The sequence below is a fragment of the Geodermatophilus sp. CPCC 205761 genome (genome assembly GCF_051383655.1).
GTDB lineage: Bacteria > Actinomycetota > Actinomycetes > Mycobacteriales > Geodermatophilaceae > Geodermatophilus.
Window position 1 is genome coordinate 1 of sequence record NZ_JALPKQ010000024.1, and the last position, 57671, is coordinate 57671.

Below are 57671 nucleotides of genomic sequence, written 5' to 3' on the forward strand. Positions count from 1 at the left end.
CTTCGCCGGCCCGGCACCGGTGGCCAGCGCCCGGCGCGCCCGGGGCGCGGCCCGTGGCCCGGCCGGGGTGGCGCTGGCCGAGCGCGAGGAGGACCTCGGTCCCGCGGCGGCCGACGTCGTCGTCGAGTCGCCGGAGTCGGTGCGGCCCGAGCCGCGCACCGGGGCGACCGCGGCACCGCGGCCGGGTGCCCGCCCGCAGCGGCCGGGTGCGCGCCGGTCCGGCAGCTCGTCGGCCAAGAAGCGCCGGTGAGCGCCGGAGCCGTGCCGGCCGCCGACGCCGGCACGCCGCCGCTGGACGAGCTCATCGCGGCGCTCGCGGTCGACGTCCCGGACTTCCCCAGCCCGGGCGTCGTCTTCCGCGACCTGACGCCGGTCTTCGCCGACGGGCCGGCGTTCCGCCGGATGGTGGCGGGACTGGCCACGGCCTCGCTCGCCGACCCCCGGGTCGCCGCCCTGGCGACCGACGGCGATCCGGGCTTCGACGTGGTCGTCGGCGTGGAGGCCCGCGGCTTCCTGCTCGCCGCCGCGGTCGCGGTGCAGGCCGGCGTCGGCGTGGTGCCGGTCCGCAAGGCCGGCAAGCTGCCCCGCGAGCGGGTGTCGGCGGACTACACGCTGGAGTACGGCACCGCCACCCTCGAGCTGCACACCGACTCCATCCGGCCCGGCCAGCGGGTGCTCCTCGTCGACGACGTGCTGGCCACCGGCGGCACCCTGGCCGCCGCGGTCGCGCTCGTCGAGGGCCTCGGCGGCGTGCTGACGGCGGTCGCGGTGGTCGTCGAGCTGGCGCGGCTCGGCGGCCGCCAGCGGGTCGCCCCGCACGCCGTGCACGCGCTCTGGACCACCTGAGGGGGACACCGTCGACCCGGCGGGCACGCGGCGACACGCGGCCCGACTAGCATGGGGTGGGTCGTCTCTCCTCCGGCCTGCAGGAGTCGCCATGGGCCCCGACGCCGCCACCAACGTGGCTGCCCCGCGGCCCGATGCGCCCGCCCTGCCCGCCGGCACCGGCACCGAGGCCCCCGAGCAGGCTCCGGTCGAGCGACCGCCGCTGCCCAGCCGGCCGGTGGTCCGCCGTCCCGACGACGTGGGATCCGAGCCGCCGGGCGAGCAGGACGTCCAGGGCGCGCCCAAGCGCCGGGTCCGTGACCGGCTGGCCCGGCGGATCGTGGCCGGCCAGCGCAGCGGCGTCGTCCGGCCGGTGCTCGAGCCGCTCGCGGCGCTGCACCGGCAGAGCCACCCCAAGGCCGATCTCGCCCTGCTGCAGCGCGCCTACGACGTCGCGGAGGGCGCGCACGCAGCGCAGAAGCGCAAGAGCGGCGACCCCTACATCACCCACCCGCTCGCGGTGGCCACCATCCTGGCCGGGCTGGGCATGGACACCACGACGCTGGTGGCCGCGCTGCTGCACGACACGGTCGAGGACACCGGCCAGACGCTGGAGTCGATCACCGAGGCGTTCGGGCCCGAGGTGGCCCACCTGGTCGACGGCGTCACGAAGATCGACCGGGTCAAGCTCGGTGACGCGGCGCAGGCCGAGACGATCCGCAAGATGATCGTCGCGATGGCCCGCGACCCCCGGGTGCTGGTCATCAAGCTGGCCGACCGGCTGCACAACATGCGCACGCTGCGCTTCCTCCCGCCGGAGAAGCAGGAGAAGAAGGCGCGCGAGACGCTGGAGATCCTCGCCCCGCTGGCCCACCGGCTGGGTATGAACACCATCAAGTGGGAGCTCGAGGACCTCGCCTTCGCCACGCTGTACCCGAAGCGGTACGACGAGATCGTCCGCCTGGTGGCCGAGCGGGCGCCGTCGCGGGACACCTACCTCGCCGAGGTCACCACCGCGGTCACCGACCAGCTCAAGGCCGCGAAGATCGAGGCGGTCGTCACCGGCCGCCCGAAGCACTACTACTCGATCTACCAGAAGATGATCGTGCGCGGCCGCGACTTCGCCGACATCTGGGACCTCGTCGGCATCCGCATCCTGGTCGACTCCGTCCGCGACTGCTACGCCGCTCTGGGCATCATGCACGCGCACTGGCAGCCGGTACCGGGGCGGTTCAAGGACTTCATCGCGATGCCGAAGTTCAACATGTACCAGTCGCTGCACACGACGGTGATCGGGCCGCAGGGCAAGCCGGTCGAGCTGCAGATCCGCACGCACGACATGCACCGGACCGCCGAGTACGGCATCGCCGCGCACTGGAAGTACAAGGAGAAGGCGCGGGCCGGCGGCAAGCCCGCGGCCGGGGAGTTCGGCGGCGCCAAGGCCGGCTCGCCCGACGACATGCTGTGGCTGCGCCAGCTGCTGGACTGGCAGCGCGAGGCGCAGGAGCCCGGCGAGTTCCTCGAGACGCTGCGCTACGACCTCGGTCCGCAGGAGGTCTTCGTCTTCACGCCCAAGGGCGACGTCGTGAGCCTGCCGGGCAACTCCACCCCGGTCGACTTCGCCTACGCGGTGCACACCGAGGTCGGTCACCGCTGCATCGGCGCCCGCGTCAACGGCACGCTGGTGTCGCTGGACAGCACGCTCAACAACGGCGACGTCGTCGAGATCTTCACCTCCAAGTCACCGACGGCCGGCCCGTCGAAGGACTGGCTGTCCTTCGTCGGCTCCTCCCGCGCCCGGACCAAGATCCGGCAGTGGTTCACCAAGGAGCGCCGTGAGGACGCCGTCGAGGCCGGCAAGGAGGCGCTGACCCGGGCCATGCGCAAGGCCGGGCTGCCCCTGCAGCGGCTGCTCGGTGGCGAGGCGCTGTCCACGCTGGCCAAGGACCTCCGCTACGCCGACGTCACCGCGCTGTACGCAGCGGTGGGAGAGCACCAGATCTCGGCCGCCTCGGTGGTGGAGAAGCTGCTCAACGCCCTGGGCGGCGCCGAGGGCGCCGTCGAGGACATCGCCGAGACCGCCATCCCGACCAAGCGGCCGGTGCACCGCCGCCCGGCCGGCGGTGACCCGGGGATCGTCGTCCACGGCATGAGCGACGTCTGGGCCAAGCTCGCCAAGTGCTGCACGCCGGTCCCCGGTGACGGCGTGCTCGGCTTCGTCACCCGCGGCGGCGGGGTGAGCGTGCACCGCACCGACTGCACCAACGCCGAGGACCTCAAGCGCAAGCCCGAGCGGCTGGTCGAGGTCGAGTGGGCCAGCCAGCCGGGGGCGGTGTTCCTCGTGGCCATCCAGGTGGAGGCGCTGGACCGCCACCGGCTGCTCTCCGACGTCACCAAGGCGCTGGCCGACGAGCGGGTCAACATCCTGTCCGCGTCGGTGCAGACCAGCCGGGACCGGGTGGCGGTCAGCCGGTTCACCTTCGAGTTGGCCGACCCGGCCCACCTGGGTGCGGTGCTGCAGACCGTGCGCAACGTCGACGGCGTGTTCGACGTGGAGCGCGTGACGGCCTGAGGTCCTAGACGACGGTCATCGACTCGATGCTCACCGGCACGGTGGGGGCGCCGCCGCCGGGGCTCGGGTCCATGGAGCCGTCGTTGCCGTTGGTGGCCACGACGTCGAGGACGGCCAGCCCCGCGTCGTCCACCGTGCCGACGACGGTGTAGTCCGGCGACAGCTGGCTGTCGCCCCAGACGAGGAAGAACTGGCTGCCGTCGAAGCCCTGCCCGCTGTTGGCCATCGCGATGGTGCCGCGCGGATAGGTCTCCTCGCCGGTGACCTCGGTGGGGAAGGTGTAGGTCGGCCCGCCGGCGCCGGTGCCGGTCGGGTCGCCGCACTGCAGCACCTGGAGCCCCGCGCTGTCGACCTGCCGGTGGCAGGGGGAGTCGTCGAAGAAGCCCACCTCCGCCAGGTGGACCAGGCTGGCCGCGGCGCACGGGGTGGCCTGCTGGTCGAGGGTCAGGGTGAGGTCGCCCAGGTTGGTCGACATCAGCAGGTCCACGGTGCCCTCGGCGGGCACGTCGTCGGCCGGCGGCCGGACGTCGATGAGATAGGGGTTGCCCGACTCGTCGGTCGACCAGTCGCAGCTCACCGTCCCGCCCGAGCCGGCGCCGCCGCCCCCGTCGGAGCCGCCGCCCGGGCCGGCCTGCTCGCCGGAGTCCGGCGCGCTGCCGGAGCAGGCGACCAGGGCCAGCAGGGCCCCGGCCAGCCCGGTCGCGGCCCGCAGCCGCGCCGTCGCGGACGCGGTCACGCGGCGATCGTCATCGTCTCGATGCGGACCTCCTGGGTCGGCGCGCCGTCCCCGGGGCCGTTGCTGGCGTCGTTGCCGTTGGCGGCGATGGTGTCCAGGGTGGCGAGCCCGGCCTCGTCGATGGTGCCGACGACGGTGTAGTCGGGGGAGAGCTGGCTGTCGCCGTAGACCAGGAAGAACTGGCTGCCGTCGAAGCCGTCGCCGCTGTTGGCCATGGCCAGGGTGCCGCGCGGATAGGTCTCGCTGCCGGTGACCTGGGTGGGGAACTCGTAGGTGGGGCCGCCCCGGCCGGTGCCGCTCGGGTCGCCGCACTGCAGGACCTTGAGGCCCTCGCTGTCGGTCTCCCGGTGGCAGACGGTGCCGTCGAAGAAGCCCTGGCCGGTCAGGTACGCGAAGCTCGCCGATGCGCACGGCGCGGCGGCCTGGTCCAGGGTCAGCCCGACCGGGCCGAAGTTCGTCGTCATGGTCAGCGCGGTGGTGCCCGAGGGGGTGACCTCGGCCGGCGGCGTCCCGACCTCGGTCAGGTCGGGGTTGCCGGAGGCGTCGGCGGTGAAGTCGCAGGTGCCGTCGCTGCCGTCGACGGCCGGTGCGGAGGACGACGGCGTCGGGTCGGCGGCGGCCGAGTCGGCCGGGTCGTCCCCGCCGACGCCGGTGATCAGCCAGACGGCCCCGAGGACGAGCAGCACGGCGACGACGGTGACGCCGATCAGCACGTTGCGCCGGCGCTTGCGGGCCAGCTCGGCGCGGCGCTCGAGTTGACGCTGCAGGCGGCGCTGGGCGGCCTGCCGCCGCTGCTTGTTGCTGGGCACGGGTGGTACTCCTCGGACGGACGGGTGCTGCGGCGGGGCGCGGCTGGCAGCCGGGAGGCGCGTCCACGCACCGCTGGTCGATCCGCGAGTCTAGGTGGCGATGCCGCCGCTCCACCGGCAGCCGGAGAGCCCCGGAGCGGCGGAACTGCCCCGCGTAACCTGCACGGGTGCTCATCCGCTCGTTCCCGGCCGGCGCGTTCGGCACCAACTGCTACGCCGTCGCCCCCGGGCCGCGGCAGGAGTGCGTGGTCGTCGACCCCGGCATGGACGCCGTCGAGCCGCTGGCCCGGATGCTGGCCGAGGACGGCCTCAAGCCGGTCGCCGTCGTGCTCACCCACGGCCACCTCGACCACACCTTCTCGGTGCTGCCCGTCTGCGACGGCTACGACATCCCCGCCTACCTCCACCCGAGCGACTTCGGCATGCTCGCCGACCCCGCCCGGTGGCACGGTCCGCAGCTGGCCCCGCTGATCGCCGGCGTCGCGCTGCCCGACCCCTCCGACGTCCTGCCGCTCGACGACGGCGCGGTGCTCTCGCTCGCCGGCGTCGAGCTGACCGTCCGGCACGCGCCGGGGCACACCCAGGGCTCCGTGGTGTTCTCCGTCGACCTGGGCGAGGCGCCGGGGCTGCTGGCCGGCGACGTCCTCTTCGCGGGGTCGGTGGGCCGCGTCGACCTGCCCGGCGGGTCCTGGGACGCGATGCTGCGGTCGCTGCGGGACGTCGTCCTGCCGCTGGACGACGCGACCGTGGTGCTGCCCGGGCACGGGCCGGCCACGACGATCGGGCGGGAGCGGGCGACCAACCCGTACCTGGCCGAGGCGGCCGCCGGTGCGGGTCCCGCGCCGAAGGGGCGCGGGCTGTGAAGACGACGGGGGAGCGAGCAGCGCTCCAGGCTGGGGGCACCTCCCGCTTGCGGGGGACAGCGACCGAGGAGCGGAACGAGCCCGGAGTCGAACGGAGGGCGCTGTGAGCAATGGCCTGACCGCGCCGAAGGGCACCTTCGACACGCTGCCGCCGGAGTCGGCGCGCTTCCTGGCCGTCCGCGACACGCTCACCGCGCCCCTGCGGCGGGCCGGCTACGGCTACGTCGAGACGCCGGTGTTCGAGGAGACCGCCGTCTTCTCCCGCGGGGTGGGGGAGTCCACCGACGTCGTGACGAAGGAGATGTACACCTTCGACGACCGCGGGGGCCGCTCGCTCACCCTCCGCCCGGAGCTCACGGCCGGGCTCATGCGGGCGTTCATCGAGCACCGGCTGCACACCGGCGCGCTGCCGGTCAAGCTGTGGACCGTCGGCTCGGCGTTCCGCTACGAACGCCCGCAGGCCGGCCGCTACCGGCACTTCACCCAGGTCGACATGGAGGCCCTCGGCGTCGACGACCCCGCGCTGGACGCCGAGGTGGTGGCTCTCGGCGTGCAGGGCTTCCGCGACCTGGGGCTGACCGACTTCGAGCTGCTGCTCACCTCGCTCGGTGACGCCACCTGCCGGCCGCAGTACCGCGAGCTGCTGGTGGACTTCCTCGCGAAGCTGGACCTGGACGAGGACACCCGCCGGCGTGCCGAGATCAACCCGCTGCGGGTCCTGGACGACAAGCGCCCCGAGGTGCAGGCGCAGCTCGACGACGCCCCGCTGATGGTCGACCACCTGTCGGACTCGACGAGGGCGCACTACGACGCCGTCCGCCAGCACCTCACCGACCTCGGCGTCACCTGGACCGAGGCGCCCCGGCTGGTGCGCGGGCTGGACTACTACACGAAGACGACCTTCGAGTTCGTGCACAACGGGCTCGGGGCGCAGTCGGCGATCGGCGGCGGCGGCCGCTACGACGGGCTGTCCGCGGCGCTGGGCGGGCCGGACGTGTCGGGCATCGGCTACGCGGTCGGCGTGGACCGGACGCTGCTGGCCGTGGCGGCCGAGGGCCTGGACATCGGCGCGGCGGCCGGGGTGCAGGCGTTCGTCGTCCCGCTGGGGGCCGAGGCCAAGCGGCTGGCGGTGCGGCTGGTCGGGCAGCTGCGCGCGGCCGGCGTCTCGGCCGACACCGTCTACGGCGACCGCGGGCTCAAGGGCGCCATGAAGGCCGCCGACCGGTCCGGGGCCTCGCACGCCGTGGTCATCGGGGAGCGCGACCTCGCCGAGGGGGTGGGCCAGCTCAAGGACCTGCGCACCGGCGAGCAGACCGCCGTCCCGGTCGCCGAGCTGTTCCAGACGGTGCGACGTGCGACGGTGGGGGAGTGATGGAGCAGCGACCGCTCGGGCGGACAGGGGCCGACGTCAGCGTCGTCGGCCTGGGCACGTGGCAGCTGGGCGCCGAGTGGGGGGACGTCGACGACGACGCGGCCGCAGCGGTCCTCGACGCGGCGCTGGACGCGGGGGTGACGCTGTTCGACACCGCCGACGTGTACGGCGACGGGCGCTCCGAGCAGCGGATCCGGCGGGCGCTCGTGGCCCGGTCGGACCGGCCGTTCGTCGCGACCAAGGCCGGTCGCCGCGCCGATCCGTTCGAGGCCGCCCAGTACACGCCCGAGAACCTGCGCGCCTGGATCGACCGGTCGCGGCGCAACCTCGGCGTCGACACCCTCGACCTGGTCCAGCTGCACTGCCCGCCGCCGGCGGTCTACTCCGACGAGCGGGTCTACGACACGCTCGACGGGTTGGTGGCCGACGGCGCGATCGCCGCCTACGGCGTCTCGGTGGAGACCGTGGCCGAGGGGCTGACGGCGCTGGCGCACCCGGGTGTGCAGACGATCCAGGTCATCCTCAACGTGTTCCGCCGCAAGCCGCTGGAGGAGCTGCTGCCCGCGGCGGCCGAGGCGGGGGTCGGCGTCCTCGCCCGGGTCCCGCTGGCCAGCGGCCTGCTCACCGGCAAGTACGACGAGTCGACGACGTTCCCGCCCGACGACCACCGGAACTTCAACCGGCACGGCGAGGCCTTCGACGTCGGCGAGACCTTCGCCGGCGTGCCGTTCGAGGTCGGCGTCGCAGCCGCCCGAGAGGTCGCCGAGGTCTCCGGAGACGCCCCGACGGCGGCGTTCGCGCTGCGCTGGGTCATCGACCAGCCCGGCGTCACCACGGTGATCCCCGGCGCCCGCTCCGTCGAGCAGGTCCGCGGCAACGTCGCGGCCGCCTCGCTCGCCCCCCTCACCGACACCCAGCTCGCCGACCTCGAGCGCGTGTACGACGAGCGCATCCGCGCCCACGTGCACGACCGCTGGTAACCCGAAAGGCAGTTCCTGTGCTCCGCACCCACGACGCCGGCACGCTGCGCGCGACCGACGCCGGTTCCACGGTCACCCTCGCCGGCTGGGTGGCCCGCCGCCGCGACCACGGCGGGGTCGTCTTCCTCGACCTGCGCGACGCCTCGGGCTACGTCCAGGTCGTCGTCCGCGAGGAGGAGGCACACCACCTGCGCAACGAGTTCTGCGTGCTGGTCACCGGGGAGGTGCGCCGCCGCCCGGAGGGCAACGAGAACCCCGAGCTGCCGACCGGGGAGATCGAGGTGGCGACCTCGGCCCTGCGGGTCCTGTCCACCGCCGCGCCCCTGCCGTTCCCGATCGAGACCGACCAGGCCGCGTCCGACGACGTCCGCTACCGGTACCGGTACCTGGACCTGCGCCGGCAGGGCCCGGCCCGCACCATCCGGCTGCGCAGCGAGATCAGCCGGATCGCCCGCGGGGTGATGGCGCGGCACGGGTTCGTCGAGGTCGAGACGCCGAACCTCACCCGCTCCACGCCCGAGGGGGCGCGGGACTTCGTCGTCCCCGTCCGGCTGCAGCCGGGCAAGTGGTACGCGCTGCCGCAGTCGCCGCAGCTGTTCAAGCAGCTGCTGATGATCGGCGGCCTGGAGCGCTACTACCAGATCGCCCGCTGCTTCCGGGACGAGGACTTCCGCGCCGACCGGCAGCCGGAGTTCACCCAGCTCGACTTCGAGATGAGCTTCGTCGAGCGCGACGACGTCCTGGCCGTCGTCGAGGACGTCGTCCGCGCACTGTGGCGGGAGCTGGCGGCCTACGAGCTGCCGGAGATCCCGCGGATGAGCTACCGCGAGGCGATGGACCGCTTCGGCTCGGACAAGCCGGACCTGCGGTTCGGCATCGAGCTGACCGAGCTGACGTCCTACTTCGCCGACACGCCGTTCCGGGTGTTCCAGGCGCCCTACGTGGGCGCCGTGGTCATGCCCGGGGGCGGGTCGCAGCCGCGGCGGGCGTTCGACGCCTGGCAGGACTGGGCGAAGTCGCGCGGGGCGCGGGGCCTGGCCTACGTGACGATCGCCGAGGACGGGACGCTGGGCGGGCCGGTCGCGAAGAACATCTCCGAGGAGGAGCGCGCCGGCCTGCTCGCGGCCGTGGGCGCCCGGCCCGGGGACTGCGTGTTCTTCGCCGCCGGCCAACGGCGCTCGTCGCAGGAGCTGCTGGGGGCGGCCCGCAACGAGATCGCCAAGCGGCTGGAGCTGATCGAGCCGGGCAGCTGGTCGTTCCTGTTCGTCGTCGACTTCCCGATGTTCGAGGAGACCGAGGACGGCGACTGGACGTTCATGCACCACCCGTTCACCTCGCCGACCCCCGAGTGGCGGGAACGGTTCGCCGAGGACAAGGCCGGCGCGCTGTCCGACGCCTACGACCTGGTGGTCAACGGCAACGAGCTCGCCAGCGGCTCGGTCCGCATCCACGACGCCGACCTGCAGGAGCGGGTGTTCGAGACCCTCGGGATGTCGCGCGAGGAGGCCCGCGAGCGGTTCGGCTTCTTCCTCGAGGCGTTCGCCTACGGCCCGCCCCCGCACGCCGGCGCCGCGCTCGGCTGGGACCGGCTGACGGCGCTGCTGGCCGGGGTGGAGTCGATCCGCGAGGTCATCGCCTTCCCGAAGACGGGCGCCGGGTTCGACCCGCTCACCGGCGCGCCGACGCCGATCTCCGACGCCCAGCGCAAGGAGGCGGGCATCGACGTCCAGCCGGAGGAGCCGGCGCTGCCCGGCGAGCCGGGCGCCCCGGGGCCGACCAACCCGGCGCACTGAGTCACTCGGCGACCTCGGGGGGCCAGACGACGCGGAAGCGCTCGAAGACCACCTCGAGGTCGTCGGACCACTCGCGGCCCCGGGCGGCCAGGGTGCGGCGGAAGTAGCGTTCGTGCCCGGCCAGCCAGCCGGCGCGGGTGCGGTCGCCCTCGCCCTCGTCCCAGGCGAAGGTGTCGTCGACGCTGGCCAGGGGGCCGATCCGCAGCTCGACGCTGCGCAGCACGCAGCGGGGGACGCCGGCGCCGTCGCAGACGACCCAGTGCCCACCGATCCGGGGCAGCGGTTCGCCGTCGGCGGCGAAGTCGGCGACCAGCCCGGCCGTCGCCCGCTTGGTGCCGGCGAGGACCAGCGCGAGCAGCTCGTCGGCCAGCGCGACGCCGTCACCGAACCGCTCGACGGTGGGCTCCTCCAGCGGCGGGGCGGGGAGCGTGGCGACGTAGTCCCGCCACAGCGCGGACGCCGCGTCGCGATCGAGGTCGCCCGGCTGGTCGGGAGTCACGCCGGTAGTTTGCTGGACATGCCGCTGCGTGCCCGCACCCTGCTCGGACCCGGCCCCTCCAACCCCTACCCGGAGGCGACCGTCGCCCTCACCCAGCCGCTGCTGGGCCACCTCGACCCCGTCTTCCTGGGGATCCTCGACGAGACCTCCGACCGGCTCCGCCAGGTGTTCGGGACGACGAACCGGCGCACCCTGCCGCTGTCGGCGACCGGGTCGGCGGGGATGGAGGCGTCCTTCGTCAACACGGTCGGCCGCGGGGACGTCGTGGTGGTCGCCGTCAACGGGCTGTTCGGCGAGCGCATGGTCGACGTCGCCTCGCGCTGCGGCGCGCAGGTGGTCCGCGTGGACCACGAGTGGGGACAGCCGGTCGACGCCGAGCGGGTGCTGGCCGCGCACCCCTCGCCGAAGCTGATCGCCGCCGTCCACGCCGAGACCTCGACCGGCGTCCGCTCGGACCTCGAGCCGCTGGCCGCCGGCAAGGGGGAGGCGCTGCTGCTCGCGGACTGTGTCACGTCGCTGGGCGGCATCCCGGTGCGCCTGGACGACTGGGGCGTCGACCTCGCCTACTCGGGCTCGCAGAAGTGCCTGGGCGTGGCCCCGGGACTGGCGCCGTTCACGATCAACGAGCGGGCCTGGGAGCGGCGGATCGAGAAGCCGCAGAGCTGGTACCTGGACCTCGGCATGCTCGGCGGGTACGCCGGCGAGGCGGCCGGCTCCGGTGGCCGCACCTACCACCACACCGCGCCGACCGGGATGGTCGTGTCGCTGCACGCGGGCCTGGGCCGGGTGCTCGAGGAGGGGCTGGACGCGGTGCACGCCCGGCACGCCGAGGCCGGCCGGCTGCTGCACGACGGGCTGCAGGAGCTCGGGCTGGAGCTGTTCGCCGCCGAGGGGTACCGGCTGCCGGAGCTGACCACGGTCCGCGTGCCCGACGGCGTCGACTCCGCCGCGGTGCGCAAGGAGCTGCTCGAGCGCTACGACCTCGAGATCGGCGGCGGCGTCGGGGCGTACGCGGCCACCGTCTGGCGGATCGGCCTGATGGGTCACAACGCCCGGCCGGACACGGTCGCTCTCGTGCTGGCGGCGCTGCGCGAGGTGCTGGGCCGCTGAGCCCCCCGCGTGACTTGTTTCCCCCGGTTGATCATCGCCGTCCGGCGGCTGCCCTCGGCGCGCCGGACAGCTCCCAGACGATGATCAACGGGGGGAGGGGCGCCATCCGCGGGTCGTCAACGCCCGGCGCGTGCGGTCGACGACGAGCCGCGGTCCGCCGACGTGCCGGGCGGCGAAGCGGAGCACCAGCCAGCCGTCGGCGGCCATGAGCGAGTAGCGGTCGATGTCCCGGCCGAACTGCCCGGCCTCGGCGTGCTGCCGCCCCTCGTACTCCAGCACGACCTTCCACGCTTCGTAGCCGAGGTCCCCGTGCGCGACGACCCGGCCCCACCGGTCGCGCACGGGCACCTGTGGCTGCGGCTCGGGGAGGTCGCTGCGCACCAGCCAGTACCGCATCAGGCTCTCCGGGCGGGACATCGCCAGGGCAGACAGCAGCGGTGCGCACTCCCGCGCCCGCACCACCCCGCGGCGCGACGCGCCCGGGCCAGCCGGCGGTCGAGCCCGTCCGGGGTGAGGCGGCGTCCGGCGGCAGGGCGGTGCTCAGGAGCGCCAGCCGCTCGTGCCGGTCGACGGCGTCGTCCAGCCGGACGTGGAGGTCGTGGCTCAGGTGGCCGCGTCCCGGCGGGATCTGTGGAGGAGCGCCGGGCCTGTGGACGCGCCGGCAGCCGAGTTGATCATCGTCGGGTGGGGGCCCGACGCGCCGCAGGCGACCGCCACCCGACGAGATCAACTGCGGGAGGGGTCAGGCGTTGAGGCGGGCGAGCTGGTCGGGGCTCAGCTGCAGGTGTGCCGCGGCCGCGGAGTCGACGATGGACGCCGGCCGCGACGCCCCCGGGATCGGGATGACCGCGTCCGACTGCGCCAGGTGCCAGGCCAGCGTCACCTGGTAGACCGACACGCCCAGCTCCTCGGCGACCGCGCTGAACGCCGGCGCGGTCGCGTCCAGCGACCCCGCCGCCGACACCCCGCCGAAGGGGCTCCACGGCAGGAACGCCAGCCCGTGCGCGGCGCAGTGGCTCACCTCGTCGGCGGAGAACCGCCAGCCGGGCGAGAACTGGTTCTGCACGCTCACCAGCGCCGGACCCACGATCGACCGGGCGACGTCGATCTGCGCGACGTCGGCGTTGGAGATGCCCACCATCTGCACCAGCCCGTCGTCGGCCAGCGACCGCAGGGCCCCCATCGACTCCTCCCAGGGCGTGTCCGGGTCGGGCCGGTGCAGCTGGTACAGCCCGATCGCCTCGACGCCGAGCCGGCGCAGCGACGCCTCGCAGGCGCGACGCAGGTAGGCCGGCGTCCCGTCGAGCCCCCAGTCCGAGCCGCGCCGGGTGTGCCCGCCCTTGGTCGCCACCAGCACGTCGGCCGCGCCGGACCCGTACGAGGCGAGCGCCGCGGCCACGACCGACTCGTTGTGGCCGAACTCCGCCTCGTCGTGGGAGTAGGCGTCGGCGGTGTCGATGAGGGTCACGCCGGCGTCGAGCGCGGCGTGCACGACCGCCTCCGCGTCGGCCGGCGACGGCCGGTCGGTCTTGGTGGACAGGGGCATCGCGCCGAGCCCGATGGCGCTGACGGTCCGGTCCCCGATGTGTCGCTTCTGCACGGGGCTGTCGTGCCCCGCGGGTAGCGTCGCAACCGTGAGTTCGCTGTTCGACCCGGCGCCGGAGGAGACCCCGGCGGTCGACCCGGGCGCCCCGCTGGCCGTCCGGATGCGGCCGCGCGCGCTCGACGAGGTGGTCGGCCAGCAGCACCTGCTGGGTCCGCGCGCCCCGCTGCGCCGGCTGGTGGAGGGCGACGAGCCGATGTCGCTGGTCCTCTACGGGCCGCCGGGCACCGGCAAGACGACCCTGGCGCACGTCATCTCCCTGGCCACCAAGCGGCAGTTCGTCCAGCTGTCGGCGCTCGACTCCGGGGTCAAGGAGGTCCGCGCGGTCATCCAGAGCGCCAAGCGCGAGCTCACCTACGCCGGACGGCGCACCGTCCTGTTCATCGACGAGGTCCACCGCTTCTCCAAGACCCAGCAGGACTCGCTGCTGTCCGCCGTCGAGGACCGGATCGTCAGCCTGATCGCGGCCACCACCGAGAACCCCTTCTTCTCCGTGGTCAGCCCGCTGCTGTCGCGCAGCCTCGTGCTGGCCCTTCAGCCGCTCTCCGACGACGACGTCCGCGCGGTGCTGCGTCGGGCGCTGACCAGCGACCGCGGGCTCGACGGGGCCGTCACGCTCACCGAGGAGGCCGAGGAGCACCTGCTCCGGGTGGCCGGCGGCGACGCCCGCAAGGCGCTCACCGCGCTGGAGTCGGGCGCGGGCGCGGCGAAGGCCGCGGGCACCGACGTGCTGGACCTGGCCACGCTGGAGACGGCGGTGGCCCAGGCGGCGGTCCGCTACGACCGGCAGGGCGACATGCACTACGACGTCGCCAGCGCGCTGATCAAGTCGATCCGCGGCAGCGACGTCGACGCCGCGCTGCACTACCTGGCCCGCATGGTGGAGGCGGGGGAGGACCCCCGCTTCATCGCCCGGCGGCTGGTCATCTCCGCCAGCGAGGACATCGGCATGGCCGACCCGACCGCGCTGCTCACCGCGGTCGCCGCCGCGGACGCGGTCGCCTTCATCGGCATGCCGGAGGGGCACTTCCCGCTGGCGCACGCCGTCGTCCACCTGGCCACGGCGCCTAAGTCGAACGCGATCACCGTGGGCATCGGCGAGTCGGTCGCCGACGTGCGCGCCGGCCTGGCCGGCCCGGTCCCCCCGGGCCTCCGCGACGCCCACTACGCGGGCGCCAAGAAACTCGGCCACGGCTCCACCTACCGCTACCCGCACGACGCGCCCGACGGGATCGTGCCGCAGCAGTACCCGCCCGACGCGCTCGTCGGCCGGGACTACTACCGCCCCACGAGCCGGGGCGCCGAGGGGCCGATCGCGGCCCGCCTGGCCAAGCTCCGCGCGATCGTGCGCCGCGGCCGCTGACCGCCCGGCGGGGCACGGACGGGCGCCCGGGCCCGCGACTACTGTGACCACGCCGGGCCGACGCCCGCCGGCAGGTCCGGGGCGGGACGCACCGCCGGCCGAACCGCCGCAGACGACGAGGAATCAGTCGCCGAGGAACAGGAGACCGCGTGTCCGCAGGAGAGTGGGCCGGCTTGATCGCAGCCCTGGCCCTGGTGCTGCTGGTGGTGCTGCTGGCCGTCCCGATCCTCAAGCTGGGGCGCACCCTCGACGAGGCGACCCTCACCATCCGCCAGGCCCGGGAGCAGAGCGCCCCCATCCTCAGCCAGGCCTCGACGACGGTCGCCCACGTCAACAGCAACCTCGAGCGGGTCGACGACATCACCGGCAACGCGGCCAACGTGTCGAGCAACGTCGCCGCGCTGAGCAGCGTCGTCGCCGCCACCCTGGGCAGCCCGCTGATCAAGGCCGCCGCCTTCAGCTACGGCGTCCGCAGCGCCGCGAAGAAGAAGCGAGAGGGCCAGGCGATCGCCGACGCCGCCGCTCGTGACAAGGCCGCGCGGCGCGAGCGCCGGGCCGCCCGGCGGGCCGCCTGATGCGCCGGCTGTTCTGGCTCGCCATGGGCATCACCATCGGCGCGCTCGTCGTCCGCAAGGTGTCCCGGGCCGCCGAGAAGCTCACGCCGCAGGGGATCGCCGGCGCCCTCGTCGAGGGGCTGCGCGACCTCGCCGACGCGATCGGGGAGTTCGGCGCCGACGTCCGCGCGGCCGCCGCCGAGCGGGAGCAGGAGCTCCGCGCCGGCACCGGCCTGGACGCCCCGCTGCCCACGGGGGACCAGATCCAGTTGCCGGCCCGTCGTGGGGCGCACGCCGCCGACCACTGACCACCTCACCGCCCGCGGGCGCCGCCGCCCGCACCTCGACTCCCGAGTAGGACCATGCAGACCGCCGAGATCCGCCGCCGCTTCCTGGAGCACTTCTCCACCCGCGGCCACACCGTCGTGCCCAGCGCCTCGCTGGTCTCGCCCGACCCGTCGCTGCTGTTCACGGTCGCCGGCATGGTGCCGTTCATCCCGTACCTCACCGGCCGCGAGCCCGCGCCCTACCCGCGGGCGACCAGCGTGCAGAAGTGCGTGCGCACCCTCGACATCGAGGAGGTGGGCAAGACCACCCGCCACGGCACGTTCTTCCAGATGAACGGCAACTTCTCCTTCGGCGACTACTTCAAGGAAGGCGCGATCCAGTACGCCTGGGAGCTGGTCACCGGGTCGGTGGACGGCGGCGGGCTGGGCTTCGACCCGGAGAAGATCTGGGTCACCGTCTTCCACGAGGACGACGAGGCCGCCGACGCTTGGCGGCGGATCGCCGGGCTGCCCGACGAGCGCATCCAGCGCCGCGGCTACAAGGACAACTACTGGCACACCGGCCAGCCCGGGCCGGGCGGGCCGTGCAGCGAGATCTACTACGACCGCGGTCCGGAGCACGGCCGCGACGGCGGTCCGGTCGTGGACGAGGACCGCTTCCTCGAGATCTGGAACCTCGTGTTCATGCAGTACGAACTCGACGACGTGCGGAGCAAGGAGGAGTTCCGCATCGTCGGTGACCTGCCCAAGCAGAACATCGACACCGGGATGGGCCTGGAGCGGGTCGCCTACCTGCTCCAGGGGGTGAACAACCTCTACGAGATCGACGAGGTCTCACCGGTGCTGCGCCGCGGCGCGGAGCTCGCCGGCGTCACGTACGGCCGCGATCACGACGCCGACGTGCAGTTGCGCGTCGTCGCCGACCACGTGCGCAGCGGGCTGATGCTCATCGGGGACGGCGTCACCCCCGGCAACGAGGGCCGCGGCTACATCCTGCGCCGGCTGCTGCGCCGCGCGATCAGCTCCATGAAGCGGCTCGGCGTCGACGAGGCCACGCTGCCCGAGCTGCTGCCGGTCTCCCGCGACGCGATGAGCCCCAGCTACCCCGAGCTGGCAACCGACTTCGGCCGGATCTCCGCGGTTGCCTACGCGGAGGAGGAGGCCTTCCGCCGCACCCTCACGGCCGGGACGACGCTGTTCGACACCGCGGTGCGGGAGGCGAAGAAGAGCGACCGGCCGCGGCTGTCCGGCGACCAGGCGTTCTCGCTGCACGACACCTACGGATTCCCGATCGACGTCACCCTCGAGATGGCCGCCGAGCAGGGCGTCGCCGTCGACGAGGACGGGTTCCGCGCGCTCATGCAGCAGCAGCGCGACCGGGCCCGCGCCGACGCCCGGGCCAAGAAGACCGGCTCGGTCGACGTCCTGGCCTACCGCCGGCTGCTGGCCGACCACGGCCCCACCGACTGGCGGGCCTACGACACGCTGCGGACCGAGTCGCGCGTGCTCGGCGTCGTCTCCGACCTCGCCGACGAGGAGGGGGCGAGCGCCACCGCCGGCCCGGGCGAGATCACCCGCGTGGTCCTCGACCGGACGCCGTTCTACGCCGAGTCCGGCGGCCAGGTGGCCGACGCCGGCGTCCTGACCTGGGACGGCGGGCGGGCCGAGGTGCTCGACGTCCAGCGCCCGGTCAAGGGCCTGGTCGCCCACCAGGTGCGGGTGCTCGAGGGCGAGCTGCGCGAGGGCGCCGAGCTGGTCGCCGAGGTGGACCGCGAGTGGCGGCTGTCGGCCTGCCAGGCGCACTCGGGCACCCACGTGGTGCACGCGGCGCTGCGCCAGGTGCTCGGCCCGCAGGCGCTCCAGTCGGGGTCCTACAACCGGCCCGGCTACCTGCGGCTGGACTTCGCCTGGCAGGGTGCGCTCACCGCCCAGCAGCGGCACGACATCGAGGACGTCGCCAACGCCGCCGTCCGCGCCGACCACCGGGTCACCGCCAGCTACATGACCCTGCCCGAGGCGCGGGCCTTCGGCGCCCTGGCGCTGTTCGGCGAGACCTACGGCGAGCAGGTGCGCGTCGTGGAGATCGGCGGCCCGTGGTCGCGCGAGCTCTGCGGCGGCACCCACGTGCAGGGCAGCGCCCAGATCGGCACCCTCGCGCTGACCGGCGAGTCCTCGGTCGGCTCCGGCTCCCGCCGGGTCGAGGCGGTCGTCGGGCTGGACGGGTTCCGGTACCTGGCCCGCGAGCGGGACCTCGTCCGCCAGCTGGCCGACCTGCTCAAGACCCCGACCGACGGCATCGCCGAGCGGGTGAGCGGCATGCTCGCCCGGCTGCGGGACGTCGACAAGGAACTCGCCGAGCTGCGCGCCCAGCAGACCCTCGCGGCGGCCGGCGAGCTGGCCGCCGGAGCCCGGGACGTCGGCGGGGTCGCCGTGGTCACCGGCTCGCCGGGCGGCCTGGGCGGCGGGGATCTGCGCACGCTGGCCCTCGACGTGCGCGGCCGGCTCCCGGCCGACCGTCCGGCGGTCGTCTTGCTCGCGTCGGAGTCGGAGGGCAAGGTGGCTGTCGTCGCGGCCCTCAACCCGGCCGCCCAGGAGCGTGGGCTGTCGGCCAACGACGTGCTGCGCGCGGCGGCGGCACCGGTCGGCGGCCGCGGCGGCGGCAAGACAGACGTGGCCCAGGGAGGCGGGACCGACCCCGCCGGCATCCCCGCGGCCCTCCAGGCCGGCGAACAGGCGGTCGCGACCGCCACAGGGAGGTGAGCGAGGTGCCCGAGCAGCGCCCCGACGAGACCGGTCCGGTGGGGGAGCGCCGGGTGCGCCGCCCGGCGGTGCCCCCGGCCCGGCCCCGCCCCACTCCGCCGCCGGTGCGGCACGAGACCACAGAGATCGACCTGTCCGCCGGGTTCCCGCCGGTCCGGCACGAGACCTCGCAGATCGACCTGTCCGGCGGCCTCCCCGGCGGGTTGCCCATCCCGCCGCGGCGCCAGCGGCAGGGTCGCCGGCTCGGCATCGACGTCGGCACGGTCCGGGTGGGGGTGGCGATCTCCGACCCGAGCGGCACGCTGGCCACCCCGCTGGAGACGGTGCAGCGGGCACGGAACGAGTCCGACCTCGACCGGATCGCCGACCTCGTGGTGGAACACGAGGTGACAGAGGTGATCGTGGGGGAGCCGAGGCACCTCTCGGGTGCGTCGGGCGCGTCGGCGAAGGAGGCGCGTGCCTACTCTCGGGCACTCGCCGGGCGCATCGGCAGCGTGCCCGTGCACCTCGTCGACGAAAGGCTCTCCACCGTGACCGCAGCCAGTTCCCTCCGGGCGAACGGTCTGGACAGCCGTCAGCAGCGCTCGGTGATCGACCAGGCGGCCGCCGTGGTCATCCTCCAGGCCTATCTGGACGCCCAGCGGGAGCGGTCGTGAGCGATCCGGCCCCGTCCGCGCGGCGGGGCCGGCACGCGTCGCCCGAGGACCGCACCACCGGCCCGCTGCCGGGCAACGGCAGCGCCCGCCCCGTCCCGCCGCGCTGGACCGACGGCCAGGAGCGCGCGGCCCACCCGTCGGCCCCGCTGCCCGACCTCCCCCCGCGGCCGCCCGGTGCCTGGTCCCGGATGCAGCGCCGCACCGACGTCGGTCGTGACGACGACGCGACCGTGGCCCAGCCGCTCACCGCCGGGCCCCGCCTCCACCCGGACGACGACCACGGCACCGCCCACCCCGACCCGCACGGCTGGGACGACGAGCACGAGTCCACCGGCGGCCTGGAGGTCCTGGGGGCCTCCGGCGCCGACGACCACCGCCGGTCCCGCCGCGGCCACGGCGACGACGGTCACGACGGCGAGGGCGGCGGGGGCCGCCGGTCCGGCCGCCGGCGCAGCCCGCTGGCCGTCGTCCTCTCCCTCGTCGTCCTCGTCGGACTGGTGGCCGGCATCGTCTTCGGCGGCAAGGCGCTCATCGACCTGGTCAACCCGCCGAGCCAGGACTTCGCCGGCCAGGGCTCGGGCAGCGTCGAGGTCCGCATCGCGGTGGGCGACACCCTCAGCGACATCGCGCGCAGCCTCGTCGACGCCGGCGTCATCGCCTCGGTGGGCCCGTTCGTCGACGCCGCGGAGACCGAGCCGGCGGCGCGCGGCATCCAGCCCGGCGTCTACGCGATGCGGTCGGAGATGAGCGGCCAGGCCGCCCTCGATCTGCTGCTCGACCCGGCCACACGGCTCTTCTCGCGGGTCACCGTCCCCGAGGGCTTCACGGTGCAGCAGATCCTGCAGCGGCTGTCGGAGGGCACCCAGACCCCGGTCGAGGAGCTGCAGGCCGCCGCGGGCGACCACGCCGCGCTCGGCCTGCCCGCCTACGCCAACGGCCAGCTCGAGGGCTTCCTCTTCCCGGCCACGTACGACTTCCAGCCCGACGACACCCCGTCCGACATGCTCCGCGCGATGGTCGGCCGGTTCACCGAGACCGCCGCCACCATCCAGCTCGAGCAGCGGGCCGCGGCGGCCGGGCGGTCGGTCTTCGACATCGTCACCGTCGCCTCGATGATCCAGTCGGAGACCCGGCTGGACGAGGAGCGGGTGGATGTCGCGCAGGTCGTCTACAACCGGCTGGGCCAGGGCATCCCGCTCGGCATCGACGCCACCCTCGCCTACGGCCTGGGCAAGAACGGCAACGACCTCACCGTCACCGACCTGCAGACCGACAGCCCGTACAACACGCGCACCCGGGCCGCGCTGCCGCCCACGCCGATCAGCTCGCCCGGCGAGGCCAGCCTGGAGGCGGCGCTCTCGCCGTCGGCCGGGAACCTCCTGTACTACGTGCTGGAGTCCGAGGACGGGAAGCACTTCTTCACCGCCGACTACGCGGAGTTCATGGCGGCGCGCGAGCGGTGTGCCGCCGCCGGCCTCGGCTGCGGTGGCTGACCGGAGGACTCCGGGCACGGCCGTCGGCACCCGGCGGGCGGCCGTGCTCGGCCGCCCGGTGGGGCACTCGCTGTCCCCGTTGCTGCACCGGGCCGCCTACGCCGCGCTCGGCCTGACCGAGTGGACCTACGACGCCCTGGACATCGGCGCCGAGGACCTCCCGACCCTGCTCGCGGGGCTCAGCGAGGAGTGGCGCGGCTTCTCGGTCACCATGCCGTGCAAGCAGGCGGCGGCCGACGTCGCCGACGTCGTCGAGCCGCTGCCGCGGCTGCTGCACGCGGCCAACACGCTGGTGCGCACGGACGCCGGCTGGCGGGCGGAGAACACCGACGTCACCGGGATCGGCATGGCACTGCAGCTGGCCGGCGTCGAGCAGGTCGAGCGGGCCGCGATCCTCGGCGCCGGGGGCACGGCGGCGGCCGCGGCCGTCGCGCTGGCCTCCCTGGGCGCCGAGCACGTCGACGTCGTCGTCCGGGAACCGATCCGCGCCGGGGACCTGCTGCGGGTGCTCGACACCCTCACCGTGCCGACGACGGTCGTGTCGCTGGAGCAGGCGGTCGTCGACGCGTCGGTCGTGGTCAGCACCGTCCCCGTCGGAGGGCAGCCGGTCGTGGCCGCGCTGCCCTGGCGGGCCGGACAGACCGTCCTCGACGTGCTCTACGACCCGTGGCCGACCCCGCTGGCGACGGCGGTCGCCGACGCGGGCGGCGCGGTGGTCGGCGGGCTCGAGGTGCTCTTCTGGCAGGCCACGGTCCAGGTCGAGCTGATGACCGGGCAGCCGGCGCCGATCGCGGAGATGCGCGCGGCGCTGGACGCCCGCTGACCGCCGCCGGCGTGGCGGACCTGCCGCCGGCCGCGGTCGCCGCCTCCGTCCTCGCGGCGCTCGCGCTGGGCCCCTGGCTGGCCCGGCTGACCGTGCGCCTGGCGACGCGGGACGACGCGGCGACGGCGAGCCCGCTCCGGACCGCGGTCACCGGCGCCGTGCTCGCCGCCGCCCTGGCCGGCGTGCTGCAGCTCGCCGGGCTGCGGCCCGCCACGCTCGGGTTGCTCTGGGCCGCCGCGGCCGGGGTGGTGCTGGCCGGGGTGGACCTCGCCGTCCACCGGCTGCCCGACCGGGTCACCTACCCCACGGCGGGCGTCGTCGCCGCGGCCCTGCTGCTCGACGCCGCCGTCCTGGGGACCTGGACCGCCCTGCTCCGGGCCGGACTGGCCGCCGCGGCCGCGTTCGGGCTGGCCGCACTGGTCGCCCTGGTCTCCCCGCGGGGCCTCGGCTTCGGGGACGTCAAGCTCCTGGGCCTGCTCGGCCTGGTGCTCGGCTGGGTCGGGTGGGGCGCGCTGCTGGCCGGGGTCTTCCTCGGCCTGCTCACCGGGGCACTGGTCTCGCTGGCCCTGCTGGCCACCGGCCGGGCCGGCTGGCGCAGCGCCCTCCCGTTCGGGCCACCGCTGCTCGTCGGCGCCGTGCTGGCCCTGGCGCTCGCCGGCACGTGGTGACGGGAACGGCCACCCTCCCGGGCCCCGCCCGAGCCTGCGGGGGAAGGGGGGAAGGGGGGTCCTCCTACAATCCGGGTCATGTTGCGCTGGCTGACCGCCGGTGAGTCGCACGGCCAGCAGCTCACCGCCATCCTCGAGGGCCTGCCCGCCGGCGTGCGGGTGCAGACCTCCGACCTCGACGTCGACCTCGCCCGGCGCCGGCTCGGCCACGGCCGCGGCGCCCGGATGTCCTTCGAGGAGGACGTCGTCACGCTGACCGGCGGGGTCCGGCACGGCGTCACCCAGGGCGGGCCGATCGCCGTCCAGATCGGCAACACCGAGTGGCCCAAGTGGACGACGGTCATGTCGGCGGACCCGGTCGACCCCGAGGTGCTCGCCGGGCAGGCGCGCAACGCGCCGCTGACCCGCCCCCGGCCCGGCCACGCCGACCTCGCCGGCATGCAGAAGTACGGCTTCGACGACGCCCGTCCGGTGCTCGAGCGGGCCAGCGCCCGCGAGACCGCGGCCCGCGTCGCGCTGGGCGCCGTCGCCCGCGCCTTCCTGCGCCAGGCGCTCGGGGCCGAGGTGGTCAGCCACGTCGTGGCGATCGGCCCGGTCGTCACGCCCGAGGGCATCGTCCCCGGCCCGGAGGACAACCCCCGGATCGACGAGGACCCGGTGCGCTGCGCGGACCCGGCGACCAGCGAGCTGATGGTCGCCGAGGTCGACGACGCCCGGAAGAACGGCGACACCCTCGGCGGCGTCATCGAGGTCGTCGTCCACGGCCTCCCGCCGGGCCTGGGCAGCCACGTGCACTGGGACCGCCGGCTGGACTCCCGGCTGGCCGGCGCGCTCATGGGCGTGCAGTCGGTCAAGGCGGTGGAGGTCGGCGACGGCCTGGAGACCGCCCGCCGCCGCGGCTCGGTCGCCCACGACGAGATCGTGCTCGCCGACGGCCGCGTCCAGCGGCTCACCGACCGCGCCGGCGGCATCGAGGGCGGCATGACCAACGGCGAGGTGCTGCGGGTCCGCGCGGCGATGAAGCCGATCTCCACCGTGCCGCGCGCGCTGGCCACCGTCGACACGTCGACGCTCGAGCCGGCGGTCGCGATCAACCAGCGCAGCGACGCCTGCGCGGTGCCCCGCGGCGCGGTGGTCATGGAGGCGATGGTCGCCCTGGTCCTGGCCGACGCGGCGCTGGAGAAGTTCGGCGGCGACTCGGTGCCCGAGACCCGGCGCAACGTGCAGGCCTACCTCGACGCCCTCCCCATCCGATGACGTCCGCGAACCCCGTCGGCCCCCGCGTGGTCCTCGTCGGGCCGCCGTCGGCGGGCAAGACGACCGTCGGCACCGCCATCGCCGAACTGCTCGGCGTCCCGTTCCGCGACACCGACGCCGACATCGAGGACGTCACCGGTCAGTCCGTCGCCGACCTGTTCGTCGACCGGGGCGAGCCGTTCTTCCGCGCCCTGGAGGAGCAGGCGGTGGCACGCGCCCTGGCCACGCACGCCGGCGTCCTCGCCCTCGGGGGGGGCGCGGTGCTCAGCGCGGCCACGCGGGAGCTGCTGCTCGGCTACCGCCGGGCCGGCGGCACCGTGGTCTGGCTGGACGTGGACCTGGCCTCCGCCGCCCGGCGGGTGGGCCTGGGCCGCGAGCGCCCGGTGCTCGGCATGAACCCGCGGGCCACGCTGCGCAACCTGCTCCTCGCGCGGGCTCCGCTGTACGCCGAGGTCGCCACCGTCACCGTGCCCACCGGCAACCGGGAGCCCGGCGACGTGATCGCCGACGTGGCCACCGCCCTCCGCGCGGCGACGCCGTGAGCGGACAGGGGCGCGAGCCTCGCAGCGAGGAACGAGCGAGGAGCGGAGCGGCCCGCGGGAGCGAACCGATGATGAGGCGACGGGTGAACGTCGCGGGCGACAAGCCCTACGAGGTCGTCATCGGCCCCGCCGCGCAGGTGGAGCTGGGCCTGGTGCTGGCCGGGACGGCCCGCGCCGCCGTCGTGCACGCGCCGCCGCTGGCCGCGCGCGCGGGCGCCGCAGTCGAGATCCTGCAGTCCGCGGGCGTCGCCGCCGAGGCGGTCGTCGTCCCCGACGGGGAGGCGGCCAAGACCGCCGAGGTCGCCGCGGCGGCCTGGGAGGAGTTCGGCCGGCTGGGGCTCACCCGGACCGACGCCGTCGTCGGCGTGGGCGGCGGTGCGGTCACCGACCTCGCCGGCTTCCTCGCCGCCACCTGGGTGCGCGGCGTGCGGGTGGTGCAGGTGCCGACCAGCCTGCTGGGCATGGTGGACGCCGCGGTCGGCGGCAAGACCGGGATCAACACCGGTGCCGGGAAGAACCTCGTGGGCGCGTTCCACCCGCCGGCCGCGGTGCTCGCTGACACCGACGTCCTCGCCGGGCTGCCGGAGGCGGAGTTCCGCGCCGGGCTGGCCGAGGTGGTCAAGTGCGGCTTCATCGCCGACGGCGCGATCCTCGACCTGCTCCACGCCGACCCCACCGGCCGCCGGGACACCGCCGAGCTCATCGAGCGCGCGGTGCAGGTCAAGGCCGACGCGGTGGGTACGGACCTCTTCGACACCGGCGTGCGCGAGTTCCTCAACTACGGGCACACCCTCGCCCACGCGATCGAACGCGTGGAGGACTTCGGCTGGCGGCACGGCGAGGCGGTCGCCGTCGGGTTGGTGTTCGCCGCCGAGCTGGCCGGCCAGGCGGGGCTGCTGACCCGCGCGGAGGTCAACGGGCACCGGCGGCTGATCGACGCGATGGGGCTGCCGACCCGCTACGCCGGCGACTGGCCGCGGCTGCAGTCGGTGATGCGGGTGGACAAGAAGGCCCGCGGCGCCTCGCTGCGGTTCGTCGTCCTCGACGGGCTCGGCCGGCCGCGCATCCTCACCGACCCCGACCAGGCCTGGCTCGACGCGGCGTGGGCCGCAGTATCGGAGGAAGCGTGACGATCCAGGTGCTCAACGGTGCCAACCTCGGCCGGCTGGGGCTGCGGGAGCCGGAGAAGTACGGGACGACGACGTACGCCCAGCTCGTCGAGCTGATCGAGTCCGCCGGCGCCCAGCTCGGTCTGCAGGTGCAGGTCCGGCAGACCGACGACGAGGGCCAGCTGCTGCGCTGGGTGTACGAGGCGACCGACGCCGGCTCCCCGATCGTCATCAACCCCGGCGGGTGGTCGCACACCTCGGTGGTCCTCCACGACGCGCTGGCCGCGACGAGTGCGCCGGTGCTGGAGGTGCACGTCACCAACATCCACAAGCGCGAGGAGTTCCGGCACTTCTCCTACGTCTCCCGCGTCGCCCAGGGCGTGATCGCGGGGCTGGGTGTGGACGGGTACGTGCTGGCCCTGCGCTGGCTGGCGGCCCGGGACCACCGGTGAGGCGACAGCGAGTGAGCATCGCAGCGAGCTCTGCGAGCGAGGAGCGGAGCGAGCGCGGAGCCGAACGGGGGGCGCGGTGAGGCGACAGCGAGTGAGCATCGCAGCGAGCTCTGCGAGCGAGGAGCGGAGCGAGCGCGGAGCCGAACGGGGGGCGCGGTGAGGCGACAGCGAGTGAGCATCGCAGCGAGCTCTGCGAGCGAGGAGCGGAGCGAGCGCGGAGCCGAACGGGGGGCGTGGTGAGGCGACAGCGAGCCCGACGGGAGGCGCGGTGAGCCGGGCCGCCGAGCGGCGCGAGCGGCTGCGGGCGACCGCGGCCGAACGCGGGCTGGACGCCGTCCTGGTCACCAACCTGCTCAACGTCCGATACCTCACCGGCTTCACCGGGTCCAACGGCGCGCTGCTGCTGCGCACCGACGGACCGGACGTCTTCGGCACCGACGGCCGCTACACCACCCAGGCCGGCACCCAGGTGCCCGACGTCGAGCTGCTCGTCGACCGGAACACCGCGGCCGCGCTCGCCCGCGAGGCGGTGCGCTCTCATCCAGGGGGCCCGCCCGCCCGCCGGATCGGGTACGAGAGCCACGACGTCACCGTCGACGGGCTGCGCGGCCTGGAGTCGGTCCTCGCCGACGCAGCGGCCGGCGGCACCGTGCCCGAGCTGGTGTCGGTCCGCCGCGCGGTGGAGGGACTGCGGGCGATCAAGGACTCCGACGAGGTGGACGCGCTGCGCCGGGCGTGCGCGGTGGCCGACGCGGCACTTGCCGAGCTGGCCGCGGAGGGGGCGCTCCGGCCGGGACGGACCGAGCTGCAGGTGGGCCGGGAGCTCGACGCCCGGATGCTCGCCATGGGCGCCGAGGCGCCGTCCTTCGAGACGATCGTGGCCGCGGGCGCGAACTCCGCGATCCCGCACCACCGGCCGGACACGACCGTCCTGCGCGAGGGCGACCTCCTCAAGCTGGACTTCGGGGCGACGGTCGACGGCTACCACTCCGACATGACCCGCACCGTCGTCCTCGGCGGGCCGGGCGGGGTCGTGGCGGCCTGGCAGCGGGAGGTCTACGAGCTGGTCGCGGCCGCGCAGGCCGCCGGCCGGGCCGCCCTCGCCGTCGGCGCGGACGTGGTCGCGGTCGACTCCGCGGCGCGTGAGGTCATCGCCGCCGCCGGCCACGGCGAGCACTTCACCCACGGCCTCGGGCACGGCGTGGGGCTGGAGATCCACGAGGCGCCGGGCATCGGGCAGCTCGGCGCGGGTACGCTGGCCGCCGGCATGGCCGTCACCGTGGAGCCGGGGGTGTACCTCCCCGGCCACGGCGGAGTCCGGATCGAGGACACCCTGATCGTCACGGACGACGAGCCCGAGTTGTTGACCCTCACGAGCAAGGAACTACTGGTCCTCTGATGGCTACCACCAACGACCTCAAGAACGGCCTGGTCCTCAACCTCGACGGCCAGCTCTGGACCGTCACCGAGTTCCAGCACGTGAAGCCGGGCAAGGGCGGCGCCTTCGTCCGCACCACGCTGAAGAACGTGCTGTCGGGCAAGGTGGTCGACAAGACGTTCAACGCCGGCACCAAGGTCGAGACCGCCAACGTGGACAAGCGGTCGATGACGTACCTGTACAAGGACGGCACCGACTACGTCTTCATGGACGGCGACACCTACGAGCAGATCCACGTGCCGGCCGAGACCGTCGGCGGCGGGGCGGACTACCTGCTGGAGAACACCGAGGTCGTCGTCGCGGTCCATGACGGCAACCCGCTCTACGTCGAGCTCCCGGTGACCATGGAACTGGTCGTCCAGCACACCGACCCGGGCCTGCAGGGCGACCGCTCCACCGGCGGCACCAAGCCCGCCACCCTGGAGACCGGCGCCCAGATCGCGGTGCCGCTGTTCGTCAACACCGGCGACAAGCTCAAGGTCGACACCCGCGACGGCCGGTACCTCGGCCGCGCCAACTGACGCACCGGCTCCCCGTGGCTGCCCGTTCCAAGGCGCGCAAGCGCGCCGTCGACGTCCTCTACGAGGCCGACGTCCGCAGCGCCGACCCGCTGGTGCTGCTGCGCGAGCGGGTGGCCGACGCCAGCCCGCCGATCCCGGACCACGCCGTCCGGCTGGTCGAGGGCGCCGTCGAGCACGGGCCGCGCATCGACGAGCTGATCGAGCGGCACGCGACCGGCTGGTCGCTGGAGCGGCTGCCCGACGTCGACCGCGCGATCCTGCGGATGGCGGTCTTCGAGCTGCTGTGGGCCGACGACGTGCCCGACGCCGTGGTCATCGACGAGGCGGTCGAGCTGGCCAAGGCGCTGTCCACGGACGACTCGCCGGCCTACGTCAACGGCGTCCTCGGCGCGATCCTCGACGCGGAGCTGCCCACCAGCTGACGCGTCAGCCCGGTCGGCCGGCTCCGGGGCCGGCGGCCACCAGCATCGCGGTGAGCCGGGCGGCCGACCGCTGCCGGTGCACCCGGCGCAGCGCCGCCCGCCGGCGGGCGGCGAGCACGAGCTCACCGTCGAGGACGACGGGGACCGGGTCGGGCAGGCTCATCAGGGGCTCCTCGGGGATCGGCGGCGACACGGGCGACGCTAGGGAGCCCCTCTGACACTTTCCTGTGCCGGACGTGCGAAGGGCCCCCGACCGCCGTGCGGTCAGGGGCCCTCGACGTCTCCGGGTCAGCGCGGGGTGCGGCGGCGCTCCCAGTTGGGGTTGACCTCGTCCTCGTCCTCGTCGCCGCCGAAGCCCACGACGCTCTCCATGCCGGGGGAGAGCACGCCCCACTCGATGAGCCGGGAGGTCAGCTCGTCGGGGCTCATGTCGTAGATGATCGCCAGCGACTTGAGGTCCTCGGCGCGGATCGAGAGGACCTTGCCGTTGTAGTCGTGCCGCTGCGCCTGGATCGTCGAGGCGTAGCGGGCCAGCGGGCCGGCCTCGTCGGCGGGCAGCGAGCCCAGGGACTCCAGGTTCAGCACGATCTTCGTCGTCGACGTGACCGCCGAGCTCGGCCGCGGGTCGGGCAGCAGCTCGGAGACCGGGACGCCGTAGAAGACCGCCAGCTCGGACAGCCGCTGCACGGTGACCGCGCGGTCGCCGCGCTCGTAGGAGCCGACGACGACGGCCTTCCACCGGCCGTGTGACTTGTCCTCCACACCCTGGAGGGAGAGACCCTGCTGGTTCCGGATGGCCCGGAGCCGGGCACCGAGGGCCCGTGAGTAGTCGGTGCTCATCGCTTCCTGCTCACTGTCCGTCGTCGAAGTCGAGTTGTCGTCACGGAGCGTACTGGTCGAGCGGAGAGTGCGACACCAGAAGACTCCTGTCGGGTGACGGGATCCGATCTCCGCCTCTCCGGGGCGCGGTGCGGGTCACACCGGAGGGTGCAGTACCGTCGGTTCCGGTCCAACCACTCCTTTAACGACCCGTCCAGTGAGGCGGGGAAGGAGGCCTGATGGCCGACTCGTCCGCGGCTGCCCTCGGCAGCCCCGCACCGCTCCTCACCGCCCCCGACGTCGCCCGCGTGGTCGACCGGATGGCCCACCAGCTGATCGAGAAGGCGGGCAACGGCCTCGCCGACCTCGTGCTGGTCGGCATCCCGACCCGCGGCGCCCCACTGGCCCGCCGGCTCGCCGCCCGCATCGAGGCCTTCTCCGGCACCCGTGTCGACGTGGGCACCGTCGACATCACCCTCTACCGCGACGACCTGCGGCTGCGCGGCGTCCGGGCGCTGGAGGTCACCGTCCTGCCCGAGGGCGGCATCGACGGCCGGCTGGTCGTCCTCGTCGACGACGTCCTCTACTCCGGCCGGTCGGTCCGCGCGGCGCTCGACGCGCTCCGCGACCTCGGCCGGCCGCGCGCGGTGCAGCTCGCGGTGCTGGTCGACCGCGGCCACAGGGAGCTGCCGATCCGCGCCGACTACGTCGGCAAGAACGTGCCGACCTCCCGCGCGCAGCAGGTCCGCGTGCACCTGGACGAGATCGACGGCACCGACGAGGTGCTGGTCACGGAGGGGGAGAAGGCGTGAAGCGACACCTGCTGGACGCGGCCGACCTCGACCGCGCCGACGCGACGCTGGTGCTCGACACCGCGGCGCAGATCGACGCCGCGCTCGCCGGCCGCGAGGTCAAGAAGCTGCCGACGCTGCGCGGCCGCACGGTCGTCAACCTCTTCTACGAGGACTCCACCCGCACCCGCATCTCGTTCGAGCTGGCGGCCAAGCGGCTCTCCGCCGACGTCATCAACTTCTCCGCCAAGGGCAGCAGCGTCTCCAAGGGCGAGAGCCTCAAGGACACCGCGCTGACGCTCGAGGCGATGGGCAGCGACGCGATCGTCGTCCGGCACGGCGCCTCCGGGGCACCGCACCGGCTGGCGAACTGGGTCCGCGGCAGCGTCGTCAACGCCGGCGACGGCACGCACGAGCACCCCACCCAGGCGCTGCTGGACTCCTACACGATCCGGCGCCGGCTGGGCCGGGTCGAGGGCGTGCGGGTCGCGATCGTCGGCGACGTCCTGCACAGCCGGGTGGCCCGCTCCAACGTGCGGCTGCTGCACACCCTCGGCGCCGAGGTCACCCTGGTCGCCCCGCCCACGCTGCTGCCGGTGGGGGTGGGCAGCTGGCCGGCGGAGGTCTCCTACGACCTGGACGCCGTGCTGCCCAAGGCCGACGTGGTGATGATGCTGCGGGTCCAGGCCGAGCGCATGAACGCCTCGTTCTTCCCCAGCGCGCGGGAGTACAGCCGCCGCTACGGCCTGGACACCCGGCGGGTGGGCGCCCTGGCCGACGACGCGATCGTCATGCACCCGGGCCCCATGAACCGCGGCATGGAGATCGCCGCCGAGGTGGCCGACTCCGTCCGTTCCACGATCGTCGAGCAGGTCGGCAACGGCGTCTCCGTGCGCATGGCCGTCCTGTACCTGCTGCTGGGAGGCGCCCCCTCATGACGTTGCTCATCACGGGGGCCCGCCCCTACGGCGAGGACGCCGCCGACATCCTGGTGGCGGACGGCCGGATCGCCGCCATCGGGGAGAGCCTCTCCGCGCCCGGTGCCGAGGTGGTCGAGGCCGGCGGGCTGATCGCCCTCCCCGGCCTCGTCGACCTGCACACCCACCTGCGCGAACCCGGCCGGGAGGACGCCGAGACGGTCGAGACCGGCAGCCGCGCGGCGGCCCTCGGCGGCTACACCGCGGTGCACGCCATGGCCAACACCGACCCGGTGGCCGACACCGCCGGCGTCGTCGAGCAGGTCTGGCGGCTGGGCCAGGCGGCCGGGCTGGTCGACGTCGTCCCCGTGGGCGCGGTGACCGTGGGCCTGGCCGGCGAGCGGCTGGCCGAGCTCGGCGCGATGGCCGACTCCGCCGCCCGCGTCCGCGTGTTCTCCGACGACGGCCACTGCGTCGCCGACCCGGCGCTGATGCGCCGGGCGCTGGAGTACGTGAAGGCCCTCGACGGCGTCGTCGCCCAGCACGCGGAGGAGCCGCGGCTGACCGCCGGCGCGCAGATGCACGAGGGCGACCGCTCCGCCCGGCTGGGCCTGGCCGGCTGGCCGGCCGCCGCGGAGGAGGCGATCATCGCCCGCGACGTGCTGCTGGCCGGGCACGTCGGCGCGCGGCTGCACGTCTGCCACGTCTCGACGGCGGGCTCGGTGGAGCTGCTGCGCTGGGCGAAGTCCCGCGGCGTCCAGGTGACCGCCGAGGTGACCCCGCACCACCTGCTGCTCACCGACGCGTGCGCCGAGAGCTACGACCCGGTCTTCAAGGTCAACCCGCCGCTGCGCACGGACGCCGACGTCGAGGCCCTGCGCGCCGGACTGGCCGACGGCACGATCGACGCCGTCGCCACCGACCACGCGCCGCACGCGGTGGAGGACAAGGAGACCGAGTGGGCCAGCGCCCGGCCGGGGATGCTGGGCCTGGAGCAGGCGCTGGCCGTGGTCGTGCAGACCATGGTCGAGACCGGCCTGCTCGACTGGCGGGGCGTCGCCGACCGCATGTCGGCGCGGCCCGCGGCGATCGGCCGGCTGGACGGGCACGGCCGTCCCCTGACCCCCGGGGAGCCGGCCAACCTGGTGCTGCTCGACCCGGCCGCGCGGTCGGTGGTCGACCCCGCGGCGCTGGCCAGCCGCAGCCGCAACAGCCCCTACGCCGGCCGGGAGCTCCCCGGCCGGGTGGTCGCGACGTTCCTGCGGGGGACGCCGACCGTTCTGGACGGGAAGGCAGTTCGTTGAGAGAAGCAGTACTCGTCCTCGAGGACGGGAGGACGTTCCGGGGCGAGGCCTACGGCGCGGTCGGGACGACGGTCGGCGAGGCGGTGTTCTCCACCGGGATGACCGGCTACCAGGAGACCCTCACCGACCCCAGCTACCACCGCCAGGTCGTCGTCATGACCGCCCCGCACATCGGCAACACCGGCGTGAACGGCGAGGACGACGAGAGCCGCCGCATGTGGGTGGCCGGCTTCGTCGTCCGCGACCCCGCCCGCCGGCCGGCCAACTGGCGGGCCACCGGCAGCCTGGACGACGAGCTGGTCGCCCAGGGCGTGGTCGGCATCAGCGGCGTCGACACCCGGGCGCTCACCCGGCACCTGCGCGAGCGCGGCGCCATGCGGGCCGGCATCAGCAGCGACGGGCTGTCGGCCGACGACCTGCTGGTCCGGGTGCTCGCGTCGGAGAGCATGACCGGCGCGGACCTCGCCCCCGCGGTCACCGCCAACGACCCCTACGTCGTCCCGGCGGTGGGGGAGAAGCGGTTCACCATCGCCGCGCTGGACCTCGGCATCAAGACCGCGACGCCGCGGCACCTGGCCGAGCTCGGCGTCGAGACGCACGTGCTGCCCGCCACCGCGACCGCCGCGGACCTGCTCGCCGCCGGGCCCGACGGCGTCTTCCTCTCCAACGGCCCCGGCGACCCGGCCGCCGCCGACTACGCGGTCGAGGCGGTGCGGGGCGTGCTCGACGCCGGCCGCCCGCTGTTCGGCATCTGCTTCGGCAACCAGATCCTGGGCCGGGCGCTCGGCCTGGGCACCTACAAGCTGCGCTTCGGCCACCGCGGGCTCAACCAGCCGGTGCTCGACCGGGTCAGCGGCACGGTGCGGGTGACCAGCCACAACCACGGCTTCGCCGTCGACGCCCCGCTGGACCGGCCCACCGACACCCCTTACGGGCGGGTCGAGGTGAGCCACGTGGGCCTCAACGACGACGTCGTCGAGGGGCTGCGCTGCCTCGACGCCCCGGCGTTCAGCGTCCAGTTCCACCCCGAGGCAGCCGCCGGCCCGCACGACGCCGCGCCGCTGTTCCAGCGCTTCGTCGACCTCATGGAGCGCACCCGGGACACCGGGGACGCCGTCAGCCCGCCTCCCGTCGTGGAGCACAGCACCGCGGAGAAGAACGCCTGATGCCCAAGCGCACCGACATCCACCACGTGATGGTGATCGGCTCCGGGCCGATCCTCATCGGCCAGGCCGCCGAGTTCGACTACTCCGGCACCCAGGCCTGCCGGGTGCTCCGGGCCGAGGGGCTGCGGGTCAGCCTGGTCAACAGCAACCCGGCGACGATCATGACCGACCCGGAGATCGCCGACGCCACCTACGTCGAGCCGCTGACCCCGGAGTTCGTCGAGAAGGTCATCGCCAAGGAGCGGCCCGACGCGCTGCTGGCCACCCTCGGCGGCCAGACCGCGCTCAACATCGCGATCGGGCTCTACGAGAACGGCGTCCTCGAGCGGTACGGCGTGCGGCTCATCGGCGCCGACGTCGACGCGATCAACCGCGGCGAGGACCGGCAGATGTTCAAGGACATCGTCCGGTCGATCGGCGCCGACGCCCCGCGCTCCACCGTCTGCGCCAGCGTCGAGGAGGCCCTCGCCACGGCCGCGGAGGTCGGCTACCCGGTCGTCATCCGGCCCAGCTTCACCATGGGCGGGCTCGGCTCCGGCATCGCCACCGACGAGCCGATGCTGCGCCGGATGGCCGGGCACGGGCTCGCCGACTCCCCGGTGCACACCGTGCTCATCGAGGAGTCGGTGCTCGGCTGGAAGGAGTTCGAGCTCGAGCTGATGCGCGACCGCAGCGACAACGTGGTGGTCATCTGCTCCATCGAGAACATCGACGCGATGGGCGTGCACACCGGCGACTCGGTGACCGTCGCCCCGGCGATGACCCTCACCGACCGCGAGTACCAGCAGATGCGCGACGTCGGGATCGCCGTGCTGCGCGCGGTCGGCGTCGACACCGGCGGCTGCAACATCCAGTTCGCCGTCCACCCGCAGACCGGCCGGCTGGTCGTCATCGAGATGAACCCTCGGGTGTCGCGGTCGTCCGCGCTGGCGTCCAAGGCCACCGGCTTCCCGATCGCCAAGATCGCCGCGAAGCTGGCCATCGGCTACACGCTGGACGAGATCACCAACGACATCACCGGCGTCACGCCGGCCAGTTTCGAGCCGGCGCTGGACTACGTCGTGGTGAAGATCCCGCGGTTCGCGTTCGAGAAGTTCCCCGGCGCCGACCCGCGGCTGACCACGACGATGAAGAGCGTCGGCGAGGTCATGGCCCTGGGCCGCAACTTCCCCGAGGCGCTGGGCAAGGCCATGCGGTCCACGGAGACCTCCGTGGCCGGGTTCTGGACCGGGGTGGAGGACGCCAACGCCGACCCCGCCGAGCTGCTCGAGCGGCTGCGCACCCCGGTCGACGGGCGGCTCTACCTGGCCGAGCAGGCGCTCTCCGCCGGCGCCACGGTCGAGCAGGTGGCCGAGGCCAGCGGCTTCGACCCGTGGTTCGTCGACCAGATCGCCCTGGTCACCGAGATCGGCACCGAGGTGCACGACGCGCCGTCGCTCACCCCGGACCTGCTCCGCCGCGCCAAGCGGTACGGGCTCTCCGACCGGCAGGTGGCCGCGCTGCGGCCGGAGCTGGCCGGGGAGGACGGCGTCCGGAGGCTCCGGTGGCGCCTGGGCATCCGGCCGGTCTTCAAGACCGTCGACACCTGCGCGGCGGAGTTCGCCGCCCGCACGCCGTACCACTACTCCTCCTACGACGAGGAGACGGAGGTCGAGCCGCGGGAGAAGCCGGCGGTGCTCATCCTCGGCTCCGGCCCCAACCGGATCGGGCAGGGCATCGAGTTCGACTACTCGTGCGTGCACGCGCTCGCGGCGCTGCAGGACGCCGGCTACGAGGCGGTGATGGTCAACTGCAACCCGGAGACCGTCTCCACCGACTACGACACCGCCGACCGGCTGTACTTCGAGCCGCTGACCTTCGAGGACGTCCTGGAGGTGGTGGAGGCCGAGCGCGCCGCCGGCCCCGTCGCCGGGGTGATCTGCACGCTCGGCGGGCAGACGCCGCTGGGTCTGGCGCAGCGGCTCAAGGACGCCGGCGTGCCGGTGCTGGGCACCTCGCCGGAGTCCATCGACGCCGCCGAGGACCGCGGCGCCTTCTCCCGGGTGCTGCACGACACCGGGCTGCTGGCACCCAAGCACGGCACCGCGACCACCTTCGCCGAGGCGCGGGAGATCGCGGCGGTCATCGGCTACCCGGTGCTGGTCCGCCCCTCGTACGTGCTGGGCGGGCGCGGCATGGAGATCGTCTACGACGACGCCACGCTGGAGGCCTACATCGCCAAGGCCACCGACGTCAGCCCCGAGCACCCGGTGCTGGTCGACCGGTTCCTCGAGGACGCCGTCGAGGTGGACGTCGACGCGCTCTACGACGGCAACGAGCTCTACCTCGGCGGCGTCATGGAGCACATCGAGGAGGCCGGCATCCACTCCGGCGACTCCGCCTGCGCGCTGCCGCCGATCACCCTCGGCTCGGCCGACCTGGTGCGCATCCGCGCCGCGACGGAGAAGCTCGCGGCCCGGGTCGGCGTCCGCGGGCTGATCAACGTCCAGTACGCGGTCAAGGACGACATCCTCTACGTGCTGGAGGCCAACCCGCGGGCCAGCCGCACCGTGCCGTTCGTCTCCAAGGCCACCGCCGTCCAGCTGGCCAAGGCCGCCGCGCGCATCGCGGTCGGGGAGACCATCCCCGAGCTGCGCGCCGCCGGCGTGCTGCCGGCCACCGGCGACGGCGCGGACCTGCCCGCGGACATGCCGATCGCGGTCAAGGAGGCGGTGCTGCCCTTCCACCGGTTCCGCACGGTCGAGGGGCACAACGTCGACACCGTGCTCGGCCCGGAGATGAAGTCCACCGGCGAGGTCATGGGCCTCGACACCGGCTTCGGGACGGCGTTCGCGAAGTCCCAGGCCGCCGCGTACGGCTCGCTGCCCACCGAGGGGACGGTGTTCGTCTCGCTGGCCAACCGCGACAAGCGCTCGGCGATCTTCCCGGTCAAGCGGCTGGCCGACCTCGGCTTCCACGTGCTGGCCACCTCCGGCACCGCGCAGGTGCTGCGCCGCAACGGCGTCTCCTGCGACGTGGTCGGCAAGTTCAGCGAGGGGCCGGGCAACGTCGTCGAGCGGATCCTCGCCGGCGACGTCGACATCGTCGTCAACACCCCGTTCGGCGCGCCCGGCAACAGCGGGCCGCGGCTGGACGGCTACGAGATCCGCACCGCCGCCGTCGCCGCCGGCATCCCGTGCATCACCACGGTGCAGGGGCTGGCCGCCGCGGTGCAGGGCGTCGAGGCGCTGCGCCGCGACGACATCGGGGTGCGCAGCCTCCAGGAGGTCCACGCCGCCCTCGCCGCCGGGACGAACCCGTGACCGCCGCCTCAGGGGCGGGGACGGCCGTCCCTGCCCCGCTGCTCACCGAGCCGGCGCCGCGGGCCGCGCACCCGCCGGTGCAGCGCGTCGTGGAGGTGACCGGACGCCGCCCGGTCGGCGCCTACGTGGAGCTGACGCTGACCGCCCCGGAGATCGCCGGGCGCGCCGAACCGGGTCAGTTCGTCGCCTTCGCCGTCGGCGGGCCGACCTCGGCGCACCTGCTGCGCCGCTCCATCGCGATCGCCGGTGCGGCCGACGGCCGGGTCACCGTGGTGGTCGCGCCGCACGGGCCCGGGTCGACCTGGCTGGCCGGGCTGCGGACGGGGGACACCGTCGACGTCGTCGGCCCGCTGGGCCGGCCCTTCCCGGCCGCTCCGCCCGGGGCGCGGGCGCTGCTGGTCGGCGGCGGGTACGGCGCCGCGGCGCTGGTCGGGCTGGCCGAGCTGCTGCGCGACCAGGGACACCCGGTCGACGCGGTCACCGGGGCCGCCTCGGCGGAGCGGCTGTGCTCCGTCGACGAGCTGGCCGCCGTGGCCGGCACGGTCGCGGTGACCACGGACGACGGCAGCGCCGGCCGGCGCGGCCGGGTGACCGACGCGGTGGCCGAGCTGCTCGGGGACGCCGGCGTGGTCTACGCCTGCGGGCCGATGCCGATGCTGCGCGCGGTCGCGGACGCGGCCACCGCGGCCGGCGTGCCGTCCTACGTGGCGGTCGAGGAGTCGATGGCCTGCGGGATCGGGGTCTGCATGACCTGCGTGCTGCCGGTGGTCGGGGCCGACGGGCGGACCCGGTTCTCCCGGTCGTGCACCGAGGGCCCGGTGTTCGGCGGCGACCGGGTGCGCTTCGCCGACCTGGGCGCCCTGCCGTGGGACGTCGTGGGCGCCGACGCGATGGGAGTGGTGGCACCGTGACCGCGACGTTGAAGGGCCAGAGCGGCCACGTCGGCCCCTCCGAGACGGCCGTCGACATGTCGACGGCGCTGGGGACGGCGCCGATCCCGAGCCCGGTGCTGACCGCGTCGGGCTGCTCGGCGTTCGGGGAGGAGCTCGAGCCGTTCGTCGACCTGGCCGCGATCGGCGCGGTGGTCACCAAGTCGGTGCAGCTGCGGCCCCGGTCCGGCCGGCCGACGCCGCGCATGGCGGAGACGCCGAGCGGGATGCTCAACTCCATCGGCCTGCAGGGTCCGGGCATCGACGGGCTGCTGGCCGACGAGCTGCCGTGGCTGGCCGCGCGCGGCGCCCGGGCGTTCGTCTCCATCGCGGGCACCCGGGTCGAGGACTTCGCCGAGCTGGCCGCGCGCCTGCGCGGGGCGCCCGGCGTGCTGGGTCTCGAGGTCAACATCAGCTGCCCGAACGTGGAGAGCCGCGGCGAGGTCTTCGCCTGCGACCCGGTCGCCGCCGCCGACGTCGTCGCTGCCGTCCGGGCGGCCGCGGACCCGGCGCACCCGGTCTACGCGAAGCTCAGCCCCGACGTCACCGACATCGTGGGGGTGGCCCGCTCGGTGGTCGCCGCCGGCGCCGACGGGCTGTCGATGATCAACACCCTGCTCGGGCTGGTCATCGACCCGGACACCATGCGCCCGGTGCTCGGCGGGATCACCGGCGGGCTCTCCGGCCCGGCGATCCGCCCCGTGGCGCTGCGCTGCGTGTGGCAGGTGCACCAGGCGCTCCCCGAGGTCCCGATCCTGGGGATGGGCGGCATCCGCACCGGTCTGGACGCGCTGCAGTTCGTCCTCGCCGGCGCGTCGGCGGTCAGCGTGGGGACGGCGGTGTTCGCCGACCCCTCGGCGGTGGGCCGCGTGCACGACGAGCTGGCCGCGGCACTGGCCGCGCGCGGCTTCGCGAGCCTGCGCGACGCCGTCGGGTACGCGCACCGATGAGACAACCGTTCGGCGAGCGGCTGGCCGACGCCGTCGCCGCCCGCGGCCCGCTGTGCGTGGGCATCGACCCGCACGCGCCGCTGCTGGAGCGCTGGGGGCTGTCGGACGACCCCTCGGGCCTGGCTCGGTTCACCGACGCGGTCGTCGACGGGCTGGCCGGCAGCGTCGCCGTCCTCAAGCCGCAGCTGGCCTTCTACGAGCGGCACGGCTCCCGGGGCCTGGCCGTCCTGGAGGACGCCGTCGCGCGGGCGCGGGCCGCCGGTGCCCTCGTCCTGCTGGACGCCAAGCGCGGCGACATCGGCTCGACGATGGACGCCTACGCCGACTACCTGCGCCCCGACCACCCGCTGACCGTGGACGCCATGACGGTCAGCCCGTACCTCGGCCCCGGCTCGCTGCAGCCCGCGGTCGACACGGCGCGCCGGTTCGGCGGCGGGCTGTTCGTGCTGGCCCGCACCTCCAACCCCGACGCGGGCACGCTCCAGCACGCCCTGGTGGGGGAGCGGTCGGTCGCGCAGGTCGTCGTCGACACCGTGCGCGGCTGGAACACCCCGGGCTGGGTCGTCGGCGACCCGCTGCCCGACGTCGCCGCCGTCCGCGACCTGAGCAGCCGGTTCGGCGCGCACACCGGCTCGTTCGGGGTGGTCGTCGGCGCCACCCTGCGCGAGATCGACGTCGACCTCGCCGGGCTCGGCGGTCCGGTGCTGGCTCCCGGTCTCGGCGCCCAGGGTGGATCGGTGGCCGACCTGCGCCGGCTGTTCGGCGGCGACGCGGCCGTCGTCCCCACCGTGTCCCGCGACGTGCTGTCCGCCGGCCCCGACCCCGCCGCACTCCGGGCCGCGGCCGACCGGTGGGCCACCGAGCTGGCCGGGTGAGGCGCGAGGCGTCGGGACGGCGGCGGTGGTCACCCGACCGAGCGCCCCGACGGCCTCGTCACCAGCGGTTTCCGGCTCCGCTCGGCGTGTCGCGACCGGCGTGTCGGACGGAACCGTCCGCTTCCGGAACCGACCGTAGGGCCCGCGACGGTCGTCGCTGACCTGCGGGGATGACAGACCGTGAGCACGGTGTTGAACGCACCGTGGCCGGCGAGTCACCCTCCGCGTGAAACGAACCGGAAAGACGGGCGTGACCTGCGCTTTTCCGGGAACTAGGTTGGCCGACAGGCTCAGCAGTGAGCTCTGTCCCCGACACAGCACCGGAGCCCCCGCCGGTCGAACCGCGAGCCGGCGACGACACGATTGGGTCGCACCATGCCCCTCCCTGATCTGACCCCCGAACAGCGCGCCGCTGCACTCGAGAAGGCCGCCGCCGCCCGCAAGTCCCGTGCCGAGCTGCGCGAGCGGCTCAAGAGCAAGGGCGCCACCGTGGGCGACGTCCTGCGCCAGGGTGAGAGCGACGAGGTCATCGGCAAGATGCGTGTCTCCGCGGTCCTGGAGTCCCTGCCCGGAGTGGGCAAGGCACGGGCTGCCAAGATCATGGAGCGGCTCGAGATCTCCCCGACCCGCCGGGTGCGCGGACTGGGTGCCAACCAGCGCAAGGCCCTCGAAGCGGAGTTCGGCGGCGACCAGGTCTCCGCCGACCACGTCGCCGCGGAGGGCTGACCCGCACGACGAGGCGCCCGGAGGTCGAGGACGACGACGAGTGGGACGTGCTGCCGAGCAAGGCACACCGGCGCGGCTGACCGTGCTCTCGGGACCCTCCGGGGTCGGCAAGGGCACGGTCGTGGCCGAGGTCCGGCGCCGGTACCCGGAGGTCTGGCTGTCCGTGTCGGCGACCACCCGGCCGCCCCGCGCCGGTGAGCTCGACGGAGTGCACTACCACTTCGTCGACGACGCGGAGTTCGACCGGCTGATCGCCGAGGACGGGCTCCTCGAGTGGGCCGAGTACGCGGGCAACCGCTACGGCACGCCGGCCGCCCCGGTGCGCGAGCGCCTGGCCACCGGGGCACCGGCGCTGCTGGAGATCGAGCTCCAGGGGGCCCGGCAGGTCCGCGCCCGCGACGCCGGTGCCCAGCTGGTCTTCCTCGCCCCGCCGTCCTGGGCCGAACTGGTCAGCCGGCTGGCCGGCCGGGGCTCCGAGCCCCCCGCCGTGCAGGAGCGCCGGCTGGCCATCGCGCAGGCCGAGCTGGACGCCGCGGGGGAGTTCGACGTGGTGGTGGTCAACGACGACGTCACCCGGGCCGCCGACGAGTTGGTAGGCTTGCTGACTGCGCCGTCGTCCGGCCGCCCTGAGCGGGGCAGCGGCGCCCACGAGTAGCGGGCCCGCGGCCAGCGCCGCCCGCCACTCCCGTCGAACGATCTGAGGAGCACGCCCGCCCGTGTCCGGAGTCGCACCCGCCCCCGAGGGCATCACCAACCCGCCGATCGACGAGCTGCTCGAGCGCACCAGCAGCAAGTACGGCCTGGTGATCTTCGCCGCCAAGCGCGCGCGGCAGATCAACGCCTACTACAGCCAGCTCTCCGAGGGCCTGCTGGAGTACGTCGGCCCGCTGGTCGACACCGCCCCGCAGGAGAAGCCGCTCTCGATCGCGCTGCGCGAGATCAACGAGGGCCTGCTCACCCACACCGCCGGCGAGAACTGAGGCCCCGTCCCGATCCCGCCCTGAGCTTGCGAAGGGTGGGGAGGACGGGGTCCTCACCGGCGCCTCCGGTTCGTTCCGGGGGCGCCGTCGTGTCTGGTGGAGGATGACCCGCATGGCGAGGATCGTGCTCGGTGTCAGCGGGGGAGTGGCCGCCTACAAGGCCGCCCTCCTCCTCCGGGAGTTCACCGAGGCCGGCCACGACGTGCGGGTCGTGCCGACGCCGGCCGCGCTGCGCTTCGTCGGGGCGGCCACGTTCGAGGCGCTGTCGGGCCACCCGGTCACCGCCGACGTCTGGAGCGACGTCGACGAGGTGGCCCACGTGCGCATCGGGCAGACCGCCGACCTCGTCGTCGTCGCCCCGGCCACCGCCGACCTGCTGGCCCGCGCCGCCGCCGGCCGGGCCGACGACCTGCTCGCCGCGACCCTGCTCACCGCGCACTGCCCGGTGGTCTTCGTCCCGGCCATGCACACCGAGATGTGGCTGCACCCGGCCACCCAGGACAACGTGGCCACCCTCCGCCGTCGCGGCGCGATCGTGCTGCCCCCGGCCGTGGGCCGGCTGACCGGCCCCGACTCCGGGCCGGGGCGCCTGCCGGAGCCGGCCGACATCGCCGCCCTGGCCGCCGTGGTGCTCACCGACGGCGCCGCCGCGCTCGCCCCCGACCTGGCCGGACGGCGCGTGGTCATCAGCGCCGGCGGCACCCGGGAGCCCCTGGACCCCGTCCGGTACCTGGGCAACCGCTCGTCGGGCCGGCAGGGGTGGGCCCTGGCCCGCGTGGCCGTCGCCCGCGGCGCCGAGGTCGTGCTCGTCGCGGCCAACGTCGACCTGCCCGCGCCGTTCGGGGTCCGCGTCGTCCCCGTCGGTACGGCGGAGGAGCTGCGCAGCGCCGTGCTGGCCGAGGCGGCGGACGCCGACGTCGTCGTCATGTCCGCGGCGGTCGCCGACTTCCGGCCGTCGACGGTCGCCGCGACCAAGCTGAAGAAGGGCAGCGCCGCCGAGCCCAGCGCGGTGCCGCTGGCACGCAACCCCGACGTGCTGGCCGAGCTGGTCACCAAGCGCCCGGCCGGGCAGCTCGTCATCGGCTTCGCCGCCGAGACGGGGGACGACGCCGGCGACGTGCTCACCCACGCCCGCGCCAAGCTCGCCCGCAAGGGCTGCGACCTGCTGGTGGTCAACGACGTCTCGGGCGGGCGGGTGTTCGGCCGGCCGGACAACGCCGCGGTGGTGCTCGCCGCCGACGGCACCGACACCGAGCTGCGCGAGGGCACCAAGGACGCCGTGGCGGCGGGCATCTGGAGCGCCGTGGCGCCGCGGCTGTCCTGAACCGGCCATCGTCCGTGCGCCCGGTGGTCGGCCTCCGCCGGTAACCTCCAACCCGACGCCCCTGCCGCACGGCAGGACCCGAACCGTTCCCGACCGCTAGGAGCCCCAGTGCCACGCCGTCTCTTCACGTCCGAGTCGGTGACCGAGGGCCACCCGGACAAGATCGCCGACCAGATCAGCGACTCCATCCTCGACGCCATGCTCGAGCAGGACCCGCGCAGCCGGGTCGCCGTGGAGACGCTCATCACCACCGGCCAGGTGCACATCGCCGGCGAGGTCACCACCGCCGGCTACGTCGACATCGCCGAGATCGTCCGCCGGACGATCCTCGGCATCGGCTACGACTCCTCGCGCAAGGGCTTCGACGGCGCCTCGTGCGGCGTCAGCGTCTCGATCGGCTCCCAGTCGCCGGACATCGCCCAGGGCGTGGACACCGGCTACGAGGCGCGCACCGCGGGCACCACCGAGGACGAGATCGAGCGGCAGGGCGCCGGCGACCAGGGCCTGATGTTCGGGTACGCCACCGACGAGACCCCCGAGCTCATGCCGCTGCCGATCGCGCTGGCGCACCGGCTGTCGCGGCGGCTGTCGGCGGTGCGCAAGGACGGCTCGGTGCCCTACCTGCGGCCCGACGGCAAGACCCAGGTCACCGTCGTCTACGAGGACGACCGCCCGGTCGCCGTCGACACCGTGGTCGTCTCCTCCCAGCACGCCGAGGACATCTCGATCGAGCAACTGCTGGCCCCCGACGTCCAGGAGCTGGTGGTCGAGCCGGAGTTGGCGGCCCTCGGCCTGCCCACCAGCGGCTACCGGCTGCTGGTCAACCCGACCGGCAAGTTCGTCATCGGCGGGCCGATGGGCGACGCCGGGCTCACCGGTCGCAAGATCATCGTCGACACCTACGGCGGCATGGCGCGGCACGGCGGCGGCGCCTTCTCGGGCAAGGACCCGTCGAAGGTGGACCGCTCCGGCGCCTACGCGATGCGCTGGGTGGCCAAGAACGTCGTCGCCGCCGGGCTGGCCCGCCGCTGCGAGGTCCAGGTGGCCTACGCCATCGGCGCCGCGCACCCGGTCGGCCTGTTCGTCGAGACGTTCGGCACCGGCACGGTCGCCGACGACGTGCTGGAGAAGGCGATCGGCTCGGTCTTCGACCTGCGTCCGGGCGCCATCGTCCGCGACCTGGACCTGCTGCGCCCGATCTACGCGCCGACGGCCGCCTACGGGCACTTCGGCCGCACCGACATCGACCTGCCCTGGGAGCGGCTGGACCGCGTCGAGGCGCTCCGCGCGGCCACCGGGGCCTGAACGCACCGGAAGCGGGCCCCGTCTCCCTCACCACCCGCACGCCCGTGGTGAGCCTCCGGACGGGGCCGACGGTGGCCCGGGTCGTCGTCGACGTGCCCCTGGCGCACCTCGACCGGACCTTCGACTACGCCGTCCCCGACGAGCTGGCCGGCGACGTCCGGCCCGGCTGCCGGGTCCGCGTGCGCTTCGCCGGGCAGCTGGTCGACGGGTTCGTCCTCGACCTGGGGACCAGCACCGAGCACGGCGGCAAGCTGGCGCCGTTGGCCAAGCTCGTCTCGTCCGAGCCGGTGCTCACCCCGGAGGTCGCGGTGCTCGCCCGGTCGGTCGCCGACCGCTGGGGCGGCACCGTCCCCGACGTGCTGCGGCTGGCCGTGCCGCCGCGCCGGGCCGCCGCCGAGAAGCGCCCGCCGGCCGAGGCGCCACCCGCCCCGCCGCCGCCCGACCCGGCCGGCTTCGCGCGGTATGCCACCGGTCCGGCCCTGCTGGCCGCGGTCGCCGAGGGGCGGCCGGCGCGGGCGGTCTGGACGGCGCTGCCCGGCGAGGACTGGCCCGCCCGGCTGGTCGAGCTGTGCCAGGCCGCGCTCTCCGGCGGCCGCGGTGCCCTGGTCGTCGCACCGGACGGACGCGACCTCGACCGGCTGGCCGCCGCCGCGGAGGCCCGGCTGCCGAAGGGCTCGTTCGTCGTGCTGCGCGCCGACGCCGCTCCCGACGCCCGGTACCGCCGCTTCCTCGACGCCGTCCGCGGCAGCGCGAAGGTGGTGCTCGGCACCCGGGCGGCGGTCTACGCGCCGGTCGCCGACCTCACGCTGGTCGCGGTCTGGGACGACGGCGACGACCTGCACGCCGAACCGCGCGCGCCCTACGCACACGCCCGTGACGTGCTGGTGCACCGCGCGCACCTGACCTCGTGCGCGGCGGTGGTCGCGGCGACCGCCCGCACCGCCGAGGCGCAGCTCCTGGTCGAGAGCGGGTGGGCGCACGAGCTGGTGGCCGACCGCGCCACCCTGCGCGCCGCCGCGCCCCGGGTGCACGCGCTGGGGGCCGACGCCGAGCTGGCCCGCGACCCGGCCGCCCGCACCGCCCGGCTGCCCAGCCTCGCCCACCGGGTCGCCCGGCAGACGCTGGCCGACGGCGCGCCGGTGCTGGTGCAGGTGCCGCGGGCCGGGTACGCGCCCGGCCTGGCCTGCGACCGCTGCCGCGCCCCGGCGCGGTGCCCGGTCTGCTCCGGGCCGCTGGGGATCTCACCGACGCCCGGGGCGGGCGGCTCCCGCGTGCCGGCCTGCCGCTGGTGCGCCCGCCCGGCGGCGACGTTCGACTGCCCGCACTGCCACGGCACCAAGCTGCGCGCCTCCGTCGTCGGCGCCACCCGGACCGCCGAGGAGCTGGGGCGGGCCTTCCCCGGCGCGGCGGTGCGGGTCTCCGGGCGCGGCTCCGGGGTGCTGGCCGCCGTGCCGGGCGGCCCGGCGCTGGTCGTGGCCACGCCCGGGGCCGAGCCGGTCGCCGAGGGCGGGTACGGGGCGGCGCTGCTGCTGGACTCGTGGGCGCTGCTCGGCCGCGCCGACCTCCGGGCGGGGGAGGAGACCCTGCGCCGGTGGGTGAACGCGGCCGCCCTGGTCCGCTCCGCGCCGGACGGCGGGCAGGTGGTGGTCGCCGCGGACGCCGCGCACGCCGTCGTCCAGGCGCTGGTGCGCTGGGACCCGGCCTGGCTGGCCGCCCGCGAGCTGGCCGACCGCCGGGAGCTCGGTTTCCCCCCGGTCACCCGCATGGCCGCGCTGTCGGGCTCCGCGCCGGCGCTGGCCGAGTTCCTCGAGGCGGCGCGGCTGCCGGCCGACGCCGACCTGCTCGGGCCGGTCCCCGAGCCACCGCGCCCGGGCCAGGACGGGGAGCGGGAGCGCTACCTGGTCCGGGTGCCCCGTGGCGAGGGTGCGGCCCTGGCGCACGCGCTGGCCGAGGTGCAGGGCGTCCGCAGCGCCAAGAAGGCGCCCGAGCACGTGCGCGTGCAGCTCGACCCGCTCGACCTGGTCTGATCCGCTACCCGGGTACGGCCGCGACGGCGTCCCCCACCGTCCCGGCATCGAGGTCCCGTTCGACCTGGTAGCCGTCGCCGGGCTGCTCAGGCTGCTCAGGCTGCTCGGGCTGTTCCGGGGCCGGTGTCCCGGGGGCCGGTGTGCCGGGGGCCGGTGTGCCGGGGGCCGGTGTGCCGGGGGCGTCGCCGTCGTCGGGCTGCTCGGGCGCCTCGGGCTGTCCGGGGGCCGGCGTCCCCGGACCGTCCGGGGCGTCCCCGTCGCCGCCGTCCGGGGCCGGGAGCGGCGGGTGCTCCGGGGAGCCGTCGCCGGGCGGGGGAGCCGGGTCGTCAGGGGGCGCTGTGCCCGGGTCCGCAGCCGGCGGGCTGCCCGGGTCGACAGGGGGCGTCCTGCCCGGGGCCGCAGGAGGCGGAGCCGGGGCCTCCGTGGGCGTGGCGGCCGGGTCCTGCGCAGGAACCGCCGGCGGGCCGGCGGCGGCCGGCGCGGCTGCCCGCGGGAGGACCTCCGGGGCGGGCGCGGCGGGGAGCAGCGGCGCGGCGGGAGGCAGGGGGTTCACGGCGGGCAGCACGCGGGCGCGAGCCCCCGAGGCGGCCCGTGCGCTCGTCGTCGGCGGCGTCCCCAGGACCGTCCCGGCCGCGCGTGCCGGGCGGCTCCCCAGCTCCGGTGCGACCGGTCCGGCGGCGCCCGCGGCGCGGACCCCGACCGTCGGCGGCGGGCCGGCGTCCACCGGGTCGGCCGGCGCCGCCCGACGTCGCGCGGTCGTCGGGCAGCGCCACCGCCAGCGGGATGTCCCCGACCGTGCCCGGTCCGACCCCGCCGGCCAGCGACAGACCCGCCCAGGCACCGACGACGACCGCCAGGAGGAACGCCCCGGTGACGAGGAGCCCGCCCGCGGTCACCAGCACGGCCTCGGGCCACCGCCGGTGCGGCAGACCGGCAGGAGCGGCCTGGTGCAGCACCACCGGGCGGTTCCGGAGATCCGGCGGGACGGCGACGACGCCGGAGGAGAAGACCCACGCGGTCACCGCCCTGCCCGGGCGCGGCCGCGGAGAGGGGCGGTGTCTCCGCGGGGACGGGTCGGCGGTCATCACCTCGGGCTCAGGTGGAACGGTTCGGCGCTCCACGATCGTCCTCGCGACCCGACGTGGTGGGCAGGGCCCAAGGACACGCCGACCACGGACCGAATCCCCGGCCGGTCTCCGGCGGGCCGAGGGGGCGGACGGGGCGGCCCCCTACGATCGACCGGTGAGCGTGACCCCCATCCGGCTGTACGGCGACCCGGTGCTGCGCACCCCCGCCGCCGCGGTCGTCGACTTCGACGCCGAGCTGCGCCGCCTCGTCGCCGACCTGACCGACACGATGCTCGCGGCGGGCGGTGCCGGGCTGGCCGCGCCGCAGCTCGGCGTCGGCCTGCGGGTGTTCACCTGGCACGTCGACGGCGAGCTCGGGCACCTGGTCAACCCGGTGGTGGCGCCGGTGGGGGAGGAGACCGAGGAGGGCCCCGAGGGCTGCCTGTCCATCCCCGGCTTCGCCTACGACTGCCGCCGGCACACGCACGTCGCCGCCACCGGGTTCGACCTGCACGGCGAACCGGTCCGGGTGGAGGGCTCGCACCTGCTGGCCCGCGCGGTGCAGCACGAGGTCGACCACCTCGACGGCGTGCTGTTCGTCGACCGGCTGGACCCCGAGGCCCGGGCGGCGGCACTGGCCGCGATCGCCGAGGCGGAGTGGGCCGGCATGGGTGCCTGGGTCCCGCGCGTGGAGGTGAGCCCCCACTGAGGCTGCTCTTCGCCGGGACGCCGGACGTCGCCGTCCCCTCGCTGGACCTCCTCCTCGGCTCCGCGCACGAGGTCGCCGCCGTCCTCACCCGTCCCGACGCCCGCTCCGGCCGCGGACGTCGCGTCAGCCGCTCCCCGGTCGCCGAGCGGGCCGACGCCGCCGGTGTGCCGGTGCTGCAGCCCCGATCGCCCCGCGACCCCGAGTTCCTCGCCCGGCTGGCCGACCTCGCCGTCGACTGCGCGCCGGTCGTCGCCTACGGCGCCCTCGTGCCGCAGGCGGCCCTCGACCTGCCCCGGCACGGCTGGGTCAACCTGCACTTCTCGCTGCTGCCCGCCTGGCGCGGCGCGGCCCCCGTGCAGCACGCGGTCATGGCCGGCGACGAGGTGACCGGCGCGTCCACCTTCCGGCTCGAGGCAGGCCTGGACACCGGGCCGGTCTACGGCGTGGTCACCGAGCCGATCGCCGCGCGGGACACCGCGGGCGACGTGCTGGGCCGGCTGGCGTGCAGCGGCGCCCGGCTGCTGCTGGCCACCCTCGACGGCATCGAGGCCGGCACGCTGGAGCCCCGGCCGCAGCCCTCCGACGGGGTCAGCCTGGCGCCGCGGCTCGAGCCGGCCGACGCCCGCGTCGACTGGTCGCTGCCCGCGAACGTCGTCGACCGGCGGGTCCGCGGGGTGACGCCGGCCCCCGGCGCGTGGACCACCTGGCGCGGGGACCGGCTCCGGCTGGGCCCGGTCGAGCCGCTGCCGACCTCCCTCGGCCTCGTCCCCGGCGAGCTGTCGGTCGGCCCGACCGGGGTGCTCGTCGGCACCGGCCGCGGCGCCGTCCGGCTGGGCGACGTGCAGCCGGCGGGCAAGCGGGTGCTGCCGGCCGCCGACTGGGCCCGCGGCGCCCGCCCCGCGCCCGGGGAGCTGGTGGGGGTCGAGTGACCCGTCCACCCCGCCGGTCCCGGCCCGGAGGACGGCGCCCGAAGCTCGACGGCGCCCGCCTCACCGCCTACGACGTGCTGGACGCCGTCTCCTCGCGCGAGGCCTACGCCAACCTGCTGCTGCCCCAGCTGCTGCGCGAGCGGCGGCTCGACACCCGCGACGCGGCCTTCACCACCCAGCTCGCCTACGGCACCCTGCGCGCCACCGGCACCCTCGACGCGGTGCTCGGCGGGCTGGTCGACCGGCCGCTCGGCGAGCTCGACCCGCGCGTGCTCGACCTGCTGCGGCTGGGCGCCCACCAGCTGCTCGACCTGCGGGTGCCCGCGCACGCGGCGGTCGACACGACCGTCGACCTGACCCGCGCGATCGTCGGCGCGGGCGCGTCGGGCCTGGTCAACGCGGTGCTGCGCAAGGTCGCCGCCGTGGGCGACCGCGCGGCATGGCTGGACCGGCTGGCCGGCGACGACGAGCAGCGGCTGGCCCTGGCCACCGACCACCCCCGGTGGATCGTGCGGGCCTGGCGGGAGGCGCTCGGCGACGACACCGAGCTCGAGGCGGCCCTGCTGGCCGACGACGCCGCGCCCGAGGTGCACCTGGTCGCCCGGCGGCTGGCCCGGGAGGAGCTGGTCGCGGAGTCCGGCGGGACGCCCGGGCCGTGGTCGCCGTACGCCGTCCGGCTGGGCGGGGGCGATCCCGGCCGGGTGCCGGCGGTGGCCTCCGGCGCCGCGGCGGTGCAGGACGAGGGCAGTCAGCTGGCGGCCCTCCTGCTCGGCCGCGCGCCGCTCGACGGGCCCGACGCGGCCTGGCTCGACGTGTGCGCCGGTCCCGGCGGCAAGGCCGGGTTGCTGGCGGCGGTGCGACCCGACGGCGTCCGGCTGACCGCGGCCGACCGGGCTCCGCACCGTGCCGAGCTGGTCCGCCGCGCGCTGGCCGGTGCCGAGGACGTCGAGGTGCTGGTCGCCGACGGCCGGCAGCCGCCGTGGGCGCCCGGCTCCTTCGACCGGGTGCTGCTCGACGCGCCCTGCACCGGGCTGGGCGCGCTGCGCCGCCGGCCGGAGGTGCGGTGGCGCCGGACGCCGGCGGACGTGCCGCCGCTGGTCGAGCTGCAGACGGCGCTGCTGGACGGCGCGCTGGGATCGGTGCGGCCCGGCGGCGTCGTGGCCTACGTGACCTGCTCCCCGCACGCCGCCGAGACCGTCGCCGTGGCCGACGCCGCGGCCGCCCGGGATGACGTCGAGGTGCTGCCGGTCGCGCCGCTGTTCCCGGAGGTGCCGGGGATGGCCCGCGGTGCGTACGGGCAGCTGTGGCCACACCGGCACGGCACCGACGCGATGTTCATGGCCCTGCTGCGCCGCACCCGCTGACGGGTCGGCGACCCGGTCCCGGCCGGCGGTCGTCAGGCCGGTCAGCGCCCCGGCTGGTCGCGCGAGGCCTCCTTGTCCTCCGCCCGCCGGGTGTGCCGTTCGGCCCACAGGGCCGCCTGCGTGCGGTCGGCCACGCCCAGGCGCTGGAAGATGTGCGTGACGTGCACCTTGACGGTGCGCTCGCTGATCCGCAGCCGGCGGGCGATCGTCTTGTTCGGGTACCCGAGCCGCAGCAGGTCGAGGACCTCGGCCTCCCGGTCGGTGAGCACCGGCGTGGGGGCGGGCCGGCGGTCCCGCATGTCGCGCAGCAGCGACCGGGCCACGGCCGGGTCGACCGGCGCGCCGCCCGAGGCGACGGTGCGCACCCCGTCGAGGATCTCCTCCGCCTCGCTCTGCTTGAGCAGGTACCCGTCCGCGCCGGCGGACACCGCGTCGAGGACCAGCGCGGCGTCGCTGAACGAGGTGAGCACGAGGATCCGCGGCGGCTCGGCCATCGACCGCAGCGCCTCGATCACCGCGACGCCGTCGGTGCCGGGCATCGACAGGTCGAGCAGCACCACGTCGGGGCTGCACTCGGCGACCAGTTCCAGCGCGCGGTCGCCGTCGGGTGCGCCTCCGACGCACTCCAGGTCGTCGGTGGTGTCGAGCAGGTGGACCAGACCGGTCCGGACGACGGCGTGGTCGTCGACCACCAGCACGCGGATCATCGGGAGCCCCCCGTTCCCTCGGCGACGGCAGCAGTCAGCGGCGCGCTCGACCCGGCCAGATCGAGCGGCACCCGCACCAGCAGCCGCGTTCCGTCGCCGGGCGCGCTGGCCGCGGTCAGCGTGCCACCGACGGCGGCGAGCCGGTCGCCCAGCGACTGCAGGCCCACGTGGCCGTGTGCGCCCCGGGCGGCCAGCAGCGCCTCGTCGAAGCCGCGGCCGTCGTCGTCGACCACCAGCGTCGCGTACCGGCCGGCGTGCCGGACCGTGATCTCGACGTGCCCCGCGCCGCTGTGTGCCGAGACGTTGCGCAGCGCCTCGAGGGCGCACCGGTAGAGCAGCGCGGCGACCGGGCGGGGCAGCCGGTCGGCGTCCCGGACGTCGAGGTCGACCCGGGCCCCGGACCGGCGCAGTCCGTCGGCGAGGACGTCGAGCGCGGGGCCCAGCCCGGCGTCCGGCAACCGCGGCGGGTTGAGGTCGACCAGCAGCGTGCGCAGCTCGGCGACGCTCTGCCGCAGCCGGTCGGCGGTCCGGGTGACCAGCTCCGGGTCGTCCTCGCCGCCGGTCCGGCTCCGCCGGGCGGCGTCGAGCTCGAAGGTGATCCCGGTCAGGTCCTGCACCACGCCGTCGTGCACCTCGCCGGCGATGCGGCGCCGCTCGGCCTCGGAGGCGTCCACCGCCCACTGCAGCGCCGCGGCCTCCGACTCCTGGTGCTCCCGGACCTGGCGGGCCAGGCGCCAGGCGAAGGGCACCTGGACCAGCTGCAGCAGCAGCAGGGCGGCCAGCGACGGCGGGGCGAACGTCCACCAGGCCGCCGAGGCCTCGTCCATCACCGCGGCGTGGTCCTGGTGGACGTCGACCAGGAGCGGCCGACCTGACGAGTCGCGCACGCCGACGTAGACCTCCAGCAGCGTCCCGTCGGAGGTCCCCGGCCGGTCCGCGTCGACGACGGCCGAGACCACCGACCCCTCGGCGAGGGCCTCGCGGGCCTCGGCCGGCAGGTCCACCTGCTGCCCGACCAGCGAACGGTCGTCGGACCACAGCACCTCACCGTCGTCGGCGAGGACGCTGAGGCCGGTCACCGGGCTGGAGGCGGCCACGGCCGCGACGTCGGTGCGCAGCCGGGCGCGGGCGGCCTCGTCCGCGTCGACGAGCGCCGGGCCGAGCAGCGGGACGACGACGCCGTGCGCGACCACCCGGGCCACCCGCTCGGCCGACCGCATCCCCTGCTCGAGTCCGGCGGAGCGGGCGAGCGCGCCCAGCACGACCGCCAGTGCGAGGGTCACGACCACCCCGGCGACGGTGAACCGGACCACCGAGGTGGTCACCGTGGGCTGCCGGCGCTGAGCGGTGGGTGTGAGATGCCTCACGTCGGCAGGCTAACGGGGCGCCCCCGTCCGCGGGGGCTCCGCGGCGCGGTCCCGCCCCCGCCGGGGAGAGGTCAGGACGAAGGTCCCGCGCCGGCCCGGGAACCCGGGCCGCGTCCGCGACGACTACAGCGGCGTGAGCAGCTCCCGACCGGCCGTGCGCCGTCTCCTGACCACGGCCCTCCTGGCCGCCGTCGTCCTCGGCGCCGGCACCGGCACGGCGTCCGCGCACGTCGAGGTGAGCGCGCCCGGCGCCACGGCCGGCACCGGACCGGTGACCGTGACGTTCACGGCCGAGTCGGAGTCGGCGGCCGGCATCGCCGCGATGCGCACCCAGCTCCCCCCTGGCATCGCGCCTCCCCAGGTCACGCTGGCCTCCGGCCCGGCCGGCTGGGTGCTCACGCCCACCCCCGACGGCTTCGAGGTCGGCGGGCCGCCGCTGCCGCCGGGCTCGGACGCCGAGTACGCCGTCACCGTCGCCGCGCTGCCGGCCGGGGTGACCGAGCTGGCGTTCCCCACCGTGCAGCGCTATGCCGACGGCGGCGAGGACGCCTGGATCGAGCAGGCCGCCCCCGGCGCCCCCGAGCCGGAGCAGCCCGCGCCGGTGCTCACCGTGGCACCGGGCGCCCCGGCCCCGGCCAGCACCGCGAGCCCGGCCCCGGCCACGACGTCGGAGGCGCCCGCGCCGACGACCGAGGCCGCCCCGGCCACCACACCGGGCGCGGAGGTCACCGACGACGGGGTCGCCGGCGGCTGGATCGCCGGCCTCGCGGTCCTCGCGGCGGTCGCGCTCGCCGGTGGCCTGTGGTTCCGCCGCTCCCGCGCGGGGCGGTGATCTCCGCCCGCCTAGACTCGCCAGACGTGTCCCGCACCCCGATGATCGCGCCCAGCCTGCTGTCGGCGGACTTCGCCCGGCTGGCCGACGAGGCGCACCGGGTGGCCGACGCCGACTGGCTGCACGTCGACGTCATGGACGCGCACTTCGTCCCCAACCTCACCCTCGGCCTGCCGGTGGTCCGGGCGATCCAGGCGGTCAGCCCCGTACCGCTGGACTGCCACCTGATGATCGAGGCACCCGAGCGGTGGGCGCCGGGCTACGCGGAGGCCGGCGCGCGGAACGTCACCGTGCACGCCGAGGCCTGCACCGACCCGCGTGCGGTCGCCCGGGACCTCCGCGCCGCAGGGGCCCTGGCCGGGCTGGCGGTCAAGCCGGGCACCCCGCTGGAGAAGTACCTCGACGTCCTCCCGGACTTCGACACGCTCCTGGTCATGACCGTCGAGCCCGGGTTCGGGGGCCAGGAGTTCATGGCCGAGACGCTGCCCAAGGTCCGCCGGGCCCGGGAGCTGGTCGACGCCGGCCACCTGACGCTGTTCCTCGAGGTGGACGGCGGCATCAACGCCGACACCATCGAGCAGGCCGCCGCGGCCGGGGCCGACGTCTTCGTCGCCGGGTCCGCGGTCTACGGCGCCGAGGACCCCGCCCGCGCCATCGCCGGTCTGCGCGCGCAGGCCGCCGCGGCGATGCCGGGGTGACCGTCAGCCCGGCCGAGCTCACCGCGATGGCCCGCGCGCGCGAGCTCGGCGCCGGCGTGCTCGGCAGCACCAGCCCCAACCCGCCGGTCGGAGCCGTCGTCCTGGCCGTCGACGGCACACCCGTGGGGGAGGGGGCCACCGCGCCGCCCGGTGGCCCGCACGCCGAGGTCCGCGCGTTGACCCAGGCCGGCGACCGCGCCCGCGGCGGCACCGTCGTCGTCACCCTCGAGCCGTGCGCGCACACCGGCCGCACCGGCCCGTGCGCCGACGCGCTGATCGCCGCCGGCATCGCGCGGGTGGTCGTCGCGGTGCCCGAGCCGACCGAGCTGGCCGGGGGCGGCGCGCAGCGGCTGCGCGACGCCGGCGTCGACGTCGTCTCGGGCGTCGAGCAGGCCGAGGCCGAGGACGGCGCCCTCGCCGCGTGGCTCACCGGCGCCCGGGCCCAGCGGCCGCACGTGGTGTGGAAGGTCGCCGGGACGCTCGACGGCCGGGTCGCCGCCGCCGACGGCAGCAGCCGCTGGATCACCGGCCCCGCCGCCCGCGCCGCCGTCCACCGGCTGCGGGCCACCTGCGACGCGGTCGTCGTCGGCTCGGGCACCGCGCTGGCCGACGACCCCCAGCTCACCGTCCGCGACACCGGGGGCCCGGACGCCGACCGCCGGCCGCTGCGGGTGGTCCTCGACCGCCGCGGCCGGCTGCCGCGCACCGCCCGGGTCCTGGACGACGCCGCGCCGACGCTGGTCAGCGCCGCGGCCAGCCCGCGCGACCTCCTCGCCGAGCTGTTCGGCCGGGGCGTGCGGCGGGTGCTGCTGGAGGGCGGGCCGACGCTGGCCGCGGCGTTCCTGCGCGACGGGCTGGTCGACGAGGCGGTGCTGCACCTGGCGCCGAAACTGCTCGGTGCCGGGGCATCGCTGATCGGTGACCTGGGAATCACCTCGATCGGCGACGCGCTGACGCTGTCGGTCGTGGACGTCACCCGCCTGGGCGGGGACGTGCAGATCCGCATGCGCCCGAACCGGCACACTGGTGGTGCTGGCGGGTTCGCGGACGGGAGGAGCTGAGGTGTTCACCGGGATCGTCGAGGAGATCGGCACCCTGCTCGTCCGGGAGGACCAGGAGGACGCGGCGCGGCTGCGGATCCGGGCGCACAAGGCGCTCGAGGGCGTCGCGCTCGGCGACTCGATCGCGGTGAACGGCGTCTGCCTCACCGTGACCGCGGTCGACAGCGAGGTCTGGAGCACCGACGTCATGGCCGAGACGCTGCGCCGCAGCAGCCTGGGGGCCCTGGGCACGGGCGACCCGGTCAACCTCGAGCGCGCCGTCACCCCGCACACCCGGCTCGGCGGCCACCTCGTGCAGGGCCACGTGGACGGCGTCGGCACCGTGCACAGCCGCACCCCCAGCGAGCACTGGGAGGTCGTGCGCATCACGCTGCCCCGCGAGCTGGCCCGCTACGTCGTCGAGAAGGGCTCGGTCGCCGTGGACGGCGTCTCCCTGACCATCAGCGCGGTCAGCGCCGTCGACGACCCCGAGCCGTGGTTCGAGGTCAGCCTCATCCCCACCACCCTGCGCGAGACCACGCTCGGCGCGGTTCCTCCGGGCAGCCCGGTCAACCTGGAGGTCGACGTGGTCGCGAAGTACGTGGAACGCCTGTTGGGAGCACGCCCGTGAGCGAGCGTGCGAGCTCACGCATGAGCACAGCACGCGTCGGCGCGTGGCCGACGAGCGCCAGCGAGGAGGACGCGTGACGACGCCCACGACGCGACTCGACTCGATCGAGGACGCCATCGCCGCCATCAAGGACGGCCGCCCGGTGGTCGTCATCGACGACGAGGACCGCGAGAACGAGGGCGACCTGATCTTCGCCTCCGAGCTCGCCACCCCGGAGCTGGTGGCGTTCATGGTGCGCTACACGTCGGGCTACATCTGCGTGGCGGTCACCGAGCACGACGCCGACCGGCTCGACCTGCCCCCGATGTTCCGGGTGAACCAGGACCGCCGCGGCACCGCCTACACCGTGACCGTCGACGCCCGCGAGGGCATCACCACCGGCATCTCCGCGTCCGACCGGGCGCACACCATCCGGCTGCTCGCCGACCGCGAGACCAACTCCGCCGACCTGGCGCGGCCCGGCCACATCGTGCCGCTGCGCGCCAAGGACGGCGGGGTGCTCCGCCGGCCCGGGCACACCGAGGCCGCCGTCGACCTGGCGGTGCTGGCCGGCCTGCGGCCCTCGGGCACGCTGTGCGAGCTGGTCAGCGAGAAGGACCCGACCGGCATGGCGCGCGGCGAGGAGTTGCGGGTCTTCGCCGACGAGCACGGCCTCAGCCTGGTGTCGATCGCCGACCTGATCGCCTACCGCAAGCGCTTCGACAAGCTGGTCGAGCGGGTCGCCGAGGCCACCGTGCCGCTGGCCCCCGGCACCTTCACCGCCGTGGGCTACCGCAGCTCCTACGACGAGCGCGAGCACGTCGCGTTCGTCTACGGCGACATCTCCGACGGCGAGGACGTCCTCGTCCGCGTGCACTCCGAGTGCCTCACCGGCGACGTCTTCGGCTCGCTGCGCTGCGACTGCGGCCCGCAGCTGCAGGCCGCGCTGGCCGCGGTGGCCCAGGAGGGCCGCGGCGTCGTCCTCTACATCCGCGGGCACGAGGGCCGGGGGATCGGCCTGCTGCACAAGCTGCAGGCCTACCAGCTGCAGGACGCCGGCGTGGACACCGTCGACGCCAACCTCGACCTCGGCCTGCCTGCCGACGCCCGCGACTACGGCACCGGCGCGCAGATCCTCGTCGACCTCGGGGTGCACACCATGCGGCTGCTCACCAACAACCCGGCCAAGCGGGCCGGGCTGGAGGGCTACGGCCTGAAGATCACCGGCCGGGTGCCCCTACCCAGCCACGTGACCGCGGAGAACCTGGCCTACCTGCGGACCAAGCGCGACCGGATGGGCCACCTGCTCGACATCATCGAGCCGGAGACCGAGTCCGGCCCCGCGGACACCCCCACCGTCCCCGGCACCGACGTGCCGCTGCACCAGGTGGAGCAGCAGCTGTGAGTGGTCAGGGGGCGCCGGAGGTGGAGGCGGTCGACGCCGCGGGGATGACCCTCGGCATCGTCGCGACCACCTGGCACGCCGAGATCACCGGCTCGCTGCTCGACCGGGCGGTCGCGGCGGCGGAGGCGTGCGGGATCGCCGGGCCGACCGTCGTGCGGGCGCCGGGGGCCGTCGAGCTGCCGGTGGTCGCGCAGGCGCTGGCCGAGCGGCACGACGCCGTCGTCGCGCTCGGTGTGGTCATCCGCGGCGGCACCCCGCACTTCGAGTACGTCTGCGACGCGGTCACCGCCGGGCTCACGCGGGTGGCGCTCGACGCCGGCAAGCCGGTCGGCAACGGCGTGCTGACCTGCGACACCGAGGAGCAGGCGCGCGACCGCGCCGGGCTGCCCGGGTCCGCGGAGGACAAGGGCTGGGAGGCGGCCGTCGCCGCGCTGGCCACCGCCCTGACGCTGCGGCAGGTCCGTGGCCCCTCGCGGCCGACCGGCTTCACCATCCGACCGACCGACGGGAGTCGCGCGTGAAGACCTTCGACTCGCTGTTCGCCGAGCTGTCGGCGAAGGTCGCCGCCGGCGACCCGGGCTCCGGCACGGTGACGGCGGTCCGCGACGGCGTGCACGCCGCGGGCAAGAAGGTCGTCGAGGAGGCGGCCGAGTCGTGGATGGCGGCCGAGCACGAGGACGAGCAGCGGACGGCGGAGGAGATCAGCCAACTGCTCTACCGGGTCCAGGTGCTCATGCTGGCCCGAGGGCTGTCGCTGGACGACGTCTACGCTCACCTCTGAAGAAGGACCCTCGGGCCCCCCACGACACGCTGCGCGCGCCGCGGGTCCCTGCCCGAGGGCCGACCGAGAAGGAGTTGGCCCCGTGCTGCGCATCGCCGTGCCCAACAAGGGCGTCCTGAGCGAGCCCGCGGCCGAGATGCTCGCCGAGAGCGGCTACCGGCAGCGGCGGAGCACCAAGGACCTCGCCGTCTACGACCCCGACAGCGACACCGAGTTCTTCTACCTGCGCCCGCGCGACATCGCCGTGTACGTGGCCGCCGGCACCCTCGACGTCGGCATCACCGGCCGCGACATGCTGCTCGAGACCGCCCCCGCCGACGGCGAGGGCGCCGCCGCGGTGGAGGTCATGCCGCTGGGCTTCGGCCGGTCCTCCTTCCGGTTCGCAGCCCCGGTGGAGTCCGCGGTCGAGACCGTCGAGCAGCTGGCCGGCAAGCGCATCGCCACCGCCTACCCGGTGCTGCTGCGTCGCTTCCTCGACGAGCAGGGCATCCACGCCGGCGTCGTCAAGCTCGACGGCGCGGTGGAGACCGCCTGCCGGCTCGGCGTCGCCGACGCCGTCTGCGACGTCGTGGAGACCGGGACCACGCTGCGCGCCGCGGGGCTGCACATCATCGGGGAGCCGGTGCTGACCAGCGAGGCGATCCTCGTGCGGCGCGCCGGCGCGGAGGAGATCCCGGCGGTCGCCCAGCTGCGCCGCCGGCTGCGCGGTGTCCTCGTGGCCCGCCAGTACGTGATGCTCGACTACGACTGCCCCAACGAGCTGCTGGAGAAGGCGACCGCGCTGACGCCCGGCCTGGAGGGGCCGACGGTCAGCCCGCTGCAGACGGAGGGCTGGTCGGCGGTGCGGGCGATGGTCGCGCAGACCGACACGAACCGGGTGATGGACGAGCTCTGGGAGCTCGGCGCCCGCGCCATCCTCGTCACGAGCATCCACGCCTGCCGGCTGTGACACTGCGATCCTCCGGATCGCACCACGGCCACACGTGCCGTGTCCCAGTGACGAGAGCCCCCGTCCGGTTGGACGGGGGCTCTCGTTCCGGTGGGCTCAGCGGTTGCGGGTCGTCCGGTCGACGAGGTCGATCGCGGTGCACAGGCCCAGGGCCATGGCCCGGCCGCTGGTCGAACCGGTGGCCAGCAGGCCGGCGATGGCCGGGGCGAGCGGCCGCTCGCCGACCAGGCCGTGCAGCACCGCGGCGTACTCGCCGCTGACCCGGCCGGCCGCGGCGTGGCGCAGCAGCGC

Annotated in this window: 57 protein-coding genes and 1 pseudogene (1 of these 58 running past the window's edge); 48 read left to right on the forward strand and 10 right to left on the reverse strand. The window is 75.3% G+C overall.

Translation table 11 applies throughout. From position 1 onward, the window contains the following. The 3 genes and pseudogenes from MY526_RS15455 to MY526_RS15465 all read left to right on the forward strand — a co-directional run. Positions 1-250 (forward strand): annotated as a pseudogene (locus MY526_RS15455) (protein translocase subunit SecF); the annotation flags it as partial. Further along, positions 247-846, forward strand: a complete 600-nt coding sequence (locus MY526_RS15460) for an adenine phosphoribosyltransferase (RefSeq protein WP_436704383.1) — start codon at positions 247-249, stop codon at positions 844-846. The pseudogene MY526_RS15455 and the gene MY526_RS15460, both read left to right, overlap by 4 nt. Positions 847-937: 91 nt before the next feature. After that, complete coding sequence (locus tag MY526_RS15465) at positions 938-3397, forward strand: RelA/SpoT family protein (RefSeq protein WP_436694655.1); 2460 nt, start codon at positions 938-940, stop codon at positions 3395-3397. A 4-nt stretch (positions 3398-3401) separates the two neighbouring features. Here the strand turns inward: MY526_RS15465 and MY526_RS15470 are convergent, their stop codons facing one another. After that, the gene (locus MY526_RS15470; protein ID WP_436694654.1) at positions 3402-4133 is read right to left on the reverse strand and encodes a peptidylprolyl isomerase; all 732 of its coding nucleotides are present in this window, start codon (positions 4131-4133) and stop codon (positions 3402-3404) included. Beyond that, on the reverse strand, positions 4130-4942 hold the full coding sequence (locus MY526_RS15475; RefSeq protein WP_436694653.1) for a peptidylprolyl isomerase: 813 nt from the start codon (positions 4940-4942) through the stop codon (positions 4130-4132). Before MY526_RS15475 ends, MY526_RS15470 begins: the two co-directional genes overlap by 4 nt. Positions 4943-5109: 167 nt before the next feature. Here MY526_RS15475 and MY526_RS15480 point away from each other — a divergent pair, with 167 nt between their 5' ends. The 4 genes from MY526_RS15480 to aspS all read left to right on the forward strand — a co-directional run bounded on the left by MY526_RS15480 (position 5110) and on the right by aspS (position 9950). Next, positions 5110-5805: an MBL fold metallo-hydrolase gene (locus tag MY526_RS15480; RefSeq protein ID WP_436694652.1), complete on the forward strand. Its 696-nt coding sequence runs from the start codon at positions 5110-5112 to the stop codon at positions 5803-5805. 103 nt (positions 5806-5908) lie between these two features. After that, the gene (gene hisS, locus MY526_RS15485; protein ID WP_436704384.1) at positions 5909-7177 is read left to right on the forward strand and encodes a histidine--tRNA ligase; all 1269 of its coding nucleotides are present in this window, start codon (positions 5909-5911) and stop codon (positions 7175-7177) included. Further along, complete coding sequence (locus MY526_RS15490) at positions 7177-8157, forward strand: aldo/keto reductase (RefSeq protein ID WP_436694650.1); 981 nt, start codon at positions 7177-7179, stop codon at positions 8155-8157. Before hisS ends, MY526_RS15490 begins: the two co-directional genes overlap by 1 nt. Positions 8158-8174: 17 nt before the next feature. Beyond that, complete coding sequence (gene aspS / locus MY526_RS15495; protein ID WP_436694649.1) at positions 8175-9950, forward strand: aspartate--tRNA ligase; 1776 nt, start codon at positions 8175-8177, stop codon at positions 9948-9950. Between the two features lies 1 nt (position 9951). Here the strand turns inward: aspS and MY526_RS15500 are convergent, their stop codons facing one another. Further along, positions 9952-10449 carry an ASCH domain-containing protein gene (locus MY526_RS15500; RefSeq protein WP_436694648.1) on the reverse strand — a complete coding sequence of 166 codons (498 nt, stop codon included), beginning with the start codon at positions 10447-10449 and terminating at the stop codon, positions 9952-9954. A gap of 18 nt (positions 10450-10467) precedes the next feature. On the opposite strand from MY526_RS15500, the gene MY526_RS15505 reads away from it, so the two are divergent. Next, positions 10468-11559, forward strand: coding sequence for a pyridoxal-phosphate-dependent aminotransferase family protein (locus MY526_RS15505; protein WP_436704385.1), 1092 nt, complete (start codon positions 10468-10470; stop codon positions 11557-11559). Between the two features lie 84 nt (positions 11560-11643). Here MY526_RS15505 and MY526_RS15510 read toward each other — a convergent pair whose 3' ends face one another. After that, positions 11644-11955, reverse strand: coding sequence for a DUF559 domain-containing protein (locus tag MY526_RS15510; protein WP_436694646.1), 312 nt, complete (start codon positions 11953-11955; stop codon positions 11644-11646). Between the two features lie 346 nt (positions 11956-12301). Further along, complete coding sequence (locus MY526_RS15515) at positions 12302-13159, reverse strand: aldo/keto reductase (RefSeq protein WP_436704387.1); 858 nt, start codon at positions 13157-13159, stop codon at positions 12302-12304. Positions 13160-13193: 34 nt separating this feature from the next. On the opposite strand from MY526_RS15515, the gene MY526_RS15520 reads away from it, so the two are divergent. From MY526_RS15520 to nusB, 15 genes are all read left to right on the forward strand, one after another. Then, positions 13194-14525, forward strand: coding sequence for a replication-associated recombination protein A (locus tag MY526_RS15520; protein WP_436694644.1), 1332 nt, complete (start codon positions 13194-13196; stop codon positions 14523-14525). Positions 14526-14674: 149 nt separating this feature from the next. Beyond that, positions 14675-15100, forward strand: a complete 426-nt coding sequence (locus MY526_RS15525) for a DUF948 domain-containing protein (protein ID WP_436694643.1) — start codon at positions 14675-14677, stop codon at positions 15098-15100. Next, positions 15100-15387, forward strand: coding sequence for a hypothetical protein (locus MY526_RS15530; protein WP_436694642.1), 288 nt, complete (start codon positions 15100-15102; stop codon positions 15385-15387). The genes MY526_RS15525 and MY526_RS15530 overlap by 1 nt, the downstream gene beginning before the upstream one ends. 54 nt (positions 15388-15441) lie before the next feature. Then, positions 15442-18126 (forward strand): alanine--tRNA ligase, encoded by a 2685-nt coding sequence (gene alaS / locus MY526_RS15535; RefSeq protein WP_436694641.1) that lies wholly within the window; start codon positions 15442-15444, stop codon positions 18124-18126. A gap of 5 nt (positions 18127-18131) precedes the next feature. Further along, positions 18132-18782, forward strand: coding sequence for a Holliday junction resolvase RuvX (gene ruvX / locus MY526_RS15540; protein ID WP_436694640.1), 651 nt, complete (start codon positions 18132-18134; stop codon positions 18780-18782). Continuing rightward, the gene (gene mltG, locus MY526_RS15545) at positions 18779-20275 is read left to right on the forward strand and encodes an endolytic transglycosylase MltG (RefSeq protein ID WP_436704389.1); all 1497 of its coding nucleotides are present in this window, start codon (positions 18779-18781) and stop codon (positions 20273-20275) included. Before ruvX ends, mltG begins: the two co-directional genes overlap by 4 nt. Beyond that, positions 20268-21098 carry a shikimate dehydrogenase gene (locus tag MY526_RS15550; protein WP_436704391.1) on the forward strand — a complete coding sequence of 277 codons (831 nt, stop codon included), beginning with the start codon at positions 20268-20270 and terminating at the stop codon, positions 21096-21098. Before mltG ends, MY526_RS15550 begins: the two co-directional genes overlap by 8 nt. 11 nt (positions 21099-21109) lie before the next feature. Continuing rightward, a complete protein-coding gene (locus MY526_RS15555; protein ID WP_436704393.1) occupies positions 21110-21766 on the forward strand; it encodes a prepilin peptidase in 657 nt (218 codons plus the stop codon). 78 nt (positions 21767-21844) lie between these two features. Further along, positions 21845-23023, forward strand: coding sequence for a chorismate synthase (gene aroC / locus MY526_RS15560; protein WP_436704395.1), 1179 nt, complete (start codon positions 21845-21847; stop codon positions 23021-23023). Next, positions 23020-23565 carry a shikimate kinase gene (locus tag MY526_RS15565; protein WP_436694635.1) on the forward strand — a complete coding sequence of 182 codons (546 nt, stop codon included), beginning with the start codon at positions 23020-23022 and terminating at the stop codon, positions 23563-23565. Before aroC ends, MY526_RS15565 begins: the two co-directional genes overlap by 4 nt. A gap of 83 nt (positions 23566-23648) precedes the next feature. Continuing rightward, positions 23649-24695 carry a 3-dehydroquinate synthase gene (gene aroB / locus MY526_RS15570; protein WP_436694634.1) on the forward strand — a complete coding sequence of 349 codons (1047 nt, stop codon included), beginning with the start codon at positions 23649-23651 and terminating at the stop codon, positions 24693-24695. Continuing rightward, entirely contained in the window at positions 24692-25126 is a 435-nt protein-coding gene (gene aroQ / locus MY526_RS15575) for a type II 3-dehydroquinate dehydratase (protein WP_436694633.1), read from the forward strand. The genes aroB and aroQ overlap by 4 nt, the downstream gene beginning before the upstream one ends. Positions 25127-25394: 268 nt before the next feature. Beyond that, positions 25395-26525: a M24 family metallopeptidase gene (locus tag MY526_RS15580; protein ID WP_436704397.1), complete on the forward strand. Its 1131-nt coding sequence runs from the start codon at positions 25395-25397 to the stop codon at positions 26523-26525. Then, the gene (gene efp / locus MY526_RS15585; RefSeq protein WP_436694631.1) at positions 26525-27085 is read left to right on the forward strand and encodes an elongation factor P; all 561 of its coding nucleotides are present in this window, start codon (positions 26525-26527) and stop codon (positions 27083-27085) included. The genes MY526_RS15580 and efp overlap by 1 nt, the downstream gene beginning before the upstream one ends. 14 nt (positions 27086-27099) lie before the next feature. After that, a complete protein-coding gene (gene nusB / locus MY526_RS15590) occupies positions 27100-27507 on the forward strand; it encodes a transcription antitermination factor NusB (protein WP_436694630.1) in 408 nt (135 codons plus the stop codon). Positions 27508-27511: 4 nt separating this feature from the next. Here the strand turns inward: nusB and MY526_RS15595 are convergent, their stop codons facing one another. Both MY526_RS15595 and bldD read right to left on the reverse strand, forming a co-directional pair. Continuing rightward, positions 27512-27670, reverse strand: a complete 159-nt coding sequence (locus tag MY526_RS15595; RefSeq protein WP_436694629.1) for a hypothetical protein — start codon at positions 27668-27670, stop codon at positions 27512-27514. 125 nt (positions 27671-27795) lie between these two features. After that, the gene (bldD, locus tag MY526_RS15600) at positions 27796-28347 is read right to left on the reverse strand and encodes a transcriptional regulator BldD (RefSeq protein WP_091217936.1); all 552 of its coding nucleotides are present in this window, start codon (positions 28345-28347) and stop codon (positions 27796-27798) included. A gap of 218 nt (positions 28348-28565) precedes the next feature. Between bldD and pyrR the strand changes: the two genes are divergently transcribed. From pyrR to MY526_RS15685, 17 genes are all read left to right on the forward strand, one after another. Continuing rightward, positions 28566-29138, forward strand: a complete 573-nt coding sequence (pyrR, locus tag MY526_RS15605; RefSeq protein WP_436694628.1) for a bifunctional pyr operon transcriptional regulator/uracil phosphoribosyltransferase PyrR — start codon at positions 28566-28568, stop codon at positions 29136-29138. Further along, positions 29135-30055, forward strand: a complete 921-nt coding sequence (locus MY526_RS15610) for an aspartate carbamoyltransferase catalytic subunit (protein WP_436694627.1) — start codon at positions 29135-29137, stop codon at positions 30053-30055. Before pyrR ends, MY526_RS15610 begins: the two co-directional genes overlap by 4 nt. After that, positions 30052-31338 (forward strand): dihydroorotase, encoded by a 1287-nt coding sequence (locus MY526_RS15615; protein ID WP_436694626.1) that lies wholly within the window; start codon positions 30052-30054, stop codon positions 31336-31338. The genes MY526_RS15610 and MY526_RS15615 overlap by 4 nt, the downstream gene beginning before the upstream one ends. Next, the gene (carA, locus tag MY526_RS15620; protein ID WP_436694625.1) at positions 31335-32504 is read left to right on the forward strand and encodes a glutamine-hydrolyzing carbamoyl-phosphate synthase small subunit; all 1170 of its coding nucleotides are present in this window, start codon (positions 31335-31337) and stop codon (positions 32502-32504) included. Before MY526_RS15615 ends, carA begins: the two co-directional genes overlap by 4 nt. Further along, a complete protein-coding gene (carB, locus tag MY526_RS15625; protein ID WP_436704399.1) occupies positions 32504-35806 on the forward strand; it encodes a carbamoyl-phosphate synthase large subunit in 3303 nt (1100 codons plus the stop codon). The genes carA and carB overlap by 1 nt, the downstream gene beginning before the upstream one ends. Next, positions 35803-36717 (forward strand): dihydroorotate dehydrogenase electron transfer subunit, encoded by a 915-nt coding sequence (locus MY526_RS15630; protein ID WP_436704401.1) that lies wholly within the window; start codon positions 35803-35805, stop codon positions 36715-36717. Before carB ends, MY526_RS15630 begins: the two co-directional genes overlap by 4 nt. Next, a complete protein-coding gene (locus tag MY526_RS15635) occupies positions 36714-37685 on the forward strand; it encodes a dihydroorotate dehydrogenase (protein ID WP_436704403.1) in 972 nt (323 codons plus the stop codon). Before MY526_RS15630 ends, MY526_RS15635 begins: the two co-directional genes overlap by 4 nt. Continuing rightward, entirely contained in the window at positions 37682-38560 is an 879-nt protein-coding gene (gene pyrF, locus MY526_RS15640) for an orotidine-5'-phosphate decarboxylase (RefSeq protein WP_436694621.1), read from the forward strand. Before MY526_RS15635 ends, pyrF begins: the two co-directional genes overlap by 4 nt. Positions 38561-38935: 375 nt before the next feature. Continuing rightward, positions 38936-39286: an integration host factor, actinobacterial type gene (mihF, locus tag MY526_RS15645; RefSeq protein ID WP_436694620.1), complete on the forward strand. Its 351-nt coding sequence runs from the start codon at positions 38936-38938 to the stop codon at positions 39284-39286. Positions 39287-39326: 40 nt separating this feature from the next. Next, on the forward strand, positions 39327-39941 hold the full coding sequence (gmk, locus tag MY526_RS15650; RefSeq protein WP_436694619.1) for a guanylate kinase: 615 nt from the start codon (positions 39327-39329) through the stop codon (positions 39939-39941). A 61-nt stretch (positions 39942-40002) separates the two neighbouring features. Beyond that, the gene (gene rpoZ, locus MY526_RS15655) at positions 40003-40266 is read left to right on the forward strand and encodes a DNA-directed RNA polymerase subunit omega (RefSeq protein WP_012949163.1); all 264 of its coding nucleotides are present in this window, start codon (positions 40003-40005) and stop codon (positions 40264-40266) included. Positions 40267-40378: 112 nt separating this feature from the next. After that, positions 40379-41590, forward strand: coding sequence for a bifunctional phosphopantothenoylcysteine decarboxylase/phosphopantothenate--cysteine ligase CoaBC (coaBC, locus tag MY526_RS15660; protein ID WP_436704405.1), 1212 nt, complete (start codon positions 40379-40381; stop codon positions 41588-41590). Positions 41591-41698: 108 nt separating this feature from the next. Next, complete coding sequence (gene metK, locus MY526_RS15665) at positions 41699-42895, forward strand: methionine adenosyltransferase (RefSeq protein WP_436694617.1); 1197 nt, start codon at positions 41699-41701, stop codon at positions 42893-42895. A 44-nt stretch (positions 42896-42939) separates the two neighbouring features. Next, positions 42940-44922, forward strand: coding sequence for a primosomal protein N' (locus MY526_RS15670; protein WP_436704407.1), 1983 nt, complete (start codon positions 42940-42942; stop codon positions 44920-44922). Positions 44923-46164: 1242 nt separating this feature from the next. Then, positions 46165-46698 carry a peptide deformylase gene (gene def / locus MY526_RS15675; RefSeq protein ID WP_436694967.1) on the forward strand — a complete coding sequence of 178 codons (534 nt, stop codon included), beginning with the start codon at positions 46165-46167 and terminating at the stop codon, positions 46696-46698. Next, positions 46647-47627 carry a methionyl-tRNA formyltransferase gene (locus tag MY526_RS15680; RefSeq protein WP_436704409.1) on the forward strand — a complete coding sequence of 327 codons (981 nt, stop codon included), beginning with the start codon at positions 46647-46649 and terminating at the stop codon, positions 47625-47627. Before def ends, MY526_RS15680 begins: the two co-directional genes overlap by 52 nt. After that, positions 47624-48991: an RsmB/NOP family class I SAM-dependent RNA methyltransferase gene (locus tag MY526_RS15685; protein WP_436704410.1), complete on the forward strand. Its 1368-nt coding sequence runs from the start codon at positions 47624-47626 to the stop codon at positions 48989-48991. The genes MY526_RS15680 and MY526_RS15685 overlap by 4 nt, the downstream gene beginning before the upstream one ends. Before the next feature lie 41 nt (positions 48992-49032). On the opposite strand, the gene MY526_RS15690 is transcribed toward MY526_RS15685, so the two are convergent. Together MY526_RS15690 and MY526_RS15695 are read right to left on the reverse strand one after the other, a co-directional pair. Continuing rightward, on the reverse strand, positions 49033-49698 hold the full coding sequence (locus tag MY526_RS15690) for a response regulator (RefSeq protein WP_436704412.1): 666 nt from the start codon (positions 49696-49698) through the stop codon (positions 49033-49035). Then, the gene (locus MY526_RS15695; RefSeq protein ID WP_436704414.1) at positions 49695-51065 is read right to left on the reverse strand and encodes a sensor histidine kinase; all 1371 of its coding nucleotides are present in this window, start codon (positions 51063-51065) and stop codon (positions 49695-49697) included. Before MY526_RS15695 ends, MY526_RS15690 begins: the two co-directional genes overlap by 4 nt. A gap of 133 nt (positions 51066-51198) precedes the next feature. On the opposite strand from MY526_RS15695, the gene MY526_RS15700 reads away from it, so the two are divergent. The 8 genes from MY526_RS15700 (at position 51199) to hisG (ending at position 57380) form a co-directional block, all read left to right on the forward strand. Next, positions 51199-51897, forward strand: a complete 699-nt coding sequence (locus tag MY526_RS15700; protein ID WP_436704416.1) for a DUF1775 domain-containing protein — start codon at positions 51199-51201, stop codon at positions 51895-51897. A 26-nt stretch (positions 51898-51923) separates the two neighbouring features. After that, complete coding sequence (rpe, locus tag MY526_RS15705) at positions 51924-52595, forward strand: ribulose-phosphate 3-epimerase (RefSeq protein WP_436694976.1); 672 nt, start codon at positions 51924-51926, stop codon at positions 52593-52595. Continuing rightward, positions 52592-53656: a bifunctional diaminohydroxyphosphoribosylaminopyrimidine deaminase/5-amino-6-(5-phosphoribosylamino)uracil reductase RibD gene (ribD, locus tag MY526_RS15710; protein ID WP_436704418.1), complete on the forward strand. Its 1065-nt coding sequence runs from the start codon at positions 52592-52594 to the stop codon at positions 53654-53656. The genes rpe and ribD overlap by 4 nt, the downstream gene beginning before the upstream one ends. A gap of 1 nt (position 53657) precedes the next feature. Continuing rightward, positions 53658-54266, forward strand: coding sequence for a riboflavin synthase (locus tag MY526_RS15715; protein WP_436704420.1), 609 nt, complete (start codon positions 53658-53660; stop codon positions 54264-54266). A gap of 73 nt (positions 54267-54339) precedes the next feature. After that, the gene (locus MY526_RS15720) at positions 54340-55650 is read left to right on the forward strand and encodes a bifunctional 3,4-dihydroxy-2-butanone-4-phosphate synthase/GTP cyclohydrolase II (protein WP_436694980.1); all 1311 of its coding nucleotides are present in this window, start codon (positions 54340-54342) and stop codon (positions 55648-55650) included. Then, positions 55647-56171 (forward strand): 6,7-dimethyl-8-ribityllumazine synthase, encoded by a 525-nt coding sequence (ribH, locus tag MY526_RS15725; protein WP_436704422.1) that lies wholly within the window; start codon positions 55647-55649, stop codon positions 56169-56171. The genes MY526_RS15720 and ribH overlap by 4 nt, the downstream gene beginning before the upstream one ends. Then, positions 56168-56431, forward strand: a complete 264-nt coding sequence (locus MY526_RS15730; protein ID WP_436694984.1) for a phosphoribosyl-ATP diphosphatase — start codon at positions 56168-56170, stop codon at positions 56429-56431. Before ribH ends, MY526_RS15730 begins: the two co-directional genes overlap by 4 nt. A gap of 82 nt (positions 56432-56513) precedes the next feature. Further along, positions 56514-57380: an ATP phosphoribosyltransferase gene (gene hisG, locus MY526_RS15735; protein WP_436694985.1), complete on the forward strand. Its 867-nt coding sequence runs from the start codon at positions 56514-56516 to the stop codon at positions 57378-57380. Positions 57381-57476: 96 nt separating this feature from the next. Here the strand turns inward: hisG and MY526_RS15740 are convergent, their stop codons facing one another. Next, positions 57477-57671 carry the end of a DUF2877 domain-containing protein gene (locus MY526_RS15740; protein ID WP_436694987.1) on the reverse strand. Its footprint extends 816 nt past the window's final position, so the window shows 195 of its 1011 coding nt (coding positions 817-1011); its start codon lies off the right edge, out of view — the gene reads right to left on this strand; its stop codon occupies positions 57477-57479.

What these genes read in the sequence shown, in the direction of transcription:
- carB (WP_436704399.1), top strand. Translation starts at nt 32,504, where the DNA reads ATGCCCAAGCGCACCGACATCCACCACGTGATGGTGATCGGCTCCGGG.
- coaBC (WP_436704405.1), top strand. Translation starts at nt 40,379, where the DNA reads ATGGCGAGGATCGTGCTCGGTGTCAGCGGGGGAGTGGCCGCCTACAAG.
- mihF (WP_436694620.1), top strand. Translation starts at nt 38,936, where the DNA reads ATGCCCCTCCCTGATCTGACCCCCGAACAGCGCGCCGCTGCACTCGAG.
- MY526_RS15465 (WP_436694655.1), top strand. Translation starts at nt 938, where the DNA reads ATGGGCCCCGACGCCGCCACCAACGTGGCTGCCCCGCGGCCCGATGCG.
- MY526_RS15690 (WP_436704412.1), bottom strand. Translation starts at nt 49,698, where the DNA reads ATGATCCGCGTGCTGGTGGTCGACGACCACGCCGTCGTCCGGACCGGT.
- MY526_RS15530 (WP_436694642.1), top strand. Translation starts at nt 15,100, where the DNA reads ATGCGCCGGCTGTTCTGGCTCGCCATGGGCATCACCATCGGCGCGCTC.
- MY526_RS15595 (WP_436694629.1), bottom strand. Translation starts at nt 27,670, where the DNA reads ATGAGCCTGCCCGACCCGGTCCCCGTCGTCCTCGACGGTGAGCTCGTG.
- MY526_RS15505 (WP_436704385.1), top strand. Translation starts at nt 10,468, where the DNA reads ATGCCGCTGCGTGCCCGCACCCTGCTCGGACCCGGCCCCTCCAACCCC.
- efp (WP_436694631.1), top strand. Translation starts at nt 26,525, where the DNA reads ATGGCTACCACCAACGACCTCAAGAACGGCCTGGTCCTCAACCTCGAC.
- aroC (WP_436704395.1), top strand. Translation starts at nt 21,845, where the DNA reads ATGTTGCGCTGGCTGACCGCCGGTGAGTCGCACGGCCAGCAGCTCACC.
- pyrF (WP_436694621.1), top strand. Translation starts at nt 37,682, where the DNA reads ATGAGACAACCGTTCGGCGAGCGGCTGGCCGACGCCGTCGCCGCCCGC.
- MY526_RS15615 (WP_436694626.1), top strand. Translation starts at nt 30,052, where the DNA reads ATGACGTTGCTCATCACGGGGGCCCGCCCCTACGGCGAGGACGCCGCC.
- MY526_RS15510 (WP_436694646.1), bottom strand. Translation starts at nt 11,955, where the DNA reads ATGCGGTACTGGCTGGTGCGCAGCGACCTCCCCGAGCCGCAGCCACAG.
- MY526_RS15565 (WP_436694635.1), top strand. Translation starts at nt 23,020, where the DNA reads ATGACGTCCGCGAACCCCGTCGGCCCCCGCGTGGTCCTCGTCGGGCCG.
- pyrR (WP_436694628.1), top strand. Translation starts at nt 28,566, where the DNA reads ATGGCCGACTCGTCCGCGGCTGCCCTCGGCAGCCCCGCACCGCTCCTC.
- alaS (WP_436694641.1), top strand. Translation starts at nt 15,442, where the DNA reads ATGCAGACCGCCGAGATCCGCCGCCGCTTCCTGGAGCACTTCTCCACC.
- bldD (WP_091217936.1), bottom strand. Translation starts at nt 28,347, where the DNA reads ATGAGCACCGACTACTCACGGGCCCTCGGTGCCCGGCTCCGGGCCATC.
- MY526_RS15490 (WP_436694650.1), top strand. Translation starts at nt 7,177, where the DNA reads ATGGAGCAGCGACCGCTCGGGCGGACAGGGGCCGACGTCAGCGTCGTC.